Origin of the sequence: Clostridium sp. D53t1_180928_C8 (assembly GCF_015667795.1) — a bacterium.
In the GTDB taxonomy this organism is placed as follows: domain Bacteria; phylum Bacillota; class Clostridia; order Clostridiales; family Clostridiaceae; genus Clostridium.
This window is the reverse complement of sequence record NZ_JADPEL010000011.1, coordinates 1-57,671: the sequence shown is the minus strand read 5'-3', so window position 1 is coordinate 57,671 and position 57,671 is coordinate 1. Positions and strand designations below refer to the sequence as shown.

Annotated in this window: 49 protein-coding genes (1 of these 49 running past the window's edge); 44 read left to right on the top strand and 5 right to left on the bottom strand. The window is 27.6% G+C overall.

The window, feature by feature from the left end; genetic code table 11:
• The 7 genes from cobA to I4V51_RS09470 all read left to right on the top strand — a co-directional run.
• Window positions 1–722: the 3' end of a uroporphyrinogen-III C-methyltransferase gene (gene cobA / locus I4V51_RS09500; protein WP_195988200.1), read on the top strand. Its footprint begins 757 nt before the window's first position; 722 of the gene's 1,479 nt are visible here — the last part of the coding sequence; the start codon falls outside the window, past its left edge; its stop codon occupies window positions 720–722.
• Window positions 715–1,686 (top strand): porphobilinogen synthase, encoded by a 972-nt coding sequence (gene hemB, locus I4V51_RS09495; RefSeq protein WP_195988199.1) that lies wholly within the window; start codon window positions 715–717, stop codon window positions 1,684–1,686. Before cobA ends, hemB begins: the two co-directional genes overlap by 8 nt.
• Before the next feature lies 1 nt (window position 1,687).
• Window positions 1,688–2,962: a glutamate-1-semialdehyde 2,1-aminomutase gene (hemL, locus tag I4V51_RS09490; protein ID WP_195988198.1), complete on the top strand. Its 1,275-nt coding sequence runs from the start codon at window positions 1,688–1,690 to the stop codon at window positions 2,960–2,962.
• A gap of 39 nt (window positions 2,963–3,001) precedes the next feature.
• Entirely contained in the window at window positions 3,002–3,781 is a 780-nt protein-coding gene (locus I4V51_RS09485; protein WP_195988197.1) for a sirohydrochlorin cobaltochelatase, read from the top strand.
• A gap of 213 nt (window positions 3,782–3,994) precedes the next feature.
• Window positions 3,995–4,780, top strand: a complete 786-nt coding sequence (locus I4V51_RS09480) for a formate/nitrite transporter family protein (RefSeq protein ID WP_195988196.1) — start codon at window positions 3,995–3,997, stop codon at window positions 4,778–4,780.
• Between the two features lie 174 nt (window positions 4,781–4,954).
• The gene (locus tag I4V51_RS09475; RefSeq protein ID WP_195988195.1) at window positions 4,955–5,143 is read left to right on the top strand and encodes a ferredoxin; all 189 of its coding nucleotides are present in this window, start codon (window positions 4,955–4,957) and stop codon (window positions 5,141–5,143) included.
• A 37-nt stretch (window positions 5,144–5,180) separates the two neighbouring features.
• The gene (locus I4V51_RS09470) at window positions 5,181–5,354 is read left to right on the top strand and encodes a (2Fe-2S)-binding protein (RefSeq protein ID WP_195988194.1); all 174 of its coding nucleotides are present in this window, start codon (window positions 5,181–5,183) and stop codon (window positions 5,352–5,354) included.
• Window positions 5,355–5,419: 65 nt separating this feature from the next.
• On the opposite strand, the gene I4V51_RS09465 is transcribed toward I4V51_RS09470, so the two are convergent.
• Window positions 5,420–6,358, bottom strand: a complete 939-nt coding sequence (locus I4V51_RS09465) for a multidrug resistance efflux transporter family protein (RefSeq protein ID WP_195988193.1) — start codon at window positions 6,356–6,358, stop codon at window positions 5,420–5,422.
• 132 nt (window positions 6,359–6,490) lie between these two features.
• Complete coding sequence (locus I4V51_RS09460) at window positions 6,491–7,516, bottom strand: branched-chain amino acid aminotransferase (protein WP_195988192.1); 1,026 nt, start codon at window positions 7,514–7,516, stop codon at window positions 6,491–6,493.
• 213 nt (window positions 7,517–7,729) lie between these two features.
• Between I4V51_RS09460 and I4V51_RS09455 the strand changes: the two genes are divergently transcribed.
• The 20 genes from I4V51_RS09455 (at window position 7,730) to I4V51_RS09360 (ending at window position 31,744) form a co-directional block, all read left to right on the top strand.
• A complete protein-coding gene (locus tag I4V51_RS09455) occupies window positions 7,730–8,107 on the top strand; it encodes a RidA family protein (protein WP_195988191.1) in 378 nt (125 codons plus the stop codon).
• 176 nt (window positions 8,108–8,283) lie between these two features.
• Window positions 8,284–9,336 carry a spermidine/putrescine ABC transporter substrate-binding protein gene (locus tag I4V51_RS09450; RefSeq protein ID WP_195988190.1) on the top strand — a complete coding sequence of 351 codons (1,053 nt, stop codon included), beginning with the start codon at window positions 8,284–8,286 and terminating at the stop codon, window positions 9,334–9,336.
• Window positions 9,337–9,466: 130 nt separating this feature from the next.
• A complete protein-coding gene (locus I4V51_RS09445; protein WP_243281473.1) occupies window positions 9,467–10,024 on the top strand; it encodes a DUF3867 domain-containing protein in 558 nt (185 codons plus the stop codon).
• Window positions 10,025–10,126: 102 nt separating this feature from the next.
• The gene (locus I4V51_RS09440) at window positions 10,127–11,683 is read left to right on the top strand and encodes an ABC-F family ATP-binding cassette domain-containing protein (protein WP_195988188.1); all 1,557 of its coding nucleotides are present in this window, start codon (window positions 10,127–10,129) and stop codon (window positions 11,681–11,683) included.
• Window positions 11,684–11,791: 108 nt separating this feature from the next.
• A complete protein-coding gene (locus I4V51_RS09435; RefSeq protein ID WP_195988254.1) occupies window positions 11,792–12,193 on the top strand; it encodes a DUF4440 domain-containing protein in 402 nt (133 codons plus the stop codon).
• Between the two features lie 671 nt (window positions 12,194–12,864).
• Window positions 12,865–13,608 carry a GntR family transcriptional regulator gene (locus I4V51_RS09430; protein WP_195988187.1) on the top strand — a complete coding sequence of 248 codons (744 nt, stop codon included), beginning with the start codon at window positions 12,865–12,867 and terminating at the stop codon, window positions 13,606–13,608.
• Between the two features lie 27 nt (window positions 13,609–13,635).
• Entirely contained in the window at window positions 13,636–14,823 is a 1,188-nt protein-coding gene (locus I4V51_RS09425) for a glycoside hydrolase family 88 protein (protein ID WP_195988186.1), read from the top strand.
• 44 nt (window positions 14,824–14,867) lie between these two features.
• Entirely contained in the window at window positions 14,868–15,368 is a 501-nt protein-coding gene (locus I4V51_RS09420) for a PTS sugar transporter subunit IIB (protein WP_195988185.1), read from the top strand.
• Window positions 15,369–15,378: 10 nt separating this feature from the next.
• On the top strand, window positions 15,379–16,188 hold the full coding sequence (locus tag I4V51_RS09415) for a PTS sugar transporter subunit IIC (RefSeq protein ID WP_195988184.1): 810 nt from the start codon (window positions 15,379–15,381) through the stop codon (window positions 16,186–16,188).
• Window positions 16,178–16,993 (top strand): PTS system mannose/fructose/sorbose family transporter subunit IID, encoded by an 816-nt coding sequence (locus I4V51_RS09410; RefSeq protein WP_195988183.1) that lies wholly within the window; start codon window positions 16,178–16,180, stop codon window positions 16,991–16,993. Before I4V51_RS09415 ends, I4V51_RS09410 begins: the two co-directional genes overlap by 11 nt.
• Before the next feature lie 12 nt (window positions 16,994–17,005).
• Window positions 17,006–17,416, top strand: coding sequence for a PTS sugar transporter (locus I4V51_RS09405; protein WP_195988182.1), 411 nt, complete (start codon window positions 17,006–17,008; stop codon window positions 17,414–17,416).
• A gap of 1 nt (window position 17,417) precedes the next feature.
• Window positions 17,418–17,687 (top strand): preprotein translocase subunit YajC, encoded by a 270-nt coding sequence (locus tag I4V51_RS09400; RefSeq protein ID WP_195988181.1) that lies wholly within the window; start codon window positions 17,418–17,420, stop codon window positions 17,685–17,687.
• A gap of 8 nt (window positions 17,688–17,695) precedes the next feature.
• Window positions 17,696–19,675: a heparinase II/III family protein gene (locus tag I4V51_RS09395; RefSeq protein ID WP_195988180.1), complete on the top strand. Its 1,980-nt coding sequence runs from the start codon at window positions 17,696–17,698 to the stop codon at window positions 19,673–19,675.
• Window positions 19,676–19,817: 142 nt separating this feature from the next.
• Window positions 19,818–23,018 (top strand): polysaccharide lyase 8 family protein, encoded by a 3,201-nt coding sequence (locus tag I4V51_RS09390; protein ID WP_195988179.1) that lies wholly within the window; start codon window positions 19,818–19,820, stop codon window positions 23,016–23,018.
• A gap of 342 nt (window positions 23,019–23,360) precedes the next feature.
• Window positions 23,361–23,984, top strand: a complete 624-nt coding sequence (locus I4V51_RS09385) for a superoxide dismutase (RefSeq protein WP_195988178.1) — start codon at window positions 23,361–23,363, stop codon at window positions 23,982–23,984.
• 281 nt (window positions 23,985–24,265) lie between these two features.
• A complete protein-coding gene (locus I4V51_RS09380) occupies window positions 24,266–24,844 on the top strand; it encodes a CAP domain-containing protein (RefSeq protein WP_243281472.1) in 579 nt (192 codons plus the stop codon).
• Window positions 24,845–25,069: 225 nt separating this feature from the next.
• Window positions 25,070–25,750, top strand: a complete 681-nt coding sequence (locus I4V51_RS09375) for a zinc-ribbon domain containing protein (RefSeq protein ID WP_195988176.1) — start codon at window positions 25,070–25,072, stop codon at window positions 25,748–25,750.
• A gap of 323 nt (window positions 25,751–26,073) precedes the next feature.
• Window positions 26,074–26,853: a formate/nitrite transporter family protein gene (locus tag I4V51_RS09370; protein WP_195988175.1), complete on the top strand. Its 780-nt coding sequence runs from the start codon at window positions 26,074–26,076 to the stop codon at window positions 26,851–26,853.
• A gap of 178 nt (window positions 26,854–27,031) precedes the next feature.
• Entirely contained in the window at window positions 27,032–30,268 is a 3,237-nt protein-coding gene (locus I4V51_RS09365; protein WP_195988174.1) for a sensor histidine kinase, read from the top strand.
• Between the two features lie 201 nt (window positions 30,269–30,469).
• Window positions 30,470–31,744, top strand: coding sequence for an HAD hydrolase family protein (locus I4V51_RS09360; protein ID WP_195988173.1), 1,275 nt, complete (start codon window positions 30,470–30,472; stop codon window positions 31,742–31,744).
• A gap of 71 nt (window positions 31,745–31,815) precedes the next feature.
• On the opposite strand, the gene I4V51_RS09355 is transcribed toward I4V51_RS09360, so the two are convergent.
• Window positions 31,816–32,088, bottom strand: coding sequence for a hypothetical protein (locus I4V51_RS09355; protein WP_195988172.1), 273 nt, complete (start codon window positions 32,086–32,088; stop codon window positions 31,816–31,818).
• Between the two features lie 187 nt (window positions 32,089–32,275).
• Here I4V51_RS09355 and I4V51_RS09350 point away from each other — a divergent pair, with 187 nt between their 5' ends.
• Window positions 32,276–32,611 carry a hypothetical protein gene (locus I4V51_RS09350; protein WP_195988171.1) on the top strand — a complete coding sequence of 112 codons (336 nt, stop codon included), beginning with the start codon at window positions 32,276–32,278 and terminating at the stop codon, window positions 32,609–32,611.
• 34 nt (window positions 32,612–32,645) lie between these two features.
• Here the strand turns inward: I4V51_RS09350 and I4V51_RS09345 are convergent, their stop codons facing one another.
• Window positions 32,646–33,872, bottom strand: a complete 1,227-nt coding sequence (locus tag I4V51_RS09345) for a helix-turn-helix transcriptional regulator (protein ID WP_195988170.1) — start codon at window positions 33,870–33,872, stop codon at window positions 32,646–32,648.
• 702 nt (window positions 33,873–34,574) lie between these two features.
• On the opposite strand from I4V51_RS09345, the gene I4V51_RS09340 reads away from it, so the two are divergent.
• The 15 genes from I4V51_RS09340 to I4V51_RS09275 all read left to right on the top strand — a co-directional run bounded on the left by I4V51_RS09340 (window position 34,575) and on the right by I4V51_RS09275 (window position 55,859).
• The gene (locus tag I4V51_RS09340; RefSeq protein WP_195988169.1) at window positions 34,575–35,897 is read left to right on the top strand and encodes a sugar ABC transporter substrate-binding protein; all 1,323 of its coding nucleotides are present in this window, start codon (window positions 34,575–34,577) and stop codon (window positions 35,895–35,897) included.
• A 127-nt stretch (window positions 35,898–36,024) separates the two neighbouring features.
• A complete protein-coding gene (locus I4V51_RS09335) occupies window positions 36,025–36,486 on the top strand; it encodes a hypothetical protein (RefSeq protein ID WP_195988168.1) in 462 nt (153 codons plus the stop codon).
• 40 nt (window positions 36,487–36,526) lie between these two features.
• Window positions 36,527–38,614: an ABC transporter permease subunit gene (locus tag I4V51_RS09330; RefSeq protein ID WP_195988167.1), complete on the top strand. Its 2,088-nt coding sequence runs from the start codon at window positions 36,527–36,529 to the stop codon at window positions 38,612–38,614.
• 5 nt (window positions 38,615–38,619) lie between these two features.
• The gene (locus I4V51_RS09325; protein WP_195988166.1) at window positions 38,620–39,516 is read left to right on the top strand and encodes a sugar ABC transporter permease; all 897 of its coding nucleotides are present in this window, start codon (window positions 38,620–38,622) and stop codon (window positions 39,514–39,516) included.
• A gap of 17 nt (window positions 39,517–39,533) precedes the next feature.
• The gene (locus tag I4V51_RS09320; protein ID WP_195988165.1) at window positions 39,534–40,616 is read left to right on the top strand and encodes an ABC transporter ATP-binding protein; all 1,083 of its coding nucleotides are present in this window, start codon (window positions 39,534–39,536) and stop codon (window positions 40,614–40,616) included.
• A 509-nt stretch (window positions 40,617–41,125) separates the two neighbouring features.
• Window positions 41,126–47,614 carry a glycoside hydrolase domain-containing protein gene (locus I4V51_RS09315; protein ID WP_195988164.1) on the top strand — a complete coding sequence of 2,163 codons (6,489 nt, stop codon included), beginning with the start codon at window positions 41,126–41,128 and terminating at the stop codon, window positions 47,612–47,614.
• Window positions 47,615–47,876: 262 nt separating this feature from the next.
• Complete coding sequence (locus I4V51_RS09310; protein WP_195988163.1) at window positions 47,877–49,502, top strand: Na/Pi cotransporter family protein; 1,626 nt, start codon at window positions 47,877–47,879, stop codon at window positions 49,500–49,502.
• A 140-nt stretch (window positions 49,503–49,642) separates the two neighbouring features.
• The gene (locus tag I4V51_RS09305) at window positions 49,643–49,888 is read left to right on the top strand and encodes a hypothetical protein (RefSeq protein ID WP_195988162.1); all 246 of its coding nucleotides are present in this window, start codon (window positions 49,643–49,645) and stop codon (window positions 49,886–49,888) included.
• 136 nt (window positions 49,889–50,024) lie between these two features.
• Window positions 50,025–50,606: an accessory gene regulator B family protein gene (locus I4V51_RS09300; protein ID WP_195988161.1), complete on the top strand. Its 582-nt coding sequence runs from the start codon at window positions 50,025–50,027 to the stop codon at window positions 50,604–50,606.
• Window positions 50,596–50,724 (top strand): hypothetical protein, encoded by a 129-nt coding sequence (locus I4V51_RS21380; RefSeq protein WP_260458195.1) that lies wholly within the window; start codon window positions 50,596–50,598, stop codon window positions 50,722–50,724. The genes I4V51_RS09300 and I4V51_RS21380 overlap by 11 nt, the downstream gene beginning before the upstream one ends.
• 15 nt (window positions 50,725–50,739) lie before the next feature.
• Window positions 50,740–52,002: an ATP-binding protein gene (locus I4V51_RS09295; RefSeq protein ID WP_207745936.1), complete on the top strand. Its 1,263-nt coding sequence runs from the start codon at window positions 50,740–50,742 to the stop codon at window positions 52,000–52,002.
• Window positions 52,003–52,256: 254 nt separating this feature from the next.
• Window positions 52,257–52,922 carry a Crp/Fnr family transcriptional regulator gene (locus tag I4V51_RS09290; protein WP_207745935.1) on the top strand — a complete coding sequence of 222 codons (666 nt, stop codon included), beginning with the start codon at window positions 52,257–52,259 and terminating at the stop codon, window positions 52,920–52,922.
• Window positions 52,923–53,086: 164 nt separating this feature from the next.
• Window positions 53,087–53,410 (top strand): rhodanese-like domain-containing protein, encoded by a 324-nt coding sequence (locus I4V51_RS09285; protein WP_195988160.1) that lies wholly within the window; start codon window positions 53,087–53,089, stop codon window positions 53,408–53,410.
• A 44-nt stretch (window positions 53,411–53,454) separates the two neighbouring features.
• A complete protein-coding gene (locus tag I4V51_RS09280; RefSeq protein WP_195988159.1) occupies window positions 53,455–55,155 on the top strand; it encodes an FAD-dependent oxidoreductase in 1,701 nt (566 codons plus the stop codon).
• Between the two features lie 143 nt (window positions 55,156–55,298).
• Window positions 55,299–55,859 carry a DUF6512 family protein gene (locus I4V51_RS09275; protein WP_195988158.1) on the top strand — a complete coding sequence of 187 codons (561 nt, stop codon included), beginning with the start codon at window positions 55,299–55,301 and terminating at the stop codon, window positions 55,857–55,859.
• A gap of 195 nt (window positions 55,860–56,054) precedes the next feature.
• On the opposite strand, the gene I4V51_RS09270 is transcribed toward I4V51_RS09275, so the two are convergent.
• Complete coding sequence (locus tag I4V51_RS09270; protein ID WP_195988157.1) at window positions 56,055–56,888, bottom strand: patatin family protein; 834 nt, start codon at window positions 56,886–56,888, stop codon at window positions 56,055–56,057.
• Between the two features lie 182 nt (window positions 56,889–57,070).
• Between I4V51_RS09270 and I4V51_RS09265 the strand changes: the two genes are divergently transcribed.
• Window positions 57,071–57,457, top strand: a complete 387-nt coding sequence (locus tag I4V51_RS09265; protein WP_195988156.1) for a zinc ribbon domain-containing protein — start codon at window positions 57,071–57,073, stop codon at window positions 57,455–57,457.
• Window positions 57,458–57,671: the final 214 nt, after the last annotated feature.

The following is a 57,671-nucleotide window of genomic DNA, read 5'->3' as shown; positions in this document are numbered from 1 at the left end:
TATGTATAACTAGATCTAGAGAGCAAAGCTCAAGTTTAAAAAGTGCTTTAAAAGATTTAGGGGCAGAAGTAACAGAGATAAATTCAATAAAGATTAAACCAACAAAGGAAAATTTAAAGTCATATTTAGAAAAGCTTTCAGAGTATGATCATATTATTTTAACATCAGTAAATGGTGTTAATCATTTCTTTGATTATTTAATAGAAGAAAATTATGATATTAGAAATTTAAAGGCTAAGTTTTCTGTAATAGGAAAGGCTACTAAAAAAGCATTAATTAAAAGAGGAATAGTACCATTTGTAATGGCAAGAGAATTTGTTGGAGAAGGATTATTTAAGGCTTTATCACCTCACTTGGTTAAAGGAGAAAAAGTTTTAATCCCTTGTTCTTCGGGTAGTAGAAGTTATTTAGCTGATGAAATAAGTAAATTAGGGTTAGAAGTAGATAGAGTTCATATTTATGATACTATTTGTGGAACATTAAGAAATAAAAGAGTATTTGATGAAGTTGATTACGTATTATTTACAAGTCCAAGTACCGTGACTAATATGGTTGATATGTTAGGGTTAGAGGCAGTAAGAGAAAAGAAGCTTATTGCAATTGGTCCTCAAACAGCAAAGGCAATAAGAGAAAAGGAAATGGAGTGTTTTATGTGTAAAAAGCATTCTGAAGAGGGATTCCTTAAGGAAATAATAGAATTTAAGGAGGCAGAAAATGTTTAGAAGAGGTAGAAGGCTAAGAGCAAATTCTGTAATAAGAAGTTTAGTAAGAGAAAATTCATTAAGTGTAGATGATTTTATTTATCCAGTTTTTGTAGTTGAGGGTAATGATATAAAAAAAGAAATAAGTTCATTAAAAGGAAATTATCATTGGTCTATTGATAGGTTAAATGAATTAGTTGATGAATTAAATGAAGCTAAAGTAAAGTCTGTAATATTATTTGGAATTCCAGAGCATAAGGATTGTGTTGGAAGTGAAGCTTATAATGAAAATGGAATAGTTCAAAAGGCTATAAGAAAGCTAAGAGAATTAAGCAGAGATTTATATATAATTACTGATGTCTGTATGTGTGAATATACTGATCATGGACATTGTGGAATATTAAATGACCATAATGTAAATAATGATAAAACATTAGTATATTTAGGAGAAATAGCATTATCACATGCTAAAGCAGGTGCAGATATGATTGCTCCTTCTGATATGATGGATGGAAGAATAGGATATATAAGAGATGTTTTAGATAAAAATGGGTATGAAAACTTACCTATAATGAGTTACGCAGCTAAATATTCATCAGCATTTTATGGACCATTTAGAGAAGCTGCAGGATCAGCTCCAAGCTTTGGAGATAGAAAAGGCTATCAAATGGACCCTGCAAATTCTAGAGAGGCAATGGCTGAAATAGAAGCAGATTTAAATGAGGGTGCAGATGTAATAATGGTTAAACCTGCAATGTCTTATCTTGATATAGTAAAAGAAGCTAGAGATAAAATAAATGTACCTATTTGTGTATATAATGTTAGTGGTGAATATGCAATGGTAAAAAATGCAGGAGAAGCAGGATTAATAAATGAAAAATTAGTAGCCCTTGAAATGCTTTTATCAATGAAAAGAGCTGGTGCTAAGATGATAATAACTTATTATGCATTAGAAGCTGCAAAGTGGCTTAAGGAGGAAAAATAATATGTCTAACCAACAAATTTTTGATGAATCAAAAAAATATATGCCAGGTGGGGTTAATTCACCTGTAAGAGCTTATAGAGATATGGGGATAGATCCTCCAGTTATGAAGTCTGGAAAAGGTGTAATAATAAAAGATGAAGATGGAAATGAATATATAGATTTTGTTTTAGCTTGGGGACCAATGTTATTAGGGCATTGTAATGAACAAGTTGTAACGGCTATTAAAGAAATTTCTGAAAGTGCTATAGCTTTTGGGGCACCAACAGAATTAGAGTTGCAAATGAGTAGATTCTTATGTGAAGAAATGGATAATGTAGAAATGGTGAGATTTGTTAACTCAGGTACAGAAGCTACAATGAGTGCAATAAAGCTTGCTAGAGGATATACAGGAAAGAATAAAATAATAAAATTTGCAGGATGTTATCATGGACATTTTGATGGTTTCTTAGTTGAAGCGGGTTCAGGAGTATTAACTGAAGGTATCGCGGGATGTTTAGGAATACCTAATGATAGTATAAAAAATACTTTAGTTGGTGTATATAATGATATGGAGCAAGTAAGATCTTTATTTGAGGCATATGGTGATGATATTGCTGCAGTTATTATTGAACCAATTGCAGGAAATATGGGAGTAGTTAAGGCTGAAAATGAGTTTATGGAAACTTTAAGAGTATTATGTGATGAATATGGTTCATTATTAATATTTGATGAGGTTATGAGTGGATTTAGAGTAGCATATAAAGGCGCTCAAAGTTTATTTAATGTAAAACCAGATTTAATTACTTACGCTAAAATAATAGGTGGAGGTCTTCCATGTGGGGTATATGGAGGAAGACACGAGATAATGGAAAAGTTATCGCCACTTGGTGGAGTATATCAAGCAGGAACTATGTCAGGCAATCCAGTGGTAATGGCAGCAGGAATATCAACACTTAATATACTTAAAGAAAATCAAGACATATATGAGCATATAGAGAAAATTGGTGAAAAGCTTCAAAAGGGAATTGAAGATATAGCAAGGGAAAAGGGAATAAAACTAACAGTTAATAGAGTTGGTGGAATGATGACAGTATTCTTTACTGACAGAAATCCAGTAAGAAGCTATGATGATGCAAAGAGTTGCGATTTAGAGATGTTTAAAAAATATTTCTTACATATGTTAAAGAGTGGATTTAATATACCACAATCACAATTTGAGTCAATGTTTTTAAGTGCAGTTCATACAGAAGAGCATATTGATAGGTTCTTAGAAGTGTTTAAGCAGTTAGAAGTTTAGAATTTTAAATCTTAACTAAAGTATGGGGGTATATATTTTATGAGTAAAGCAATAGTTTTAGTGGCTTTTGGAAGCGCAAATTTAGAGGGGATTAAAAAAAGTATAGGGCTTTTAGAAAAGGACTTAGATAAGTGTTTTGGAGAAGAGTATACAATAATTAAAGCTTTTACATCTAATAGGATTATAGACCTTTTAAAGGAAAGGCATGATTATGTTATACCTCATTTGAGTAAGGCATTGTTTAATTTAGTTAATCACGGATATGAAGAAGTAATTATACAACCACTACATATAATGAGTGGAAGAGAAAAGAAACAAATTGAAGAAATAGTAAATGAGTATAAATATTCAATGGAAAAGCTAGTAATTAGCAAAACTTTATTTACTGATGATGACAAATTAAATCAAGAAGGGTATGAAATTGCAGATATAATTTGTGAAAATAGTAACAATGATGATATCTTATTAGTTGGTCATGGATCAAAAAAAAGCTCTAATAAACTATATAATGTAATTGAGAGTGCAGTTAAGAAGATTAGTAATAAAAGGGTTTATATGGCTACATTAGAAGGAGAAAAAACAATAGACTCTGTAATTGAAAGTATAGTACATGATGAAGTGAGTAGTTTATTAATAAAACCATTATTTATAATTCCTGGAAAACATGTCATATCAGATATATCCAGTGGAGATGGATCATGGATGGAGATGTTAAAGGAAAAAAATATTAATATTACTATAAATGAAAATTCTCTTTTACAATATAAAAAAATAAGAAAGCTTTATATAAAAAATATTATAGAAGCTATAAAAAAATAAAAAATTATTAATAACTATATCAAATGTTTGATAAATTTGAGGATTCTTTTTAGAATCCTTTTATTTATTTAAAAAGTAAACCTTTATTATTATTAATTTGATGGAATTTTAAATAATGGGATTTTTTGTTTGAAAAATGTTAAGAAAAGTTGTATTATATATAATTGTGATAAAAAAAATACAAAGATTAATAAATTAGGTAGAGGTGTCGAAATGTACAAGAGAGAAATTGACAATTTAGCTCACTCTGCAGAAGTTAAAATTGGCTTATTTAATAAAAGTATAGCAAAATATTTAACATCTGCTTTCCTTGGAAGCTTCTTTGTAAGCTTAGGAATTATGTTAATTTATGCAATTGGTGGAACAATGCACCATGCAGGAGTTGAAATCTATAAAATATTAATGGGAGCATGTTTTGGTGTTGCATTAAGTTTAGTTTTCATGTGTGGTGGAGATTTATTTACTAGTAATGCAATGATAATGACTATAGGAGCTTTAGAAAAGAAAGTATCTTGGTTAGATGCGGTTAAAATTTGGGTTGCAGTTTGGGTTGGTAACTTAATAGGTGGTGTTGTAGGGGCATTCCTATATGTACAAGCTGGTGTTGCAAGCGGTAAAAGTTCATACATTGGAGAATTTATAGTAAACAATGTTGCTACAAAAATGAATACTCCAGGAATGGAATTATTTTTAAGAGGGTTATTATGTAATGTTTTAGTTTGTCTTGCAACTTGGATGTGTTATAAACTAAAAGAGGAAACTGCTAAGATATTAATGATTTGGTGGTGCTTATTTACATTTATAACTGCTGGATTTGAACATAGTGTAGCTAATATGGGATTCCTTGCAATGGGATTAATGCTACCACATGGTGCAGATGTTACTATTATGGGAATGGCTCATAACTTACTTTGGGTTTCATTAGGAAACTTTGTAGGTGGAGTATTATTTGTTGGTTTACCATATTACTTTATAACAAAAGAAAAGAAAAATTCTTAATATAGAAAGAAAGGAACTAATTTAATTGTAGTTCCTTTTTTCTATGTTGATAAACACTTTAAATAAAAAAAATTAAAGTTGAGTAAAACACTAAGAAATGATATTGACAAATAATAATTATTAGAAGATAATAAAAGCAGATAAAAAATATTATTATAAACGGAGGATAAAAAAATGAAAGCATTTGTAGACCAAAATGTATGTATAAGCTGTGGATTATGTGAAGGGGTATGTTCTGATGTGTTCTCATTAGATACAGGAGTTGCAGAAGCTATAGAAGGTGAAATATCAGCAGAATTAGAAGATGCTACAAGAGAAGCTTGTGATGGATGTCCTGTACAAGCTATTTCAATAGAAGAATAATTTAAATTATTCAATACAATATAAAGGAGATGAAAATATGTCAAACGTATGTCTATGTAGAGGAGTTTCAGAAGAAAAAATAGTTGAAGCTGTAAAAAATGGAGCTACTTGTTTTGAAGAAGTTAAGGAAGAAACTGGTGCAGGTGCTGGTGGATGTCGTGGTGGAAGATGTAAATGTAACATCGAAATGATAATCGAAAAAAATAAGTAATATTTAATAAATAATGGTAACATCAATATATTTGATGTTACCATTATTTTATAGTAATAAAATAATTATTCATTTGAAAATAAACTATTTAATATCATACCAACTATAACTAAAAGTATACCAATGTATCCAATTGCTGATGGAAAGTTACTTTTAAGTATAAATATTTCACCAAGTAAAGTAAAAATAACTTCTCCAGATTGAGTAGCTTCTATAACTGCAAGTTGATGATGATTATTTTTTACTAAGTCTGTAGCTTTAAAGAATAATATAGTGGCTATAACACCAGAAAATAAAGCAACTAAAAAGGCTTGAAAAACTTGTTCTTGAGATGGTAATCCAACAGTTGAAACACCAAATAAAGATAATATAAGCCAAAATGGCATGCTACATAATGTCATTCCAAAAACACGCTGAAAGGTATTTAGGTTGTTATCACAAATTTCCATCATTTTACGATTACCTAATGGATAAGCAAAAGCAGCTATCATTACTGGAATAAGACCTAAAAGTAAGTGTGATATTGAGATATTACTAGAATTTTCAGATTGAATTAAAAAAACTCCTAATAAAATTATTAAAGAAAATGATAATGCTTTTTTAGGAATAGTATTTCTTTTATAGACTATTGAATCACTTTTTTTTATAGTTGTGAAAAATAGTGGTGATAAAAGTGCTCCAGCAATAATAGTTATTTGCCAAGTGCTAGCAACCATCCAAGAAGCTCCATATATTGAAGCAAAGCTAAGTGGAGCATAAAATAATCCAAATCCAATAGTACTCCAAATAAACCATGATAAAGTATTATCTTTTATTGATTTTACAACAGGTTTAATTTCATTTCTTAATAATACAATTATAAATAAAATTGGAAGCATAAAAAAATATCTTAGAGATGCGCTCCAAATCCAACTACCACCAGCAATATTCATTTTACTGTTAAGTATAAAAGTAAATGAAAAGAAGAATGCTGCTAATAGACCAAGTGGAAAAGCCTTTTTCATATTGAATTTCCTCCTTAAAGTTATGAATAGATTAGTATTACCTATTATATAATTATTAATTAAACTTAATCAAAAAAATAAATTAATATATAATAAAAAGGACATACTTAGAAAATATGTCCTTAAAAATTACTATTTAACTTTATAAATCCAATCTTCTGGAGCTTCAACATCTCCAAATTGAATTCCACAAAGAATTCTATAAAGTTCTTTAGTGATTGGGCCAACTTCTGTTTCGCTATAGAAGACATGAAGTTTGTTTTGGTATTCAATTCCACCAATAGGAGTAATTACAGCAGCTGTACCACAAGCTCCAGCTTCTTTGAAATCATCAAGAGAATCTATAGGAACTTCTCTTTCATATACAGGCATATTTAAATATTTTTCTGCTATTTCCATTAATGAGTATTTTGTTATACTTGGTAATACTGATGGTGATGCTGGTGTAACGAATTCATTATTCTTTGTAATTCCAAAGAAGTTTGCAGCACCTACCTCTTCAATGTTAGTTCTTGTTGCTGGATCTAAGTAAATACAGTCAGCAAAACCTCTATCTACAGCTATTTTATGTGGATGCATTGAAGCTGCATAATTACCACCAACTTTTTGACCACCAGTTCCATTAGGAGCAGCTCTATCATAGTCAGCAATCATGAAGTTGCAAGGTGTCATTCCACCTTTAAAATATGCACCAACAGGTAAACAGAATATACAGAAGATGTATTCTGGAGCAGGTTTAACACCAATATTATCTCCAACACCAATAACAAAAGGTCTTAAGTATAAAGTACCACCTGTACCATAAGGAGGAACATAATGTTCATTAGCTTTTACAACTTGCATACATGCATCTATAAATTTTTCTTCAGGAATTTCAGGCATAAGTAGTTTACCAAGACTGTTGTTAAGTCTTGCAGCATTTCTATTAGGTCTGAAAAGCTGAATATCTCCATTTTTAGTTCTATAAGCCTTTAAGCCTTCAAAGCATTGTTGTCCATAGTGAAGGGCACAAGAAGCTTCACTTATTGTAAGCATATTGTCTTCTGTTAAATGTCCTTCATCCCAAGTTCCATTTTTCCAAGTTGAAATATAACGGAAATCAGTTTTGATGTACTCGAACCCCAAGTTATTCCAATCGATATTTACTGTTTTGTTCATTTGAATCGCCCCTTTATTTATAAGCTATATCTATATGTTGTTTTCTTAATTATTTATTTTACCACTAATGGAAAAAATCTTAAACAAAAAAATAATGAATTTATAATAAAAAAATATTAACGGATATAAAAAAATATTAATCTATAGTATAATATTTATTAAATGGTAAAAATATCATTAAATATATTGAGTGTAGATTTAGGAGGGAAAATAATGAAGAGAGAAGTTATTCACACTAATAATGCACCAGGTGCAATAGGACCATATTCTCAAGGAGTTATTGTTGGAGATTTTGTTTATACATCAGGTCAAATTCCAATAAATCCTGCAACAGGAGAAATGGAAACTGATATAAAGCTTGCAACTAAACAATCAATGGAAAATGTTAAAGCAATTTTAGAAGCAGCAGGAACATCTTTAGAAAATGTAATAAAAACAAGTATTTTCTTAAAGGACTTAAATGATTTTACTGCTGTTAATGAAGTTTATGGAACATACTTTACTGAAAATCCACCAGCAAGAAGTTGTGTTCAAGTAGCAAAATTACCTAAAGATGCAGTTATAGAAATAGAGGCTATAGCAACTAAATGATATTAAAAGATAATAATTATTAATAAAAAGGCCTAAAGGGCTTTTTTATTTTTTTAAAATATAGTAAATTATATATTTGTAGAATGGCATTATTGGACAAAATAGTATTATAGTATACTAGATTACTATAGATATAAAAATAGAGACTATAGTATTTAATGAAAGGAGACTACTTTATGAAAAAAAATAAATTAAAATTTATAGCGGTAGCTTTAAGTACTTTATTTGTTGCAAATTCATTTGTAGCTTGTAATGAGAAAAAGTATGATGTTACTATTAACTTCTTAAATTGGGGAGAAAATATAGCTGAAGGTCTTATAGATGAGTTTGAGGAAAAATATAATATAGGTGTTAATGAAATATTTGTTGATGATAATGAAGCTATGTATCAAGAACTTATTTCAGGAAAAACTCAATATGATGTTGCTGTACCTGGAGATTATATGGTAGAAAGACTTATAGCTGAAGATAGATTGGAAAAATTAGATAAGGATAAAATACCTAATTGGACTCAGCTTTCAGAAGATAATTTAAATAGACCATTTGATCCAGGAAATGTTTATTCACTTCCATATATGAATGGAACTATAGGAATTGTATATAATACAGATATAATAAAAGAAGATGTAGATAGCTGGAAAGATATGTGGAATCCAGAATATAGAGACGAGATATTTGTTCTTGATTCACAAAGAGATGCTATTGGAATGGCTCTTAAGATGTTAGGATATCCTTTAAATAGTACAGATTCTGAACAATTAGAACAGGCAAAGAAGTCCTTAGTAGAACAAAAGGAATTAGGAACTATTTATGGTGCTGATAATGTTAAGGATTTAATGATATCAGGGGAGAGAGCTATAGCTATGATATGGTCTGGTGAAGGCTTAAACTTAGCTGATGAATATGATTATTTAGAATATATTGTTCCAAAAGAAGGAGCAAACTTCTGGATAGATTCATTAGTAATACCAAAAGGAACAGAGAATAAAGAGGCAGCAGAAACTTTCATAAATTTCTTATGTAATAAAGATAGCGCATATAGAATAGCTGAAGAAATAGGTTATACAACACCAAATAAAGAGGCAATGGAAGAGCAACCAGCTGATATTAGAAATAATCCAGGTGCTTATATGCCTGTAGAGGTAATGGATAAATGCGAGGGATATAAATATTTACCTCAAGATAAATTAAAATTATATGATGATATTTGGATGCAAGTAAAAGGCTAAAAATAAATATATATAAATTAAAAATATAAATTACTATATGGTAGAAGAATTGTAATAATACTTTAGTAGAAAAACAAGAAGTTTTGGTATATAATACTTATAAAAGGAAATGAGCTTAGGAGGAGAGAGTATGGATAAAATAATTGATTTTAATGAGCTTAAGAATAGAGTTAACGATAAAGATGTAGATCAATTTGAATCATATATTTATTCTTTATATTATAAGATGGCTGAAGGCAAAATTAATATGTCAGAGTTTTCTAAGGAGTTAGGTGAATATATGGAGAAGAATAATCTTTCTCCAGATAAATTCTTAAAGATGCAAACAAAGCTTATGGAGAGATATGGGATAGATGCTTCAGGCTTTGAGGATCAATTAAAATCATTAGGGTTAGAGAATATTTCAACAAATCCAGCAGATTATGAAAAAACACGTAGAACTTTAGGATTTCAAGAAAAATATAAAAATAGATTGAAGGTTAAAGGTGCTACAGAGTACAGTATAGAAAATGAAAAAAACAATCTTACTATTTTACTAGATGCCCATAATGTTATTTTAAAAAGTGAGGGGTTAATTGATCTCACTGATAATGAGTTAAATGAGTTTTTATGTTCATATAAAAAGACTGTAGAGAATGATTTACTTAAGATTTCAATTTGTGAAAATACAAAAGAATATGATTACTAAAAATAGAAAGAAATTTCTATTTATTTTGACTTAAATTAATGTATAATAAATAAGGTGTGATGTATTAGTCACTCCTTATTTTTTTACTAGCGGAGGATAATAATGAGCGTTTTAACAGTTAAAAATATAAGCCATGGATTTGGTGATAGAGCAATATTTGAAGATGTATCATTTAGATTACTTAAAGGAGAACATGTAGGTTTAATTGGAGCTAATGGTGAAGGTAAATCTACATTTATGAATATAATAACAAGTAAGTTAATGCCTGATGAAGGTAAGGTTATTTGGAGTAATAGAGTTAGAGTTGGTTATATGGATCAGCATGCTGAACTTGAAAAAGGATTAACTATAAGAGATGTTTTAAGAACTGCATTCCAATATTTATTTGATATGGAAGCTGAAATGAATGAGCTTTATGGAAGAATGGGCGAAATGGATGAAGACGAAATGAATAAGGCACTTGAAAGAACTGCTATTATTCAAGATATGTTAGATAATAATGGATTTTATGTTATAGATGCTAAAGCTGAAGAAGTTGCTAAGGGGTTAGGGCTTTTAGATGTAGGTCTTGATAGAGATGTAACTGAGCTTAGTGGTGGACAAAGAACAAAGGTATTATTAGGAAAGCTTTTATTAGAAAATCCAGATATACTTTTACTAGACGAGCCTACTAACTATTTAGATGAAGCTCATATTGAATGGTTAAAGAGATTCTTACAATCATATGAAAATGCATTTATATTAATTTCGCATGATATTCCGTTCTTAAATTCAGTTATTAACTTAATTTATCATGTTGAAAATAGAAAGCTTACTAGATATGTTGGAGATTATTATGAATTCCAAAGAATTTATGAGGCTAATAAAGCTCAATTAGAAGCTGCTTATGAAAGACAACAAGCAGAAGTTGCACAACTTAAGGATTTCGTTGCTAGAAACAAAGCAAGAGTTGCAACTAGTGGTATGGCTAAGGCTAGACAAAAGAAGCTTGATAAAATGGAAATGATTGAACTTGCAGCAGAAAAACCAAAGCCAGAGTTTAACTTCTTAAAGGGAAGAACTTCAGGAAAGGTAATTTTTGAAACTAAGGATTTAGTAATTGGATATAATGAACCTTTAACTAAGCCTTTAAATCTTTACATGGAAAGAGGGCAAAAAGTTGCTTTAGTTGGAGCAAATGGACTTGGTAAGACTACATTACTTAAAAGCTTAATGGGATTAATTCCTTCATTAGGTGGAGAAGTTTCATTAGGTGAATATCAACAAATTGGTTACTTCGAACAAGAAATAAAGGATGCTAATTATAATACTTGTATTGAAGAGGTATGGGAAAAGTTCCCTTCTAAAACTCAATACGAAATAAGATCAGCTCTTGCTAAATGTGGTTTAACAACTAAACATATTGAAAGTAAAGTATGTGTACTAAGTGGGGGAGAACAAGCTAAGGTTAGATTATGTAAGCTTATTAATGAAGAAACAAATATCTTAATCCTAGATGAGCCTACTAACCATTTAGATGTTGAAGCTAAGGATGAACTTAAGAGAGCTTTAAAAGAATATAAGGGAAGTATATTACTTGTATGTCACGAACCTGAGTTTTATAAGGATGTTGTAACAGATATATGGAACTGTGAAGAATGGACTACAAAAGTTGTATAATATTTTCAAGTTTAAAGAGTTAGTTTTATGAGCTAACTCTTTTGTTAAAGTTAAAATATTGTTTATATATAATATTAAAAATGGGGAAAAAGAGTAGTGGAGAATAAAATGTATTATAATCTTTTATCTAAAAATATATATAAATTTGAATGTGAGCTATTAAAATCAGAAGTTAGAAAGTCATCACAAAAAATAGCTGAATTGATAGCTACTGAATTTGTTGAATTTACAAGCTCGGGAAGAATAGTTTTTTATGAAAAGGGAGAAGTGTTTCAAGAAAAAGATGATAATACTGAATTAAACTGGGAAATTAGAGATTTTCATGTGAGAGAGCTGTCTAATGAGTGGATATTAGCAACTTATAAAGTAATAAAGCATGATGAAATAGATGAAAGCAAGAAATATTCTTTACGTAGTTCAATTTGGAAGTGTTTTGATGGAAATTGGAAAATGATATTTCATCAAGGTACATTAACTTCAAAAAAAATAATTATTCCAAATGTAATTTAGTGAAAATTTGTTAAAAATATATTAAATACACCTTTTATTGTTTTTACAAACAATAAAAGGTGTATTTTTTTGATTAAGTGCATTCAAAAGTTAACATTCTATGAATATATTTTTAATTTTTCAAGAAAAATTTTCTAAAAAAATATTGACTACGATTTCATAAGCGAGTATTATAATATTAACAACTTAACACATTAACCTATTAAGTTGGGGGAGGGAGTGAAAGAAATGGAAGATAGATATGCTTATAGCAGAAAGAATATAAAATATTATTCAATTGAAGATTTGCCTGAGGAATTTGTATAAGAAGAATATTTATTCTAGGTGAAATTTGTTTAACGTATTTACATTATTATCGTCAAATACTTGAAGGGCATATACTTAAAGATAAGTTTTCATAAATAGTTATTTTAAGTAGATGTATTCTAAGTAGTTGATGAATAAAGTTGGACAAGCTTTAATTAAAAAAATACAAGAAGTTGAAGTTAGTGATATCTTATTTAATAATATTGGAATAGTTAAAAGAATTCTAATAATTTAAATGTAAGTATCAAATCAGAGCAACTAGAAGCATAAACCAATATTAAATTAGCCAAACTTGAAGACTTTTATAATATATCTTATAATAAATTTGCTACGTTAACATGTTATATTATAAAGGAGTAAAAGAGATGATTGCTAAATATGAAATTATAAAACAAGACATTATCCAAATGATTGAAGATAAAAAGTTTAAGCCAGGAGATAAAATTTATTCAGAGGGAGAATTGAAAAAAATATATAATGTAAGCAGTACAACTGTTGTCAGGGCGCTTCAAGATTTAGTTTTAAGTGGATATCTTATTAGAAAGCAAGGCGAAGGTACATATGTAAGAAAGACTTTTAAGCATAGACGTGCTTTCTTTGATGAAGGTAGTCCAATAATTGAAGAAGTTAAGAGTAAGTATTCTAAAGCAGCCATAGTAGAAAAAAAGAAAATATTATATGTAAAGGAAATAGAAGATAAAGAGATTGCTGGAAAATTACAGCTTAGGGGCAATGAAACGTTAGTCCAATTTTGTAGAATAAGCTATGTTAATGATACACCATGGCAAGTACAAAATAGTTATATTCCAAAGAAATATTTAAAAAATTTTTACTACAATAATTTAAAGGAAAATGATAGGTTTTCTGATGAGGTAAATAAGGCTCTAGGAATAAATTTAATGACTTTACCTATAAAGCAAAAAATAGAAGTTGAGTTTCCTATTTCAAGTGAAGAGGTATGTAAAGAATTAAATGTAAGCGAAAATATTCCTGTATATAAGGTAGAAAGAATTACTTACTATCCGTCTCAAACACCATTTGAATTTGCAAGAAATTATATACACTATAAATTTTACTCAGTGGAGATTCAAACTGAAGATAATGTTTAATTTTAAATTAACATTAAGGAGTTAAATATGAGTAGAATCAAAAAAGAACAGTTGCTTAGTAGTGAACGTTATTTAAATAATGGTTTCTTAACAAAAGAAACAATTGAAAAAGCATTAAATGAATGTATAAAAAAAATAGATAAAAATATTGAAATATTAGGAGAAAATTTTCCTACTCCAGCTACTAAGGATAACGCTTACGGTATTATGGATAATACTGAATGGACCAATGGATTTTGGACAGGAATTCTATGGTTGGCATATGAATATACAAAGGATAATAAATACAAGGAATTAGCAGAGAAAAATGTTGAATCATTTTATAACAGAATACTAAATAATATTGAAGTTGCACATCATGATTTAGGGTTCCTTTATATTCCTTCGTGTGTAAGTGCTTATAAGCTAACTGGTAATAAAATGGCTTATGATGCAGCGATTATGGCTGCAGATGCTTTGATTAAACGTTATCAAGAAAAAGGAGAGTTTATTCAAGCATGGGGAGAGTTAGGAGCTCCAGAAAACTATAGATTAATTGTAGATTGTCTTTTAAATATTCCGTTATTATATTGGACAACAGAAGTAACTGGAGATGAAAAATATAAAGAAATTGCTAAAAAGCATTTTAAAACAACTATTGCAAATGCAGTTAGAGATAATGCTTCCGCATATCATACTTTCTATTTTGATCCAGAGACAGGAAAACCTGTTGGAGGAAAAACTAGACAAGGGTATTCAGATGATTCAAGTTGGGCAAGAGGTCAAGCTTGGATAATATATGGAATTGCATTAAACTATTTCCATGATATGAATGAAGAAAATATATATATATTTGAAGCAGTAGCAAATTATTTTATAAATAGATTACCAGAAGATTTTGTATGCTATTGGGATTTAATTTTTAGTGATGGATCAGGACAATCAAGGGATTCATCTTCAGTAGCAATAGCAGTTTGTGGTTTGAATTTAATGGATAAGTTCTTACCAGAAACTAATGAAATGAAGAATATTTATAGATATGTTCAACATGCTATGTTGGGAAGCTTAATCAAGAATTACACAGATGAATTAACAGATGGAGTTACAGCTCTTATAAATCATGGAGTATATTCTTGGCATTCTGGTAAGGGAGTAAATGAAGGTAATATTTGGGGAGACTATTATTATATGGAGGCTTTAATTAGATTTTACAAAGACTGGGAAATGTATTGGTAAAAAAATAAAGTATAAAAATATTACTTAATAAATGGAGGATAATTATGGATAATAAGCCGAATATTAAAATGGTTCGTATTGATGAAAGGTTAATGCATGGACAAGGTCAATTATGGGTTAAGAGTTTAGGAGCTAATTTAGTAATAGTTGCAAATGATAAGGTTTCAACAGATAATATTCAACAAACTTTAATGAAGTCTATTGTATCTAAAGAGGTTGGAGTTCGTTTTTGGACAATAGAGAGAACAAGTGAAGTAATTTGGAAAGCAGCTCCGCATCAAACTATATTTACAGTTGTAAAATCATGTCAAGATGCACTTAAATTAGCAGAAGGTGGATTTCCTATAGAAGAGTTAAATATAGGTAATATTCATGCTGCTGATGGAAAAGAAAAAATTTCTCAATTTATCTATCTTGGGGAAGAAGATAAAGAAGCTTTACGTATATTAAGAGATAAATATAATGTGAAATTTAATACTAAAACTTCACCAGTATCAAATGATGGGGTTCAATCAATAGATGCTTTAAATAAGGCTTTAAAATAGGAGGATAAATATGAATATATCAATAACTCAAGTAATCTTAATAGGCTTAATTACTGCACTTTGTTATGCGGGGCAATTATTAGGTATTTATACAAATCGTTCAATTGTTATGTCATTTTTCATAGGTCTTGTATTAGGGGATATTCCTACAGCATTAACTTTTGGTGCTTTAGCTGAACTAGCATTTATGGGATTTGGTGTTGGTGCAGGTGGTACAGTTCCACCAAATCAATTAGGGCCTGGAATAGTCGGAACAATTATGGCTATTACTATGAAAAATCAAGGTGTTACTCCTGAATCTGCTTTATCATTATCATTACCATTTGCTGTTTTATTTCAATTAGTTACAACTGCAATTTATACTGCATTATCAGGTACAACAGATAATGCTAAGAGGTTAATAAAAGAAGGAAAATATGAAAAGTTTAGTTTTATTGCCAATAGTACTTTCATTGCATTTTTAGTAGTTGGATTTATTATAGGTATTGCATCAGCTATTAGTTTACCAGCATTACAAGGATTTGTTAACTTATTACCAAAATGGTTAATAAGCGGATTTTCAGTAGCTGGAGGACTTATTCCTGCAATTGGATTTGCAATGATAATGTCAGTTATGATTAAAAAGGAATTATTACCATATGTTTTATTAGGATATATTTGTGTATCATATTTAGGATTACCAACTATGGCTGTAGCATTAGTTGGAGCAGTATTTGCTTTAATTATGTACAACTTACATTCTAAACAGGCACAAACTGTAGTAATGAGTGCTAATTCTATTAATGCTATGGGCGAGGAGGATTTTTCAAATGGAATCTAGAAAAGCTAAATTAACAAAAAATGATTATTTAAAGACAACATTAAGAAGTTATTTTTTACAAAATGGATTTAACTATAATTCATATCAAGGAACAGGTTATTTATATGTAATATTACCAGCTCTAAGAAAAATTTATAAAGATGAGCCAGAAAAGTTAAAAGAAGTTGCTACTGCAAATATTGAATTTTATAATACAAATCCTCATGTTTTACCATTTGAGACTAGTATGCATATTGCAATGTATGATCATGGAGAAGACATAGAAAATTCACGTAGTATAAAAATGGCATTAATGGGACCGTTAGCAGGAATAGGAGATTCAATTGCGCAATTTGGTTTAGCTCCATTATTCTCAACTATTTTTGCAGGATTAGCAATGGATGGTTTATCTTTTGCTCCAATGGCTTTCTGGATATGTATGATATTATCAATGTTAGCTATTAAATTAGGAATGGGTTTCTTAGGTTATAAGCTAGGAACTAGCGTAATAGATACTTTAAGTGAAAAAATTGGTCAAATTTCCCATGCAGCAAACATAGTAGGTGTTACAGTAATTTCTGCATTAGCGGTTAGTTTTGTAAAGGCAAAGATAGGCATTCAACATGTTACTAATCTTGCATCAGGAGAACAGCAAATAGTTTCTATTCAAGCAATTTTAGATAAGATACTTCCAAATATGTTGCCTGCTGTTATAACTATAATAGTATTCACATTAGTAAAGAAATATAACTGGTCAACATATAAGTTATTAGCTTTATTGTTTGTATTAGGTATAGGGCTTTCATATTTTGGTATTCTTGTATAGGAGGAGTTATAGATGTATAAATTAGTAGTTGTGGGACATGGTAATTTTCCAAGTGGAGTTTTATCATCAGTGTCTTTATTAGTAGGAAAAAATGAAAATATTTGTGGGTTTGATTTAGATGAAAATGAAACACATGAAGGATTAGAAAATAAATTGAAAGAATTATTAAATAGTAATGAAAAGGTTATAGTTCTTGCTGACCTAACAGGTGGAGCTCCACACCAAATAGCAGCTCGCCTAATTTTAGAATCAGGAAAAATGAACCAATATATTATTTCAGGAATTAACCTTGCTTTAGTTGTTGATATAGCAATGAAGTGTTGTCTTGGTGAAGTTGAAGATGAAGAGATTCAATCAATGATAGAAGCATCAATTAATGATAGTAAGGAATCTATGACATTATTATCTAATAGGATGTTATAAAATGGATACTAAAAATATAGTTTTATTAGCATTAATTATAATAGGTATATGTTATGTTATCATAGCTCCATTTATTAGGTATAAGGGAGTTAAAGATAATAATGAGAAACATTTAAAATTTCTTAACAATCTTAAAAGTGGAGATAAAGTAGTATTAAGCTCAGGTATTTTAGGGGTTTTGAAGGAAAAAACTGAAGAAAGTTACTCTATTGAAATAAGTGAAAGGATTATAATAAAAGTCCTTCCAGCAAGTATTATAGGAAGAAGTTGATGTAAATTATGATAACTTTTGATTTATTAAATTCATATAGTGATAACTTTCTGACAAATAATTGGGAAAGCTTAATTAAAGAAAATTGTAAAAAGGAAATAAAAAGAGCAAGACTTCAAGGTGATTTACTTTGTAGAAACATAATAATTTATAATGATCCCATGGATATGGAGTCTACTTCTATTCCTTATACTTTTGATGGAGTGGAATGGAATAAAAGTGCTAATCTAGATCCAGAATGGGTATTTATGCTTAATCGTAATGGATTTATGATTGATTTAGCAATTTCTTATCGTCTTACTGGAGATAAAAAATATATAGAGAAATGGAAAGAATATATTTTTAGTTTCATTAAGTATAATGGAGTTCCTTCAGATTATAATCAAAATTCATGGCGTAATCTTGATACAGGTATAAGATTATCAAATTGGATGAGAAGTCTTGTATATTTAGGACGTGATTTACATTTAACAGAAGAAGAAATAGAGGTGTTAGAAAAATCACTAAAAATACATCTTGAATATTTATATAAAGCTTATAGACCAAAACAATTATTAAGTAACTGGGGAGTTTTACTTATTACAGGTGTACTTTCAGTATCTATTTTCTTTCCTGAACTTGTAGATGATCAGCATAAAAAATGGGCATGGGACTTGTTAGAAAATCAGCTTGATATTCAGTTTTATCAAGATGGTATACAGTGGGAGCAAAGTCCTATGTACCACCATGAAGTTATTTTAAGTACTGCATATGTTATGATGCACGCTGAATATACAAATTATAACTTACCAATAAATATTAGAGAAAAGTTAAAGCCTTTAGTTGAAGCATCACAATTTTATGTCAATTATAATGAAGAACTTATATCTTTACATGACAGTGATAATGTTGATTTTTCATATATATATAGTATATATAGATGTCTTGGACTAGCAGCTGAGACACCTTCAAAAAATGAAAAAGGAATATTGTTTGTTGGAAGTATGTATGTAGATAAGTATAGTAATTTTAAAAGTGAACCAGTTAATGGATGCTTCAAACAACTAGATAGTGGATTTTTAGCATATAAGGATGAAAATCACTTAATAACATTATTTAATGGTAGACATGGAAGTGCTCATGGACATGCTTCCCTAGGAAGTGTAACTATTAATTTAAATAGGCAAGACATTATAGCAGATCCAGGTAGATTTATTTATCAACATAACTCTCCACTAAGGATAGCGTTAAAGAAACAATGGATGCATAACACTGTTGATGTTGATAATAAAGAAGATTTCAAAATTACTGGAGATTCTTCATATGATGAAGTTCAAGATCCAATAGGAAATACTTATAATCAAAAAGGTAATTTTATAGCACTAGAAAGTATATGGTCTGGTAAGGCTAATATTATAGAAAATGCTGAAAGTTTAGAAAAGAATTTATATACAATAAGAAGAGCTGTTTTTATAGATAATAAAATGAATGTTGTAATAGTGTTTACAGCAATTGATTATCCAGGTGAACATAAGTGGCGTTCAATATATAATCTTCATCCAACGATAAAATGCAATCAAGTAGGTGAAAAAGCAGTTATTGAGTCTGAAAATATGAGCTTTGTAGTAGATTCTTTAATAGAAGATAAATTTATTAATTCAAAAAGTGTTTTTTCAATAAAGTATAATCAGTTATGCAACAACGATAAACTAGTATCTTCTTCTTCTTTTATAGATAGAGGTGTTAAGGTAGAAGCGTTTTATGAAAAGAATACTGTTACTATTAAGCCTTTATATGTTTATCAAAATGGTAAATGTGAACAAGCCGAAAAAGATAAGATGATTGGATTTGAAGTTAAAAGTTTAAAGAGTTGCGAAAAATTCTCAGTGTTTTATTGTGCATTTGATACTTTTAAAGGTGATAAGATTTATTATAGTGAAAATGGACATGGCATATTTGGAAAGTTAACTGTTTTTAATAATGATAATAAGCGAATTAAGCTTTTATAAAAATACTTTAATTAGTAGTAAAAGAAAGTATATAAATTTGGATTTGAAATTAGAATTTCTAAAAAATATACTTTCTTTTTTAAATTTATTCAAATGTTTTATATTGTTAAGGTTAATTAAATTTTATAAGAGGTGATATATTATGAATAATACATTTATAACGGGAATTTCTCTTTTCTTATCGGCGACTTATATAGTACCAACAGCTATAAAAAATATTGACTTATCTAAAGAAAGCTTATCTGTTTTTAACTCCAAGAATGTAGCTATTGTTAGTTCTGTAACTAATACATATATCTCAGAAAACGATTTTTCAATTATAAAAAATAATTATAAAGCTTTTTTAATAGGTAATGAAGAAATTAACTCTAATAGCTTACTAAACTCTAAAATAAGTAACATAATTAAAAAAGGTAAAGCAGCTTTAGGTGATTATGTTAAATCAGGGGATACTTTATTTTTAGGAATTTCATTAGAGAATCAAGATACGGCTAATAATTTAAATAGTAGTTATGCAAAATTATATGAATTAGCTCTATTATATAGCACCCCTGCTAGCAACAATAATTATTATAAAAATGAAGATTTAAAAAATAAAATAATTGAGGGATTAGATTGGTTATATAGCAATTATTATTCTAAGACATCTGATGGGTATTATGGAAATTGGTTTCATTGGGAAATAGGTATGTCTCAAAGTATTACAAAAATTTTAATGCTTTTGGAAGACGAAATAAATTCTTTTAATCCAGAACTTATTAATTTATATGTTTCTACGATGGATAACTATATTAGAGGTGGTATAATAGATGGAAATACAAATGGAGATATAGATTTAACAAGTCGTTTTCATACTGGTGCAAATTTAACTGATATAGCGTTTAATAGAATAATTCAAGGTACATTAATAAATGATGAAAAAAGAATAGAAAAAGCAGTTAGAGATATGATGACTGTTTATGAAACTATTGATCCTAATAATATACAAAATGGAGTTACTGACGGATTTTATGAAGATGGATCTTTTATACAACATCATAGAGTTGCATATACAGGCTCTTATGGTAAAGGTTTACTCCAAAGAAGCATGCAAGCTATCTCTATATTAAATGGTACTAAATGGAGTAACGAAAGTTTAGTTGAAAAAATGAGTACGTGGATTTATAAGGCATTCTCACCTGTTATTTATGAAGGTTATATGATGGAGATTGTTAAAGGAAGAGGTCTTTCTAGAGTAACTACAGGATATAGTGATGCAGTTGCAATTATAGAATGTATGACTCAATTAAGTGAAGCAATGGATAAGGATGATGCTGAGAAATTAAAAGCATATATTAAATATATTAATGATAAGACTTCTATATCTACAAATGGATTCCTATCTTTTAAGTCAATAATAGATTTTAATGCTATTATAAATGATGAAAAGATAATTGCTAAAAATGCACTTCAGGAATCGGAGCATTATGATTTTAATTCTATGGAGAAAACAGTTCATATTAGAGAAGGCTATGCGTTTGCTATTTCAAGAAGCTCTAGTCGTATATCAAAATATGAATATATGAGTGGTGAAAACTTAAAACCTTGGTTCCAAGGAGATGGAGCTTTCTACTTATATAAATCAGGTAATGATCAAACTAATTCATATGGGGCAAAATATTTTGCAACTATTAATCCTTATCGTTTACCAGGTACAACTACTCCTAATGAAATAAGAAAAACTATTCCTGAACTTTATAATAAAAATTGGTATGAAAATTCTAATCATGAACTTAACTTTACATCATCATCAGTATCACAAAATGATTATGTTTATTTCCCGACGGGAACTAATAGTTATTCAGGTGGAACAACTATTGATAGTTATGGTATTTCTGCTATGCAACTTGGTGATGATAACGCTTATGCAGCTAAACAAGAAGGTATACTACCAGAGGATTTTGTAGTTTATAAAAATGCTAATGCAAATAAGTCTTGGTTTATGTTTGATAATGAGATTGTTGTATTAGGATCTAATATAAGTGATGATCTTCAAAGAGGGGTTACTACTACTATAGATAATGTTATGTCTTTACCATCTGAAAATATAACATTACTAGGAAAAAATAAATCTTCTAATGAAATATTTAATTTAGAAAATCAAGAGTATGCTGATTTAGAATGGATAAATTACTCATCTGATTCATCAAAATCAAATGTTGGATATTATTTTCCGACAAATAAAAAGGTTACAGTAAATAAAGAGTTAAGAACTGCAAACTTAAGAGAAATTAGACAGCAAAACCCTAATGAAAATGTGACAAGTCAATTTACTACATTAACATATGAACATGGGATTAATCCGAATAATGATAGTTATTCATATGTTATTTTACCAAATTTTAATAGTGAAATGACTAATGAGTATTCTAAAAATCCTAAAATAAATATATTAGCAAATAGTAATTCTGTTCATGCAGTAGAACAAACTGATTTAAATATTATTGGATATAATTTCTTTAATAATGAAGAGACAACGGTTGGAAATGTTACATCATTTAATCAGGCTTCTTTAATGATAAAAAAAGAAGGTAACAAACTTAAACTTTCAGTTTCTGATCCAACTTTTGAGTTGGAAAATATACATTTAGTATTAAATATACCTAATGCTAAATTATTATCTAGTAATGAAAGAATAGCTAGTAGTATAAATGAAAATGCAATAGATATTATAGTTAATACAAAAAATGCAAATGGTTCTTCATTTGAAGCAACTTTTGAACTTAGTACTATAAATGATTTAAATAATATTATTTTAGAAGCAAAAGAGTTAAATGAGGATGATTATACAGCAGTAAGTTGGAACAATATGATATTAGCATTGACAGAAGTGGAAAAAGTTGATGATGATGCTCCACAAGATTTAATTGATAAATCAATTTCTCATTTAAAAGAAGCTATTAAAAAACTTGAAAAAATTTCTAGAGTTGAACTTAAAAAAATAATTGAGGAAGCATCACAAATATCTTCAGAAAGTTACACAAAAGAAAGTTGGAATCTTTTTGTGGTAGCATTAAATAATGCTAAAAAAGTGAATGAAGACAGAAATTCGGCTCAAGAAGAAATTGATGAGTCTGTACTAAGTTTACAAGATAAATTATCTAAACTCGTAGTAAAAGATATTAATACTTCTAGTAAAGAGAATAATAGTAATAATACATCAGATTCAGATAAAAATTTAAATAATAGCATATCTAATAATAGTGGTAAATTACCTATAACGGGTAAAATATCAACTTTTGCAGTAATTGGAATTGCAATATCCATTATTGTTTCAGGAGCTAGATTAGGAAAAAGAAAATAGAATAATTAAAATGATTATTTTATGTATATAAAAAGAGGTGGTGAAAAAGAGTTCTTTTTTGGAACGTGATATGAATTTGAATTAATTATTATGAGTTAAGAAAAGATGTTCTTTTGAAGGACATCTTTTTTTATATCTAAATAAGGAAGTCAATTAAATTCTCTTGTCTGTGGCAATTTATCGGAATTGCTACCATTATTTTGGTTATCTCCATTTGATTTAAGAGCTACAATAGCAAAGTTTACAACATTATTAGTAATATATATGTATTTATATAAGAATAATTAAATATTTTTTAGAATAGCTTATAATAAATGCTTTAATTAAAAAGGGGTAACTATATTGAAATACGATAAATGGCCATTACAATATAAATTTAAAGATCTAAATCCGTATATTGATACAGAAACAGTATGTATTCATTATACAAAGCATTTACAGGGATATGTAGATAAGTTGAATAAGGTACTTGAAGGATATGAAAAATTTACTGATGGAAAAACATTGGAAGAAATACTTTTTAATGTTGAAAAAATCCCTATGGAAATAAGAAGGGATGTAATAAATCAAGGTGGAGGAGTAGCTAATCATAATCTTTACTTTTCGATTTTAAGTAAGAAGCCTAAAAGATGCCCAGAAGGAATTTTATTAAATGAAATAAAGAAAAAGTATGGAGACTTAGATAAATTAAAAGAGAAAATATCAAATAAAGCAATAAATCAATTTGGATCAGGTTATGGGTGGCTTGTTATAAATGAAAAAGGAGAACTTGATATTATATCTACATCAAATCAAGATTCACCATTAATTTTTAAAATGAAGCCTATATTAACTATTGATGTTTGGGAACATGCATATTACTTAAAATATAAAAACTTAAGAGCTGAATATGTGAAAAATATATGGAATATAATAGACTGGAGTAAGATAGAAGAAAATTATTTAAAAGAATGTAATAAGAAATAGAGATATTATATAAAGAAAAATAATACATAATGGCTAGTAGAGTATTACTAGCTCTTATGTAAGTTAAATTAATATCATAAGTAATAACAAAATTAGAATTATTAACTATAAGTGATAATAAATTTACTAAAAGATTATAAAAGGTATATTTAGTAGTAATCCACTATTATAAAAGATAAATATTCATGTTATTATTAGGTGGACAAGTTGTTTAAGACGTAAAAGTACATAACGACTAAAAATGAACTATAAGGTTAGTTCAAATTATAGGAGGAATGGAAATGAAATCGAAAGTAATAGGATTATTATTATTAGGAACAATATTTACTGGAGGTATACAAGCTAATGCAGCTACAGTTAATAGTAGCACAACATCTAGAAGGGTAGTATATAATAGAACGGTAAAACCATCAAGCAATCAAGGAAGCACTGAAAATAGCACAGTTACTTCAGATAAGTTTATGGCACAAGTTGAACAAGCTATTTTTAATAAAGTAAATGAAGAAAGAGCTAAAGCAGGGGTAGCACCTTTAAGTTATAATTCTACTATGGAGAAATATGCAAGAATTAAATCACAAGATATGGGAGATAATAATTATTTTAGCCATGCAGATTTAAGTGGTAACTACATAACAAGTAAAATGAAAGCTGATGGAGTTTCATATAAAGCATGGGGAGAAAATATAGCTTATATAGGAGGAATTACAGATCCAACAGCACTAGCAAATAAATTTATGGAAAACTGGATGAATTCAGAAGGTCATAGAAAGAATATATTATCAACTAATTTTGATAGTATTGGTATAGGTGTATATAAGGTTGGAAATAAGGTGTATGCAACCCAAGAGTTTTATAAATAGAAATTAATATAATTTAGAATATGAATAGTACAAGATTATCTTTATAATATAAGGTGTTTAACTGAAAAATCTAAAATAATTCAGTTAAATACCTTTTTTAAATATTTTTTTTACCTTTTAAGGTTTATATGATAACATAGTAATTAATATTTTAATGTTAATATGTTAATATAGATATAAGAATAACTTTAAAGTATTAAGAAAGAAGTAAAATGGAGGTATTCAGTGATAAAAAGAAATTGTAAACAATGTGGAAAAGAGTTTGTATTGTCAGATTCAGAAATTAAATTTTTTAAGGATAAGAACTTAGACTTGCCTAAGAGATGTAGTGAATGTAGAAAAGAAAATAAGAATAATAGCTCAAATAAGAATTCGAATAAGAATGATAATATAAATAGTAATAAAAATGGGAATATAAATAACAAGAATGTAAATAACAAGAATGTAAATAACACGGATCTAAATAGGTCTACAACTATAAAAGATAACAGTAATCATAATGGAAAAGGAAAGACAGTTAGAAATATTATAATAGCTGGGTTAGTCCTTGTAGTTTTATTAATAGGTAAATTATTTAATATAGAATTAAATTGGACAGATATAGGAAGAACTTCAGAGAATGGACAAAGCACTAATGCTTCTTTTCAGTTCCGTAATGATCAATTATTAGATGATCATTTCTTAAAGCATGGAAATGAATTTGGGTATAAATCAAAAGAGGAGTATGTGGAAGGGGCGAATGAAGTTATTAAATCACCAGATTCTAAACATAAGACTGAAGCAGAAGATGGAGATGAAATATATTATAATGAAAATAAAAATGAAATAGTATTTGTATCAACAGATGGATATATAAGAACATATTTTAAGCCTAATGATGGAATAAACTATTTTAATAGACAATAATATAAACTATCAAAAAGTATCTTCTATATTTTTACTATAGAAGATACTTTTTATTTATAGAAATAATTCAAATTTAATAAATGATAAAAAAATATCAATTTAACTTTAAGAGAAGTGAATGTTAGATTTATAAAAAATATTATAAAATTTATTGAAAATTTATATTAAAGAAGAAAATAGGGAATAAAAGTGTAAAAAGATAGATATAATTTAGTAAAAATGTATAATTTTCGTGATGTTAATCACTGTATAACTCCCTTGTAGAATGTATAATGCTATTAAATATTGTTATTTAAATAACAATTAAATGGGAGGGAAATAATATGTTTAACGAGGAATTTAACAAAGTTGCAGGAGCAGCTAAGGCAAAAAGTGACTTATTAAAGAATAATAAGGTAGGATATTTTGCTTCATCGATGCTAGCGGGACTATTTGTAGGTATGGCTATAATGCTTATATTTACTATTGGGGGATTGTTAATAGCATCAGCATCACCAGCAACTAAAATTGTTATGGGAATTGCTTTTGGTGGAGCTTTAAGTTTAGTTGTATTTGCTGGTTCAGAATTATTTACTGGAAATAACTTTATAATGGCAGTTGGATCATTAAATAAAAACTTATCATGGTTAGAAACTATAAAGGTATGGATAGTTAGTTTTATTGGAAATTTAGTTGGATCTATATTATCAGGATATATGTTTTATTTAACAGGACTTGCAAAAGGACCAGTTGGAGAGTTCATAGCAAACACTGCAGCTACAAAGATGAGTTTACCAGCACAAGAATTATTTTTTAGAGGGTTATTCTGTAATATTTTAGTTTGTTTAGCAGTATGGTGTACTTTTAGATGTAAAGATGATGTTTCTAAGTTAATAATGATATTCTGGTGTTTATTTATATTTATAACAGCTGGATTTGAGCATAGTGTTGCTAATATGACATTGCTTACAATAGCGCTTTTATCACCAGGTACAGCAGCTGTAAGTATAGTGGGATATATTTACAATATAGTTGTTGTTACTTTAGGAAATATGGTAGGTGGAATATTATTTGTTGCAATTCCTTACTATTTAATATCAAGAAAAGGAAAAGCTGTAAAATAGATAAGATAAATTATAATATTAATAAAGTAAGAAGAGTTATCATTAGATTAACTCTTCTTATTTTATATAATTAAATTTATATTATTACATAAAATAAAAAAATAATGCATAATTAGATAAAAAAGGATATTAATAGTATATGTCGAATTAATTAAGGAGGGAAGAAAGAGGTAAAAAAATGTGTAAAGGTTTTATTAGGGTATTATGTTGTTTAATAATTATTATGTTAAACATTAATATAGATGTAAATGCACAGCAAATAAATGATTTAAATAGTTTTAAGGTAAGAAATATAAATGATGGATTATCACAAATTAGTGTTGAATCCATATTTCAAGATAGTAGTGGGTATGTATGGATTGGTACAAGGGATGGATTAAATAGATATAATGGACATAAAATTAAGATATATAGAAAAAATAAAAAAATGGAAAATTCATTAAGTGGTAATGCAATAACTTCAATTAATGAGGATAAATCAGGTAATATTTGGGTAGGTACTACAACTGGTTTGAATAAAATTGATGTGTCCACAAATAAGATAACTAGATATTTACCAAATGAAAATGGGTGCAATATATCTCATTATAGAATTAGAGATATACTGATAGGTGAAGATGGAGAAATATTAGTAGCAACTAATAATGGATTAAATATATATAATGAGGATAAAGATGATTTCGTAAGAATATATGGACAAGGATATGAAAAGGGAGAGCTTTCAGGTCAGGCGATAAATGCTTTAGAACAAGATAGATATGGAAATTATTGGGTTGGAACTAAGGAAGGATTAAATAAAATAGATAAGATAAATGGCGAAGTTATAGAATATTTATATGATCATAATAATAACAATTCAATTTCAGGAAATTATATATCTAGTTTATATTATGATGATAATAATCAAGAATTATGGGTTGGTACATGCTACTTAGGATTGAATAGAATAAATTTAAATAATGGAGTTATAGAAAGGTTTTTTTCAGGAAATGAAAGTACAGATTTACCAGGTGCTTATATAAAAGATATATTAAAAAATAGTAGCGGTGAGGTATGGGTAGCAACTGATTATGGGCTTGCATATTATGATGAAAAAAATAATATATTTAATAGAAAAGAATCTGATAAATATGATTTTTCTAATGTGGTTAGTAATGATATAAATACTGTATTTGAAGATAATTCTGGAATGATGTGGGTCGGTACTCCAGGAGGAATAAGTACTTATAATAAGATTAATGAGTTTAAGAGCTATAGAACTAGTGAGTTAAATACAAATTCTGTAACAGAACAATATATATCTGGAATATATGAAGATAATGACGGATTGTTATGGGTAGGAACTATGTTAGATGGAATAGATGTGATTGATAGAGAAAGTGGCCAAGTAAAAAAAATAAATCATAAATCATATAATAAAGAAGAAATATCAATAAGTAATGATATGGTACGGGAAATAACAGGTATAGATAATGAAATTTGGATAGCTACTCAGCATGGTTTAGATCTTTATAACAAGGCTACTGATACGCTGGTATCATTTAAAGAAAGTCATGGTTTAGCATCTAATGATATATTATCATTATTAATAGATAGTGATGGTGTATTATGGATAGGAACTTACGGGGGAATATGTAGTTATGATAGAAATGGAAATATAATTAATTATAGTAAACAACTATTAGATTCAGGAATAACTCAAAGTCCTATTGTAGATATTCATCAAGATAAGGATGGAGATATATGGTTTGCTGCAGATATCGATAATGGGTTAATAAGGTATACTAATGGAAAATTTGAAAAATATAATTTAAGTGGATATAAAAAGTTTTATAGTAGGGTTTATTCTATAAACTCTGATGATAGTTATATTTGGTTAGGAACTGATTCTGGGTTAGTAAAGTTAAATAAGGATACAAATGATATAATATTATATAATGAAGAAGATGGAATGAATAATTCATTTGTTTATGGAATGTTATTTGATGAAGATAATAATTTATGGCTTTCTACTAATTATGGTATATCTAAGTTTGATATAAAAGAAGATAAATTCATAAATTTTAATGTAGATGATGGGTTACAATCAAATGAATTTAATCAATATTCTTATTATAAAAGTAGAAGTGGAGAAATGTTTTTTGGAGGAATAAATGGATTTACATCATTTTATCCAAGGGACATAGAAGTAAAAAGTTATATACCACAGGTGCAAATTGGTGAGTTTATAAGTGGAGATAATACATTATACGAAAAAGAAAATAATACAATAAATTTAAATTATAATGAAAATATGATAGAATTTGAATTTTTCTTACCTGATTATTCAAGTAGCAATTTACAGTATTTTTATATGTTAGAAGGAATAGATAACAAATGGATTAATGCAGGATCAAGGAATTATGCAAATTATATAAATATAGAGCCCGGTAAATATGTTTTTAAGGTTTGTGCAAGAAATGCAAAGGGTGATTTTAGTGAACCAACATGTATTAATGTAATAGTGGACCCACCTATATATAAAACGACATTAGCTTATTTTATATATTTTGCTATTTCCATATGTATAATATTTATTATATGGAATAGGGTTAAGATATTAGATGGGTTAGTAGCTCAAAAGACTGTAGAGTTAAATAAAAAATTAGTAGAAAATGAAGAGTTATACAAAAGGCTATTAGCTAACGAAAAGTATAAAAATAACTATTTTGTAAATTTATCTCATGAATTAAGAACGCCTCTTAATATTATAGTTTCTGCTCAACATGTAGTAGATAATTTAAATAAAAGAGAAGAGGGAATATCTAGAGAAAAAATATCTCATTATATGAATACTATAAAGAGAAATTCGAATCGATTAATTAGGCTAATAGATAATATAATAAATACTTCTAAAATAGAGTCAGGAAGTTATAAATTAAATATAGAAGAGTGTGATATTGTGTATTTAGTTGAAGAGTTAGCATTATCAATGAAGGATTATATAGAAGAACAAGGAATAGAGCTTATAATAGATCCTGATATAGAAGAAAAAATAATTCAGTGTGATTCTTCTGAGATTGAAAAGGTTATAATGAACCTTATATCTAATGCTGTTAAATTCACAAAAAGAGGTGGCGTAATAGAAGTAAGAGTAAGTGAGTGTAATGAATGTGTTAAAGTAAGTGTTAAAGATACAGGAATAGGAATTGATAGGAGTAAATATAAATCAATATTTAATAGATTTGATCAAGCTTATAACAGTACGTCAGAGGAATTTGGTGGAAGTGGATTAGGATTAACATTAAGTAAACAATTAATAGAGTTGCATGGAGGAACTATAGATATATCAAGTGAAATTGGAAAGGGAAGTGAATTTATAGTTATTCTTCCAGTAAAACAAAAAAATGAGGATATAATAGAATATAGAAAGTAGTTCATAATAAAAAAGGATTCAAAAATGAATCCTTTTTTATTTTTTAACTTTAACTTATTAATGGTAAAGTATAATACGTAAAAGAGAGATTTTTAGGTTTTATTGCATAAAATAATTGATGATGATATAGTTTAAGCTATAATAATTTATGATAACCATAAATTATTAATAAAAAATGATAATTAGATATGGAGGATATTAATGAAAGTTAAATCAACAGCACTTCCACCAATAGGAATGCGTATTATTAAATCATCAATTGGAGTACTGTTAGGATTTATTATTTATTTACTTAGAGGGAGACAAGGGGCACCATTTTATACAGCACTATCTGTTTTATGGTGTATGCAACCCTATCCTAGCAATGCAAGAGCAAATGCAAAACAAAGAACAATAGGTACAATGATAGGAGCAGTTTATGGATTGGTAATGATATTGTTAGAATATTATTTCTTAGTATTTGATAATGAATTTATTAGATATTTAACAATATCTATATTAATAATACCTGTTATATATACAACGGTATTAATAAATAAGAAGAATTCATCTTATTTTTCATGTGTAGTTTTTTTAAGTATAGTTGTTAATCATCTTACTGATAAAAACCCATATTTCTTTGTATTCAATAGAGTTTTAGATACAATGATAGGTATAGGCTTGGCTTTAATAATAAATACAGTTAGAATTCCAAGAAGGAGAAGAAATAACTTATTATTTGTTTCGGAACTAGATAGAGTATTATTAAATATGAATGATACATTAACTTCTTATAGTAAGATTGAATTAAATAAGATGCTAGATGATGGTTTGAAATTTACTATTGCAACTATGAGAACGCCAGGAGCATTATTAGAAGCATTAAAAGATATAAGAATAAAACTTCCTGTAATAGCTATGGATGGAGCTATATTATTTGATGTAAAAGATAATAGATATTTAAAAGTATATGAAATGACGCATTCAGAAACAAAGGAATTTTTAGAGTTATTTAAGGAAAAGAATTTGCATTGTTTTATAAATGTAGTAATTGAAGATTCGGTAGTTATTTATTATAGTGATTTTAAAAATCAAATAGAAAAGAAAATTTATGATACCCTTAGATCATCTCCATATAGAAATTATATAAAAGAAGAATTGCCAGAAAGATATGGCGCAGTATATTTAATGATTATAGATGAAACAGTAAAGATTGAAAAATTATATTTAGAAATGAAGAACTTAGGCTATATAGATAAATTTAAAGTTTTAAAATATAGTTCAGATGATTTCCCAGGATATTCTTATATAAAAATATATAATAAAAAGGCAGTTAAGGAAAATATGATTAAGTATATTAAAGAATTAACTAATGCTGATGATATAATAACCTTTGAAGGTACAGAAGAAGGAAAAAGTATAAATATAAATAAAAATGAATCTAATGAAATAGTTAAAAGATTAAAAAGAATATATGAACCGTATTTCTGGGAATAAATAAAATTGAGCTGTTGTAGTAAGCAATAGCTCAATTTTTATTTATAAAATAATATTAGTTATATTGTATATTAATGTTTATGACCACTTCCAGCACCTGTTTTAGCTTTTATTTCATGTAAATTTAAATTTCCATCATGTTGGTTAATAACTTCTTTTATTTTATGACTTTTATGAGTTTTATCGAATTCACCTAATTCTTCACCAAATTCAATATCATGATCGGAATCATGATGTTTATATCCATTTCCAGCACCAGTTCTAGCTTTTATTTCATGTAGATTAAGATCTTCATCGCTTCCATGGATAACTTCTTTGATTTTTTCACTTTTATACTTCTTCATATTAACCTCCTAAAGACAATGATAAAAAATATATTTTCTATCATTGTTTTATGTTAATTTTAAATAATGATACGTTGTTTTTATTACCAGTTTAGGATACAAATAAAATATATTATTAGTACTATTTTAAAATTAAACGAATATACTTAATAATGTAAAGGTATACAAAATGTGGGAGGGATAATTTATGAAAATAAAAGTTACATCACTTTCAGCTGTTAAGGAGACATATTTAGGTAAAAAAATAGGAAATGATAAAGGGTTTAGAGTAAAGTATATAAGAGTAAATACAGATACAGATAGTTTAGAAAGCTATGGAGAAAAAGAAGACATATTAAGATGTTTAAAAGGCTGTATTAAAGATAATGGGAATACTATAGATTATAATGAAATAAATGAACTAGTTGATTCAAGTAATATAATAGGAAATAATTTCTGGAATGAGGATGATTTTGAAAGAACTTGTAGATTTGAATATAGAGATTATTTTGATTTTACAGAGTGTAAATTTAAATATTTATAAAAAATAAGGGACTGATGTAGCAGTCCCTTATTTTTTATAAAAACAATGCATCTTTATAACGTCTATTATTTATATAATATTTTTTTAGTAAGTCTGTAAAAAATTTTTTTAGTTCGATTAATTTTTGAATATTATTAATAATTTTAATTAGTAATTCTTCAAATAATGGATTTTTCATGTAGTTATCATCATTAATGAAGATTAGAAATAATTCATAAATTAAATTAGATAAATCTTTACTAATATGTTGTAAGGTGTAATCATTATTTAAGTAATTAATAACAGCCTTTAAAGAAGTTTTATCACCGAGGGTAAAATAAATTAGAGATTTAATAATAGTATCAGGAATTATGATACGGTGATCTATTAAACCAGTATTATAATTTAAATATTCTAATGATTTTTCATAATCATTTAATCTATAATAACTCCAAGATAAAATAGAGTTAATATGTTCAATGAAATAAATATTATTGAATTTCTTAGCCATATTTAGTGATATTTCTAAATAATGAATAGCATCACTGTAGTTATCTAACATGAAATAAACTTCAGCAAATTTCTCGTATGTATCCATGATACTTATAATATTTCCTTCTGCAACATATAAATTTAATGCTTTTTGAATTGAGTCATAAGCTTTAATAGGATTATTTTCTATTCTATAGGAATATGATAACCAAAAGTAACAATGTCCACTTTCCTTATAGCTTAAAGCTTGATTTAGTAAAATTTTACCATCTTGCTTATTATCAGATAAAATTAATATATCGATTGCTGTATAGAAATTATATATAAATTTTTGATTAGTTGATAATAAATCAAAAGAAGATAAAATCATATTTTTTGCAGTTTCAAATTTATCCCTATTAGGTGTAGATGAATATCTTGCAAGTTTTGCTAAAAAATAATCAATAATTAAAGGAGAGGATATATATTTATCTTCATCTCTTTCTAATATATCAAAAAGTGTGTTTGTATAATCAAATTCATTAAAATTTAAATTATCAAAAAAATCTTTTAAATAGTTCATACCTTTATTTATAAATGATGGAGAATCATTAAATTCAAGACCAAGTCTATTGAAAATTATAGAAAGAACATCTTCACTAGGTAATAATTCTCCATTTTCAATACGACTTAAGTATGATGGTACGCAGATACCTTTTGATAATTGCTTTTGACTAATGTTATTATTTATTCTATTAAATTTTATTATTGAACCAATCATTTTTTTATTATTACTGTATGTATCAATCATGTATTAACCCTTTCGTTTATAACCATAAGTTAAATATTGTTAATAATAACAATGAATATGAAATATATCATATAACAATTTATAATATATCATAAATAGCGAATAAAGTATCTATTAAGAGGATATTAAAAATAATATAAATTAAATTGAATAGAAATTAAAATGTCAAAAATATAAGGATTTTTTAAAAAAATGATAAGTGTATTTAAATGTGTGAAAGTTTAAAGTGAAAAGTAAATCTTAAATACAATTATATATATGAAATTTAACACAATAAAATTTATAAAATTTATTGACGATAAATTTTTTATTGGATATAATGTAAATGTAAACAAAGAAAAAAACATAAAAAATTAAATAATTTTCCAATAGGTTAAATGTTTTAATTTAATATGGTTTTCTGAGTATTACATTAATTTTTGAAATTGATTGGAAACGATACCTAAAATTTTATGATAAGGGTAGACAAGCATCAATTTTAAAAGTATAATGGGTTATATTAAAAACAAATGAAATCAATTACAAGAGTTTTTAATTAACTTAGTAATTATTAATTAGAGATACTAGAAAACAAAAAAAGTGGAAACGGTTTCTGATGATATGTTATTTGGAATCGGTTTCTGAAAGGCGATTATAATGTATTTAAGTTAAAATTTATTAACTTTAAATAAATAGAATTTTTGAAAAGTGGAGGAGAATATTATGAAAAAACTATTAGTAACATTACTTGTAGCTGCAACTTCAATTAACTTTGTGGCTTGTGGGGCAAGTGATAAAGGGGATAGCAATAAAGGAGACGGAAATAAAGGAACTGCTTCATCATCAAGTGATGAAAAAGTAACTTTAAAAGTTCAAGCTGAAAAAGAATGGATACCTTACTATGAAGAAGTTAAAGAAACAGTTCTTGAAAAGTATCCAAATGCAACAATAGAATTTATAGAAACTGGATCATTCGATCATCTAGATGTGTTAGACCAAACTGATGCGACAAATTCAGACGTTGCAGACGTATTTGCTTTACCTGCTGATAGATTATATGGATTAGCGAAGAATCAAGTTTTAGCCGCTATGCCTGCTGAAGAAATGGCAGAAGAAGTTGGAGGATTCAAAGACTTTAAGGGTGGATTAGGAGGAAACTTCAATGTTGATGGAGAATATTTAGCATTCCCTTATAACATAGAAACATTAATTGGATATGTTAATGTTGAAAATGCAAAAGCTGCTAACATAGATACAACTAAAAATATAGAATTCACAAGTTTACAATATAATCAAATTTTAACTACAGTTCATGATGCTTGGTATGGAGTTGCATTTACAAACTCAGCTGATTTTGAATTGTTAAGCAAAGAGTTAACAAGTGATGCTACAAAAGAATGGGCAGATTTAACTGCTGAACAAAAATCATTATTTGAAGGATTATATAACTACTGGAAAGCTCACAAAGAAAATAATACATCTTTATGGGATAAGGATGCAGCTGGTGGATATATTGATGAGCAATTCAAAACTGGTGGAAGTGATGCTATAAAGATTGATGGTCCTTGGGCAACATCTTCAGTTAGTGAATTAGTAGGTAGTGCAGAAAACTTAGAAATTATTCCATTGAATCAAATAACATTTAATGGAAAACCTTTAACTCACTGGAAAGGTGGATGGGGTCTTGGTATAAATGCAAGATGCGAAGAAAATGAGGCTCAAATGGAAGTTGCAGAAGCTTTCATTAAAGAAATAGTAAACCCAGCAAATGCTAAAGAATTATTTAATGCAACTGGAAAAGTATTAGAAAATGCTACAGCTGCAGATTATGAAGGAATTGATGAATTACAAAAGAAAGTTATAGATGCAACTTATGAAGGATATGAAGTTTCTATAAAAAGACCTTTATTCAGTGAATATGGACAAGTTTGGGAAACTTGGCAAAACTCTTTATTATCATGGTCAGCTAAAAACCCTGCAAATGCAGAAGAAGCTTACAAAGAAGTTAAAGCTGCATTCGATGGCATGATGGCTAATTTTAAGTAAGATAGTTTAGAAAAATAAAAAGGGGGACTTAGTCCCCTTTTACTACAATTAATTATATTAAATTTATTATTAAGAATTATTAGTTAGTTTTTTATTAATAGTTTGAAGTAGGCTAAGGAGGATCCACATGAGAGATAGTATAGAGATGCCAAGAGGTACATTTTATACAATTGAAGCAATATGCGCAGTAATTCTAATGATTACATCATTAGATATGTTAATTAAAGCAAAAGATGCAAGTTTATTTAATATGTGGTTATCCAGTGGAAATTTAGGGGAAGATTTATTAAATCAAACAACAAACCAATTATATTCTACATATTTAAATGTATGTATATCAACATTCTTTGTTAGAGTAATAACTCCAATGGCAGTAGCAATTCATAGTTATTTTACATTTACAAAACTTAGAGTAAATAAGATGTTTGTAATAATTTGGAGTGTGATAATAGTAGGAGCATTTGCACTAACGTTTCTAGGAGAACAATATTTTTCAGTATTCTTTATCGGGAGTGGAATTGGTTATTTAGCATTAATTTTAACAATATTTTACTTAGGGAAGTGTTTAAAAGATGTTAAAAGTTTATAGTAATGAAATTATTCAGAGGGTATAAAAGGAGGTAACAGGGTTGAAAAAATTCAATAAGTATTTATATGATAATATTAATCGAGAGTATGATAGAAGAAATTTATACCTTTATGAAGTTTCGGCTTTACAGGAAGAAATTGAAGCTGCAACTGGTAAGGAAAAACAAGAATTAAAAAATAAATTAGATGAATTAGTAAAGAATAAGAAAAATCATGCTTATAATAAACAATTAGCAGAATATAAAGAGAAGGAAAAGGAATTCCTTAGAAAAGTTAAAAATAAGGTATCAGATTATAGAAGTAAGGTTGATACAACTTTACCTAAAAAAGTGCAAAATTTACAAGTAAGACTTTTTAAAGCACAGGAATTAGTGAAATTTTATGGAAATTATATAAAATTAACTTATGAGGCAGAATTAGTTTATGAGCAAAGTAAGTTAGAAATAGCTCAAATACCACCAGTAATTGAGTTCGCAAAAGAGTGTACAAAAGAGTTAAAGGAAGCACAAAATAAGCTTTCAAAAATGGATAATGTAAACAACGAAAAATTTAATGCAGAATTTAAAATTTTTAAAGAAGAAGAAAATAAAAAATTACAAGAGAGAATTAAAGAAATTAAGACTAAGTGTAAAGAAGGATTAATTTCAGGACAAGCAAAAGATAACACAATAAAAGAGTTAAAAAGAAAAAATAAGGAAGTTATATTAGTAAAATCATTTGAATGTGAGAAAACATATAATGAGGAAATAGTAAAAAATAAAAAGTATGAACTTTCTAGAACGGTTAAACAAAAAATTAATACTGTAAATATTAATGTTGCAGATTTAAGAAGAGTTTATCCGATTGAAACAGAAAAGACTATGCCTTGGGTATCTTGGGTTACATTCTTAATTCCAGGTTTAGCTCAAGCAATAAATAAACAATATATAAAAGCGATAATTATGTTCTTTGCAACAATATATATATATTTAATAGCAATTCCTTATTCTTTAGGATACGGAAATTATAAAGGTGATGGTATATCAGGACTTATAACACTAGCAGCAGATGGTGGTAGACTTGATAGATCAATTATATTTATGATTGAAGGTATATTAGCAATCTTCTTACTATTAATAGCAATTTTCTTAATGTTTGTATGCTTTAAAGATGCAAATAAAGTAGAAAAAGATACAATTAAGGGTAGTAGATATAAGAGTTGGATTGAAACTAAACAAACATTATTTGAAGATGGATTCCCATATTTAGTTTTATCTCCAGCAGCAATAATAACTATATTTATAGTATGTATTCCAGTTGTTACAACAGTACTTTTATCATTTACAGGAATGGGACCAGATACTCAAGCTAAATTTGGTTGGGAAGCATTAAAGAACTACAAAATGATATTCCTAGGCGAAGGTATGGTAGGAGCAATATTCTGGAGAATATTAGGATGGACTATAGTTTGGACTATTGGAGCTACAACTTTAGCAATAGCTTTAGGATTTATTTTAGCAATTGTTCTTAATAATGATAGAATTAAAGGAAAAGTATTATTTAGATCAATTTATCTTTTACCATGGGCAGTACCAGCATTTATTTCAATATTATTCTTTAGTATATTAGCAGCAGATGGCGGTACAGTAGTTAACTCATTAAAGGAAGTTTTTGGACCGAATTTTTCAATAAAGAATGATCCATTTGTAATAAGATTAACATTAATTTGTATACAAGCTTGGCTTGGTAGTGCATATATATTCTTATTATCTACTGGTGTACTTCAATCTATAAATGCAGAGCTATATGAAGCAGCAGATATAGATGGAGCAACAAGCTTTAAGAAATTAAGTAAGATAACAGTACCATTAGTACTATTCCAAACAGCGCCACTTTTAGTTGGACAATATACATTTAACTTTAATAACTTCAGTATTATAGCTTTATTTAATAATGGAGGACCATTTGATCCAAGTAAATATGGTAACTTAGCAGGTTCATCAGACCTTTTAATATCTTATATATTTAAATTAACAATGAACAGTCAATATCAAGCTATAGGTGCAACAATTACTGTTATTATCTCTGTAGCACTTATTATAATTGCATATATAGGATATAAAAACACAGATGCATTTAAGAGGGGGTAGGAATGATGAGTATATTTAAAAAGAAAAAAAATGATTTATATCTTTCTGATAAGCAACCTCTTACTGTTGGAGGAAAAATTGCACTTGGTGTATCATATGCCTTCTTAATATTATGGGCAGTGATGGTAATAGTGCCAATAGCACAAATAGTAATATCATCATTCAATGGAGCACAAGCAAATAGACTTATAATTGGTGGAGAGTTTAGCTTCTCATTTAAACACTTTGAAACATTATTTAAAGATACACTTTATTTAAAATGGATGGGTAATACTTTATTTGTAAGTATTGCGACAGCAATCTTAGTAATATTAATAGTTTCATTTACTGGATATGCGTATTCAAGATATAGATTTAAAGGAAAGAAAGCATCACTTATGACAGTTATGCTTATACAAACAATACCAACATTCGTTGGAATCACAGCATATTTTACAATGTATTCTATTGCATCAGATATTATGCCTGGCTTTACAAGACAAATGATGCTTATACTTATATATGCTGGTGGAGGTATAGCTGGTAATACTATTATTTTAAAAGGATACTTAGATTCAATATCTACAGAACTAGATGATGCAGCTAAGATAGATGGATGTTCTAGTATGAAGATATACAGACTTATCATTATGCCAATTGCAAGACCAATGCTTGCAATAATAGGTTTATGGTCATTCATAGGACCATTTGGTGATTACTTACTACCAAAGGTATTATTAAATTCATCAGCTGATTATACATTAGCTGCAGGTTTACAAACTCTTATAACAGATGAGCGTACAATTAATCAACCGGCCTTTACAGCAGGAGCACTTTTAACGGCAATACCTATAGTAATATTATTCGTTGTATTACAAAAACAATTAGTATCAGGTCTTTCAAATGGGGCTACAAAAGGATAGGATAGGAGATAGTAGATATGAAGGTAACATTAAATAATATAGGAAAGAAATATGAAAGTAGAGAAGATTTTACGTTAAGACATATAAATTTAGAAATAGAAGATAAGGATTTCTGTGTAATATTAGGACCATCAGGATGTGGTAAAACTACATTATTACGTATGATTGCAGGTTTAAACTCAATTACTGAAGGTGATTTAATATTTGGTGAGAAAAGAGTTAATAAACTAGCTTCTAAAGATAGAGACATAGCTATGGTTTTCCAAAGTTATGCTCTATATCCACACATGACAGTTTATGATAATATGGCATTCTCTTTATCAATGAGAAAAGAAAGAAAAAATATTATTAATGAACGTGTTACTGAAGCTGCAAAATTATTACAAATAGAAAAATATTTATATTCTAAACCATCAGATATATCTGGAGGTCAAAGACAAAGAGTTGCTTTAGGAAGAGCTATAGTTAGAAAGCCTAGCGTATTCTTAATGGACGAACCTCTTTCAAATCTAGATGCTAAGTTAAGAGAGCATATGAGAGTTGAATTAGTTAGGATTCATAAAGCGTTAGGAACTACTTCTATTTATGTAACACATGACCAAGTAGAAGCTATGACAATGGCAACTAAAATAGTTCTTATGAATGACGGTAAGATACAACAAGTTGGTAAACCATATGAATTCTATGAAAAACCACAAAATATGTTTGTTGCTAAATTTATAGGATCACCAACAATTAACATGATCAAAGGAAAGATAGATGGAAATAAATTTGTATCTGAAGATGGATTAATTTCTTTAACTCCATCAGATGAAGATTTAAAATCATTAGCTAGCTATGATGGTAAGGATGTATACTTAGGAATTCGTTCTGAAAGATTTGTAGGAAATTCTGAAAAAGATGCATTTGAATGTACAATTGATGTAATAGAAGTTTTAGGAAAAGAAAAAACTTTATATGTTAAATTAAAAAGCGGAAAAGATCTTGTAATTACAGTTCCTGGATATCATCCATATGAAACAGGAGAAAAGCATAAGTTTGGATTTGACTTAGGTGCTTTACATTTCTTCGATGCAGAAACTGAATTAAGAATAAATTAAAGTGTAATAGACCGTATGATATTGAATTTAAAAATTCAATATCATACGGTCATTTTTTTTATTTTTTAATCAAAGAATATAAAAAAATTTCAAATTATATCTAGGAAATAAATATAAAAATTTCAAAAAATATACAAAAAATTAATATATATAATATAATTAAGAGAGTAAAGAGGAAAACTTAGTTAGTAATAAATATGCTTTGTGTAAACGTATTAAATATTAATGGCAGTTATGAATGAAGCAAAATTAGTTGAAATATAATCTTAGAAGAAGTAGTTATTGTAAGAAGAAATCACTTTAATCTTAATGGTTAATTAGGTTACATAAAATAAAATATGCATGAAGTGAATTTAAAATTAAATAAGATAAATAAGATAAATAAGATAAATAAAGGTTGTTTTTAAAGAAGCTATAAGGTAGTAGTACAGGTAAGATATATAATTTAATATCTAGATTATTAACTTTATGGCTTTTTTATAATATTTTAAATTTAAGGAGGATATGAAGTGAGGGGGAAGAAAGAATTTAATTTTAAGGTGGTGTTTTTAGGCTTTATATTTTTAATAAACTATATTCCAACTAATACTTTAATAGCTTATGCAAATGAGTTAAAAAGTAATATAAGAACTATAATTGAGGATACTAAAACTTCAGGGGAAATTAATTATTTCACTTATTATGGTAATGGGTGGGTAGCAGGTGGATCAGGTAATAAATCAGAACATTATAATGTTTTAAGTAATGGAGAAATAAATCCAGAACAAAAATATTATACTGTTGACTTTGTTGGTAATAGAATTGAGGTTTATGGAAATAAGACTCCACAAAATGGGAAAACTAAATATTCACTATTTGATACAAATGGAAACATTATAGAAGGTAGTGAAGTTATAGTTGATGCAAGAGTAGATAATACCTCTCCAGCTTATGCTTTTGGAGGATTAACAGAAGGACAATATACATTAAAAGCAGAAGCAACAGGAATAAATTCTAATTCAAGTCATAATCAAGCAGTTATTCAAGTTGACAGAGTTGAAATACTTCATGAGAAATATCAGGTTACTAAAATTGAAATGGGAGAAGACATAGAACTGGTTAAAGGCGCTAAAAAGCAATTAACACCAGTATTTACTCCAAGTTATTCAGTGGCAGATGATATTGTATATTCTAGTGATAATGAAGCAATTGCAACTGTTTCTGAAAATGGCATAATTAAAGCTATTGGAGAAGGAAATGTTATTATTAGAGCTACTTCAGATGAGTTTGGCTTAAGTGATACTATTAATGTAACTGTTAGGAAGGCAAATACATCAATGCATGGAACTATAGTTGATACTAATTCACACTATACTCAAGATAGATATAAAGAAGTATTAGAATTAGGTAATATGAAAGAAGAGTTATATGCATGGAAAGCTGATAAGGCTATATCCGAGATTATTGTTGCATCAAAAGAAGGAGAATTAAAAAATGTTACAGTTTCATCTAGTGACTTTATTTCCGGAGAAAATGTAATATCATCTGAGAATATTATAACTACATTCCTTAAAGAAACAAAGGCTTACATTGGAGATGCAGGATATCATGCTTCAAGTGATGGCCCACAAAATACTCCAAATGATGATAATTACAAAGTTAGTGTTCCAGATATATTATATACAGAAGATCCAGTTGACGTTGAGTTTAATTCACTTCAACCAATTTGGATTGAAATTAATGTTCCAGCAAATACAGATTCAGGAGTTTATGAAGGGATTATAACAGTAACTGCAGATGGTGTTGATAATATGACATTTAATTATTTATTAGAAGTTTTAGATGCAACAATGCCAAATAGTAGTGATTATGGATTTGATTTTGAAGCTTGGCAATATCCTTATAGTTCTGCTGAGTACTATGGATTAAAACCATTTTCAGAAGAGCATTTAGAGATTTTAAAACCTCATATGTTAAAGTATAAAGAGTTAGGTGGTCATGCCATTACAGCTTCAATAGTTGAAGAAGCATGGGGAGGACAAACTTATAGTGAAAATGAAATAAGATATCCATCAATGATAAAATGGATTAGAAGTGCAGATGGAACATTTAGATTTGATTATACTGATTTTGATAAATGGGTTAAATTTAATAAAGATTTAGGTATTGGTGATAAAATAGTATGTTATAGTATGATTCCATGGGGAAATAATGTTAAGTACTATGATGAAGCTACACAAACTACAAAGGTAGAAAATTTGCCTGCGGGAACAGATAGATATGAAGAAGTATGGTTACAATTTTTAAATAAGTTAGTTGAACATTTAGATGAAAAAGGATGGTTCGAGGATACTTATATAGGAATAGATGAAAGAGTTAATATGGATAAGGCCTTTGATGTAATAGATAAGGTCAAAAATAGGCATGATAAGGTCCTTAAAAAAGCAGCTGCGATGGATCATTTTAGCACAGGATATAAGCATATAACTGATAGGATAGATGATTTGAGTGTTGGTTCAACTGCTGCAAAGGGAAGTTTAGCAGATTATAAGAGTTTTGTTTCTGATAGAAATAATTCAGAAAAAGAATATAAAACAACAATATATACTTGTACTGAGCATTTTCCAAATTCATTAGCTTTAAGTATGCCAGGAGAAAGTTATTGGACTATGATGTTTACCGCAGCTCAAGGTGCAACAGGATATATGAGATGGGCATTTGATGCTTGGGTTAAAGATCCACTTATAGATACAACGCATTGGGCTTTTGAAGCTGGAGATACCTTTTTAATATATCCAGATGAAAAAGATTCAATAGATAAAACTTCTAAGAGTTCTGTAAGGTTAGAAAAAATAGCTGAAGGTATAAGAGATGTAAATAAGTTATATATGATGAAAAATGAAATAACATCTTTAAAAGATGATGTAGATAAATTATTAGATACAGTTAAGTTAAATTATGATGGAACAAAAAATGGTATTGGTGAACATGGGGGAGCAAAATATGCAACAGATGAAACTAGGGCTATGATTCCAGAAGATATGGCATCAATTAAAGATGAAATTAAAAATATAACTAAAAAGTATACTGAATTAAAAAATAATGGAGTAAATATAATTGATTCAGTTGAAATTAATAATGGAGATTCTACTATAAAATTAGGTGAAAGTATTGAATTAGCAGTTACTGTGTTACCAGAAAATGCATTAAATAAAAATGTAGTATGGACATCAAGCAATGAAGATGTTGTAACGGTTAATAGCAAGGGTGTAACTAAAGGAATTAAAGTAGGTACAGCAAAAATTACAGCAACATCAGTACAAGATTCATCAAAGAAAGCAACTATAAATATAATTGTCAATAAAGGCTCTATAGAAGATTCAGCAAGGGTGGCTTATTATAGCTTTGATAATATAGATGGTAATGTAGTTAAGAATTCATGGGGGGATGGTTCCTTATATAATGGAAAAATAGATGGAGCAAATATTATAGAAGGAAAGTCGGGAAAGGCTTTAAATTTTAATGTAGGAACTGATAATGTTAAAATTAAAGATCCAGCAGATTTGCAGGAAAATTGGACAATATCATTCTGGGTAAAAAGAGGCAATGAAGATGGTACGGCTTCAGTTATGTGGGATGGTAGAGTTGCAACTGGATCATCAGAACAAAACTCTTTATCGTTAGATTTAGCTGTTGGAGTTGGAGTTAATTCAGCAAAACCAGGAGTACATGTTAATGAAGGTACATTAAGCTTTCCTACAGAAATATCTAAAAATAAATGGGTTCATATGGCATATACTAATTCAAAATCAGAAGGATTAGCTTTATATGTAAATGGAGAAAAGGTTGGAAATAATAATGAATATACTAAGAATAATCCAATGAAAGCCCCTTTAGCATTTATTGGTGGTAGGGGATTTGTTGGAGAAGTAGACGAGATTAAGGTTTATAATAGGGCGTTAACAGCTGAAGAAGTAATTGAAGCTAAAGCTGTAAATGGATTAAATGTTGATAGTAACTATAAAGAGGTTTATGTTAATGAAAAAGTTCAAATTATTGCAGATTTAATTAGCGATAAAGTTGATGATAAAGTTGTATTTAAAAGTAAAGATTCTAATATTGCAACAGTAGATGAAAATGGATTAATTACAGGGGCATCTTATGGTGATACTGTTATTACAGTGTCAAACAAAGATGAAGAATTTATTGAAAATGTTGATGTTAGGGTTAATAAAAGAATAAATTATCAAAATACATTAGAATCTTATGATATTACATCAGATAAACAAATAGTTATAGATAGAGAGGAAGGACAATATCTTGGACAGCCAGATACTATTTTATTAGATGATGATAAAACAATACTAACTGTTTATCCAAAAGGACATGGCTTTGGGGAAGCTTTATTAAGTAAGAGTACTGATGGAGGATTAACATGGAAAAGGAGAGTTCTAGCTAATGAAACTTGGAAATCATCGGAGGAAACCCCTACTATATACAAGCTTAATCTTGTAGATGGTAGCCAAAAGTTAATATCTATTTCTGGTGGACCAGAGTGGCATGGAAGTACATTTAGAGGTTTTAAAACATCAATATCTGATGATAATGGCGAAACTTGGGGGGATTACACAGAATGGAATACTGGAATTAGAACTATTGTTGCTATGGCAAGTTTAGTTCAATTAAAAGATGAGAAGGGAAATTTTATTGATAAGTGGATGGGCGTATTTCATGATTATGACTATGTTAACTATAAAACTTACTTAACATTTGATGAAAATGGGAATGAGAAATGGTCAGATCCAGAACCATATTTAAGTGAGTATAGAGAGTTAGAGTCTAAATATCAAATATGTGAAGTTGGTATGTTTAGATCACCAGATGGGAAGCGCATAGTTGCTCTTGCAAGAAGTCAATCTCATAAGCACACATCAACTATTTTCTATTCAGATGATGAAGGTAAAACATGGAGTAGACCAAGAGAGGTTCAAGGTTCATTAAATGGTGAAAGACATAAAGCTGTTTATGATCCAATAAGTGGAAGGCTATTAATAAGCTTTAGGGAGATTAAATTAGATACTAGACAGGATGGAAATACATCAGATAATGATTGGATGGCTGGAGATTGGATAGGTTGGGTTGGAACTTATGAAGATTTAATAAATGGTAGAGATGGTGAGTATAGAATTAGATTAGGAAAAGATTATACTAATTCTACTAAAGCTGGAGATTGTGGATATGCTGGTAACGTAGTTATGAGTGATGGTACATTCTTTTTAAATTCTTATGGGAACTTTGATACTAATACTAATAACAACACTTATATTATGGGTACTAGATTTAAATTAGGTGAAATAGATAACGCATTAGGAAAAGTAACTAGAAATGAATTAAAAGCTTTATTAGATGAAGTTGAAGTATTAGATGCAAGTAAGTATACAGAAGAATCTTATGATAAATTAATGTCTGTATATAATGAAGCTAGGAGTGTATATGAAGATATAACTTCAGCACAAGTTCAAATAGATAGATTAGTTCAAAGGTTAAATAGCGCTAAAAATGAACTAGAAGAAGTTGAGAATTTAAATCCTTCACTTGGATTTAAATTAGAAGAAAAAGTTGTACTAGGAAATAACTTTGACTTAGTGGTTAGTACTAATAATTTACAAAATGGAATTTTTGCTATGGATTTTGAAGTTGAATTTGATGGTTCAAAGGTTGATTTCGTAGAAGCAAGAGTAATAAATGAATATAGATATATTATTACAACTAAAGTTGTAGACAATAAAGTTAGAGTTTTAATTTCAACAAAGGGACAAGAAGTAGAAAATGATAAGGATATTATTAAGTTAGTATTTAAGTCAAAAGATATTGGTGAAAATATAGTGTTTAGTTCTCAAGAAGGAAAGATTGCAGATGGAGAAGGCAAAGAAATTTCTATAGCTGGAGCAACAGCTAGTATAATAATAATAGATAAGTCAATTGATCCAGATATTAAAGTAGATAAAACATTATTAAAAGTAGCTATTTCTTATGCGGAGGAGGCCATATCAGAGGGATTGCTAAAAGACCTTGTGCCAGCGGTAGTTAAAGAATTTAATTCAGCATTAGGTGAAGCAAAATTAGTTTATAATAATGAAGAAGCTATGAAGGTAGAGGTAGAAGCAGTTGCAAATAGATTAATAAATGTTATTTGGATGCTTGAGTTTGAAGCAGGTGATAAGGGAGCTTTAAAGGCTATTATTGATATTGCAGGAGCGTTAATAGAATTAGAGTATACATCGGATTCTTGGGATAAATTACAAAATTGTCTAAATGAGGCTAAAAAGGTTTATGAGGACAAAAATGCTTTAAAAGATGATGTTAATAAAACTATAGATAAGTTACAAAAATCTATAGATGAATTAGTTAAAGATAATATTAAAAGGGAGAATCTTAAGAGTCTTATAAATATGATTCTAGAATTAAGTAATAAAGAAAATAACTATATTGCTACAACGTGGTTAAATTTGCAAAGTGAACTTGAAAAAGCAAAGGTAGTTTTAGTTAATGAAAAAGCAATTCAAGAAGAGATAGATAAAGCTTATAATAATTTAATGAGAGCATATTTAAATCTAAGATTAAAGCCAAGCAGGGATAAACTTGAAGAATTATTAAATAAGGTAGAATTATTAAATGAAGCAGATTATACTAAAGATTCATGGAATAAGTTACAAAAAATTGCTTTAAAAGCAAATAATGTAATGAAATATAATGATGCCTCTGAAAAGGATCTAGAAAATATTGAAGAATTATTAGAAAAAGCTATATCTGAGTTAGTTTCTTTAAAGTCAAATAAAATCAATAATAATATAGCAGAAAATAATGGTTCTATAGTAGATGTTAGTTCTAGAAGCAACAATAATAAATTACCGAAAACAGGAGAGGTTGCTTTAGGGAGTACAACTGTTGTAGGTATATTATCAGTTATTATTGGAATAAGATTATGTAGAAGAAAAAATAAGTATTTAAAGAGTTAAGTTTAAGTAATAATTTTCTTTTATTTAATAAAGTTAAATAGCCACAATTTAGAGTTATATTAAATTGTGGTTCTATTTAAGTTTTTTTAGATAAGAATAGTGTTAGAGATAGTTCGTATATGAAATTTATAGCTATTTATGAATAAAAGCGTAATTGTAAATTATTAATATTATACATAGTAAATATAGTAATTAAAAAAGTATAGTTAAAATAAAAAAAAACCTATAAATAAATTTTTAAATTAGAGAGGATATAAGGTTAATGAGTAACTTTGAGATTTTTACAGGTATATTTGGGGGACTAGGATTATTTTTATATGGAATGAAGCTAATGAGTGATGGACTTGAAAATATAGCAGGAGAAAGGCTAAAGGGAATATTAGAGAAAATAACAAGTAATAAAATAATGGGAGTATTAGTTGGAACTATTGTAACGGCTGTAATCCAAAGTTCGAGTGCTACTACGGTTATGGTTGTTAGTTTTGTTAATGCTGGACTTATGTCTTTAGTACAAGCTACAGGAGTTATATTAGGGTCTAATATAGGTACTACAATAACAGCACAAATAGTAAGCTTTAATTTAGAAGTTGTTGCACCTATATTTATAGGAATAGGCGCCATACTTATGTTATCATCTAAGAAAAAAAAGATAAAAGATATTGCAGTTATTTCGGTTGGATTTGGAATATTATTCATGGGGATGGGACTAATGTCAGCATCAATGAAACCAATAGCAGAATTAGATATTTTTAAAGAGATAATTATAATTATGGGAAGGTATACAATACTTGGTGTTTTAGTTGGTGTAATAATGACAGCAATAGTACAAAGTTCATCAGCAACTACATCAATATTAGTTGCACTAGCATCAGCCGGAACAATAGATATGAAAATAGCCTTTCCAATAGTATTAGGATGTAATATAGGAACTTGTGTTACAGCAATAATAGCATCTTTAACAGCAAATAAAACAGCTAAAAAGGCGGCCTTATTACATTTGTTGTTTAAGATTTTTGGAACTATAATATTTTTACCACTTTCAGTTTATGTGGTAAAGGTTGTAGCTTATTTAACACCCAATAATTTAGGAAGACAGGTTGCAAATGCACACACTATATTTAATATAGTAATAACCTTAGTAGTTTTACCTATATCGGGGTATTTTGTTAAATTTGTAAATAAAGTTTTGCCTGATGAGGAAGAAAAAGAAGTATGTGGATCAATATATCTTGATAAAAAACTTTTAGAAACTCCAGTTGTTGCAAGTACTCAAGTTATTAAAGAGACTATAAGAATGGCTAAGATTTCGAGAGATAACTTTCAATTAGCAATGAAAGCATTTTTTTATGGAGATTGTGAAAATATAAAAAGTGTATATGAAAATGAAAATATAATTAATACATTAGAAAGAGAGATTACAGAATATTTAATAGCATTATCACAACATAACTTGCCTCAGGAAAATGCGGAGTTAGTGAGTGAGGTATATCATACTATTAATGATATAGAAAGAATAGGTGACCATGCAGAAAATATTGCAGAACTAGCTACAAATAAATTTAATAATAATATTGAAATGTCTAAACAGGCATTAAAGGAGATTGAAGAAATTTCCACAGCAACATTAGATTCATTGGATATTGCTATAAAATGTTTTTCTAATTATGATATAAACAATGATAAGGTTGTCAATGAGGTTGAAGAGCGTATAGATATGCTTGAGAAGCGATTTAGAAAAAATAATATAGCAAGATTAAATTCAAAGCAATGTTATGCAAGTTCAGGAGTGATGTTTTTTGACTTGTTATCAAACCTTGAAAGAATAGGGGATCATGCTAATAATATAGCAACAGTTAGAGAAAATCATAGTTATAAGATGTATTCTTAGAAAGCTATATATAATAGAGAAAATTATATTATTTTATAGAAAATGTTTAATATAAATGTTGTTATATAATTAATTTAAAACTCATATAAATTTAATATGTAAATGATTTAGATTAAGTTTTTATGGGGGGAGAAGCTATAATGCAAAGATTGAATTATTGTTTAGATTGTCAAAGAGTATTTACACTAAAAGAGAAATGTGAATATTGTAACTCGAGTAATGTAAAGGAGTTAAAAAGAGGAAAATCAGTTAATATAATAGGCAGTAAAAATAAAGGAAGATATTTAAAGTATAAAGAAGGTAAGGTTAGTCTAATAATTTACACAGAAGATAAACAAAAGCTAATTAAAGAGTATGATATTAATAGTATAAGGAAAATATTGTAGAAAAAAACTTAATAATAATAAAAGATAGTGTTATTTATCATATATAGCACTATTTTTTATAAAATAGTTAAACAAAATATAAGAATTATGATATAATTAGTATGAAGTGACAAAATTTATAGTTTGAAGGTAGAATATGATAGATAAAATTATAAATTGGTTTATAAGAGATTTACAGAAACATAATAATTATAATGAAATACAAGTAGAGCAAATGAAATACTTTATGAAAGTAACAACATATGAGTTTATTAAATTAGTATTAGTTTTATTAATATTTTTTTTGCTTGGTTTTTTTAAGGAATGTTTTGTAATTATTATTTTTATGATGAGTACAAAGCCTTTTACTGGAGGATATCATGAAGATACTCAAATTAAGTGTTTTGTGGGAACATTAATAATTGTATCAAGTATAATTTTAATATCTAAAAATAGTAATTTAGATATTGTAACCTGCATTATACTAAATTTAATAAGTATTTTTTGCATATATAATCAGATTCCTATAATAAATGAAAAGATGCCATTAACAAAGAAAAAATTAATAAAAAGAAATAGGTATATTGGCATTGTAAATACTTTAGTATTTTTAGTTATATCAATTATTATGTTCAATCTGAAATGGTTTTCCCAAACAATAGTATGGACATGCGTTGTTCAAGTAATGCTTTTGTTTAATAAATATAAGAAAATAGGGGGTATAAAAAATGAAGATTAAAAAATGCATAGGTTCTTTTATACTAATGTTATCTGCTATTATGATAAATGCAGGAAATGCATCTATTGCTACAATCGGTGTTGAAGAAATGCCAGAATCAATTAAAAAATTAAGATAAAGTAGAGATGTACAAATGATAATAAAGATAGCAGATTTAACAAACACAGTATTACAGTGTATAATGATTATTTGTACTATAAATTATTGTATAGATGATAAATATAAGAAGAGTAAGTCACAACAGGCACTTTGTATAGCTATAATGGTTATAACTGTTCTAATTTCAACAGCAATAATGGGAAATTCAAATTTAGGAGCTATTGTTATTCATGGTATGTTATTAATGTTAGGAGCTATTGCTTTCAAAAAAGATTCATTGGGAGCTACTATTGCATTTAGTATAATATATTTGCTAATAAATATAAATGTAATAATTTGTGGCAATATATTTCATGGATACATAAGACCTAATATTAGAAATGAATACATAGAATTTGGTATTGTATTATCTATGTATGTACCACAATATATAATGACCTATATTGTACTTTTAAAAAGAGAAATAATTTATAAAGCTTATAGATTTATTAGATCAAAAAATTTATCTGCAATATCATTAATAATAGTAACAATAATTATTGATTTTATTAATTTCTTTAATTTAATGATAAATGAATTTGAGGATCCATTATTTAAGGAAATAATATTTATTTTACTAGCTATATTTATGATTGCAATTACAATCTATTTTGCACATATAGAAAAAAAGTCAAAAGAGATTTTACGATTAAATAATGCATTAGAAGAAAAAGTTAATGAACTAAAAAAAGTAAAACATGATTATGGAGCTCAGATTTCTTATTTATATGGAATGCATCTTATGGGTAAATATGATAGATTAGGTGAATTATTAAAAGATATAATAAATGGACATAATAATATTACTTCTGAAGTTAAAATAGTATCTAATGATTCAATAATATCTATGATTGTAAATAGTATTGACCATAGAGGGATAAATATAATAGTTGATGAACAAGCAGATTTAAATGAAATATATATGTCAGAAATGGAATTACAAAGAGTAGTTTCTAATATATTAAGAAATTCTATTACAGCCATGAATGGTAGAGGTGTAATTACCATTAAAACTTATTATGGATTTAATAATTTTATAATTGACATAAAAAATACTGGACCTAAAATAGAAGAAAATATTATAAATAGAATATTTGAGCCAGGTTTTTCTACAAAAGAAAATAGAGATAAAGATCATGGCTTTGGATTAGCTATAGTTAAGGAAATTATAGATCATTATAAAGGGGATGTATCTGTGTTTAGTGGTGAAGATGCTACTTCATTTATAATAAAGCTACCATCTAAAAAGTTATTTTAAATTAAATATCTATTGAAAAAGGTATAACTGAGTTATATAAACTCAAGTTATATCTTTTTTTTTGAAAATAATAATTTTTACAATTAAATTATTAAAGAATTTATATATAAGTGTAATACTAAAAAAGAGTGATTTATAATATATGTGACTTAGTCACATATATTATATATTAAAAATGTAAAATTATAAATAAGATATATATAATATGAAAAACATAGAATTATTTAAATAATAAATTAATAGGAGGGGTTAATTTGATTAATAAAAAAAATGATTATATAAATAAACTTTATGAGGCTTATCCAGTACTTGCTCAAATTGATGAAGAAAATAAAGGGATATTAGGAGAAAAGGCTATATTTAAAGATCTTTTTGCAGATGAGTATTTATCTACAAATGAGGGAGAATGTATAGGTTTTTTATTTGTTATAAGCGGAAGTATAAAAATAAATAAATTAAATGAAAGAGGCGAAGAAACTAATCTTTATAATATAGAGCGAGGACAATTATGTCATGAAGCATTAAGTTGTTTTATGAATTGTAAATCATTAAATATTATAGGAAAGGCAATACAAGACTCTAAAATATGTGTTATACCCTTTGATGTAGTTAATAAATATTTATTACAAGATACATTATTTTTACAATATATTTATAAAGATTTATATGAGAAGCTTAAGATTATTATAAATATTAAAGAAGAAGTAAGGCATGAATCATTAACAAATAGATTAGTAAAGTTACTTATTGATAAAAAAAGTAAGAACATTTATATAACTCATAATGAGTTAGCATTTGAGCTTGATTCAGCAAGAGAAGTAGTTAGTAGAAAATTAAAGGAATTAGAGAAAAAGGGATATTTGAAATTAAGTAGAGGAAAAATACAGATAGAAAAAAATTTAAATGAAATATTAAAGTGATATAGTTACAAACTAAATTGAATTTTAAGAATAAGATAAAAGTGTAAGTTAGTTAAAAGCTTAATATATACTAATCAATCAAATTAAAGATAAAATTTTATTAAGTAAAAATACTAAATTTTGATTAACTTAAATTTTATAGTTAATAAAAATGGAGGAATATTATGTTTAGTTTTTTTAATAGAAATAATGGAAAATCAGTTAATGTAAATGATATTGATAATTTAATAGGAAAAGTAGAACTTATAGATATAAGAGAGCCTTATGAATATAGTAGAGGGACAATAAAGACTTCTAAAAATATATCAATGCAAACACTTTTAAGTAATCCCGATAAGTATTTAAAAAAGGGTAAAGAGTATTATATAATTTGTCAATCAGGAGGAAGAAGTTCAAGAGTTTGTAGTGAGTTAAGCAAAAATGGATTTGATGTTACAAATGTTGTAGGTGGAGTAGGAGCATATTTAGGAAAACATAGATCTTGGTAAAATTACCAAATTTAATATTTTAAACTTGTGGAGATGAGATAATTATGAAAAAAAGAATTTTAATTGTTGGTGGAGTTGCAGGAGGCGCTTCCGCAGCTGCAAGATTAAGAAGAAATAGTGAAGAAGACGAAATTATAATGTTTGAAAAAGGTCCACATGTATCATTTTCAAACTGTGCTCTTCCGTATCATTTAAGTGGTACAATTCAAAGCGCAAATAGGTTGGTTTTAATGAGTCCTGAAAAATTTAAGGCTCAATACAATATAGAAGCAAGAGTTAGTAGTGAAGTTTTATCTATAGACAGAAATAATAAAGAAGTTGAAGTAAAAAATGTTTTAACAGGTGAAATTTATAGAGAAAAATATGATAAACTTATCCTTTCACCAGGGGCAAGACCTATAGTTCCTAATATTAAAGGTATTGAAAATGTTAAAATATTTACTATAAGAAATGTTGTAGATATAGATAAATTAAATACATTTATACAAGAGATTGAAGGAAAAAATATTGCGGTTATTGGTGGAGGATATATAGGTGTAGAGGCAGCTGAAAACTTAATAGAAGGTGGATATAGTACTTCATTAATAGAAGCAATGCCACAAATATTAAAGACTTTTGATTATGATATGGTTCAAATACTCCATAAAGAAATGGTTGATCATGGAGTGAATTTAGTTGTTGATGATAAAGTTGTTAGTTTTGAAAAGGATACAATAGTATTAGAGTCTGGAAAGGAGATAAAAGCAAATGCTGTGGTTATGGCAATTGGAATAATACCAGAAATAGAGCTAGCTAAGAATGCTGGTCTTGAAATAGGTGAAACTGGAGCTATAAAAGTAGATAGTAATTATAAGACTAGTGATGAAGATATTTATGCCGTTGGAGATGCAATAGAAGTTTATAATGCATTAACTCATAGGAATATTAAATTATCATTAGCAGGTCCAGCCCAAAAAGCTGCTAGAAGTGTAGCAGATAATATTAATGGAAAAATTACAGTAAATAATGGGTATATAGGTTCATCAGCCATTAAAGTGTTTGATTATAATGCAGCATCAACTGGATTAAATGAATCACTAATAAAAGTCTTAGGAATGAATATTAAGTATGATATAGTTAGAATATCAACTAATGACAAGGTAGGAATAATGCCAAACTCATCACCATTACATTTTAAGCTTTTATTTGAAGTTCCAACAGGTAAGGTTTTAGGAGCTCAAGCCATAGGAAGAGGTGATGCAGTTAAGAGAATAGATGTAATAGCAACAGCTATTAAATTTGGTGCAACAGTAGAAGATTTAAAGGATTTAGAATTATGTTATGCACCTCCATTTGGCACTGCAAAAGATGTTGTTAATTATGCAGGTTATGTTGCTTCAAACATTTTAAGTGGAGTATTTAAGCAAGTTAATGTTGATAAAGTAAGAGAGTTAGTTGAAAATGGATCATATATAGTTGATGTTAGAGAAAGAATGGAATTTGAAAATGGGCATATTAAAGGAGCAATAAATATTCCTTTAAGTGAACTAAGAGAAAGAGTGAGTGAAATTCCAAGGGATAAAACAGTTTATTTACACTGTAGAACAGGACAAAGAAGTTATAATGCAGCATTAGCACTTCAAAATTTAGGTTATGATAATGTAATAAATATAACAGCAAGCTTTTTAGGGTTATCATTTTATGAAGCGTATAATGATAAAATAAAGGATAGAGAAAGTATTATGACTAAATATAATTTTAAATAAGTATAGCTTTATTTATTATATAATTCCTTTCAAGGTATATAGATACTATATATTTCTTGAAGGGAATTTTAGTTTATTTATAAGTTAACAAAATATGTATATATAAATACTATAATATAGATGAATTTTTAGGGGGATATATTTTGAATAAATTCTTAGTGGATGATTATAGGAGCATTAAGAAAAATATTATTTTGTCTATACCTATTTTATTTATAATAGGTACTCCAATTCATTTCTTATATGACTTAACAGGTGAAATGGCAATAGTAGGGGCAATAACTCCAGTAAATGAAAGTGTTGTAGAACATTTTAAATTAGCTACTATTCCTCTTGTTTTATGGTGGAGTATTAGTTACTGCATACTAAGGAAAAAAGTAAATATAGATTTTAGAAAGTGGATTTTTAGTGCAGCTATTTCAGTACTAATTATTCCAATTGTTATTACTAATTTTTATTATACTTATAAAGGTGCATTAGGATTTTCATCATTTATATTAGATGTATTTTCTTTATTTCTTGCATTAATAATAGGACAAATTTTAGCCCTTAATTTATATAAAAATAGTAGATCTACAAATATAAAATTAATAATTGGAATATTAATAATTTTATTAATAATAGGATTGACAATATTTTTTACATTTTATCCAATACACATACCTATGTTTAGAGATGGAAATACAGGATTATACGGAATATAGAAACAAACTGCGAACTACAGTGAGAACGAAAAATGTAATATTACTTTTCAAGGAAGCGGTAAAATTTTCACTTCACTATGTTTATTAGCTTTACGCCTTATAGTTAACGACTTCTGATAAAAATTTGTATCAGGAGTCGCTAACTTTAGAGGGATTATCCTTAAATTGCAGACTTAAGATTTAGTTTGCAGTTTATTAAAATAGTGATTTTATTTTATCTAAGTGTTTTATAGCCATTTCATAGCCATGCTTATAATTAGATTGAATTTTATTAGTATCTTTTTCAAAGCTTTCTAGTTTATAGTCTGGTCTTAATATTATTGCTTTGCCTTGATTTTCAAGTTCTTCACAGAATTTTACTGTAGCATTATAATTTTCATGACGAGTTAAAAATGCATCTTTTAAATTAGGGTATTTATTACTTAGCATTTTAGATACAAATATATTTTTTTTACTTAACTCTTTTCTGTATCCAGTTGGTTGGGTAAGAATTATTAAATGTTTTTTATTACCATCCTCAATAGCTTTCTTTACAGGAATTGGATCACAAAGACCACCATCATAATATTCATTATTATTTATTTTTATAACAGGAAAAAATATTGGAATAGCACATGTTGCTCTAAGTAGTGTAGCTTTATCATCAAGTTCTTTACCATCCAAATATTCAGTTTTACCAGTTTTAGCATTAGTAACTCCAACTAGGACTTTACCGGGATAGTTTTTATATGTATCCATATCAAAAGGCACTAATTTATTAGGTATTTCCTCAAAAACAAAATCTAGTCCAAATAGACTTTTGCATTTCAAGAAATTTCCGTATCCCAAGTATCTTTTATCATTTCTATATTTCATTAGTATTTCTAAATTTCTTCCTTTTTGTTTTGAAAGATAGGATACACCGTTAGTTATTCCAGCAGATACGCCGATACAATAAGGAAAACTTATATTATTATCTAATAGTGCATCTAGGATTCCAGCTGTAAAAATTGGTCTAAGGGTTCCTCCTTCTAAAATTAAGCTAGGCATAAATATACTCCTTTCAAAAGTTATTATTTATTTATTATAAATTAAAAAAATATCTAATACAAATTATAGTATAAGGAATTTATAAATAAAGTTATAGTTTAATAAGTTGTAAAATTGAATTATAATAATTATAAAACAATTAATTTTTAATATATAAAGGTTCTACGAAAAGAGGTATATAAATGTTTTTTATAGGAATATTTGGTGTTGATAGCAAAGAAAAGGAAATTAAGATTTTAATAAATTCATATTGTAAAAAATGTAATATATCTAGTGATTTGACATTGATAAAAAGTTTTACTTTTTTTCATTTTTTCTTTATTCCACTATTTAAATGGAATGAAAATTATTATGTAATTTGCAAGAAATGTGGTTCAATTTATAGTATTCCAAAAGAAAAAGGAAAAGCAATAGAAAAAGGACAAAATATAGAAATTACATATTGGGACTTAAATGAAGTGAATAATAGTTATGGAAGTTATTACTCAATAAAAAGATGTGCAAAATGTAACAGAGAAGTTGAAAATGGTTTTGAATATTGTCCATATTGCGGAGAAAAAGTTAAATAATATATTGATATAATGTTAATTAGACAAGGATGTCTTTATCAATTTGATAAAGGCATCTTTTTTTGTATTTAGAATACCACAGGTTCGACCTGTGGTTCCGGAAAGCTTCTAGCGGTGAGTAGAAATAAAAAAACCTCCGTTGTAAAATTATAGTAGGTTTGCCGACCACAACTATAATACAAGGAGGTATCCAATATGGATAATAGTAGTTTAG

Bases quoted from the DNA above. Each gene is read 5' to 3' on its own strand.
- hemB (WP_195988199.1), top strand. From the start codon at position 715: ATGTTTAGAAGAGGTAGAAGGCTAAGAGCAAATTCTGTAATAAGAAGT.
- hemL (WP_195988198.1), top strand. From the start codon at position 1,688: ATGTCTAACCAACAAATTTTTGATGAATCAAAAAAATATATGCCAGGT.
- I4V51_RS09485 (WP_195988197.1), top strand. From the start codon at position 3,002: ATGAGTAAAGCAATAGTTTTAGTGGCTTTTGGAAGCGCAAATTTAGAG.
- I4V51_RS09480 (WP_195988196.1), top strand. From the start codon at position 3,995: ATGTACAAGAGAGAAATTGACAATTTAGCTCACTCTGCAGAAGTTAAA.
- I4V51_RS09475 (WP_195988195.1), top strand. From the start codon at position 4,955: ATGAAAGCATTTGTAGACCAAAATGTATGTATAAGCTGTGGATTATGT.
- I4V51_RS09470 (WP_195988194.1), top strand. From the start codon at position 5,181: ATGTCAAACGTATGTCTATGTAGAGGAGTTTCAGAAGAAAAAATAGTT.
- I4V51_RS09465 (WP_195988193.1), bottom strand. From the start codon at position 6,358: ATGAAAAAGGCTTTTCCACTTGGTCTATTAGCAGCATTCTTCTTTTCA.
- I4V51_RS09460 (WP_195988192.1), bottom strand. From the start codon at position 7,516: ATGAACAAAACAGTAAATATCGATTGGAATAACTTGGGGTTCGAGTAC.
- I4V51_RS09455 (WP_195988191.1), top strand. From the start codon at position 7,730: ATGAAGAGAGAAGTTATTCACACTAATAATGCACCAGGTGCAATAGGA.
- I4V51_RS09450 (WP_195988190.1), top strand. From the start codon at position 8,284: ATGAAAAAAAATAAATTAAAATTTATAGCGGTAGCTTTAAGTACTTTA.
- I4V51_RS09445 (WP_243281473.1), top strand. From the start codon at position 9,467: ATGGATAAAATAATTGATTTTAATGAGCTTAAGAATAGAGTTAACGAT.
- I4V51_RS09440 (WP_195988188.1), top strand. From the start codon at position 10,127: ATGAGCGTTTTAACAGTTAAAAATATAAGCCATGGATTTGGTGATAGA.
- I4V51_RS09435 (WP_195988254.1), top strand. From the start codon at position 11,792: ATGTATTATAATCTTTTATCTAAAAATATATATAAATTTGAATGTGAG.
- I4V51_RS09430 (WP_195988187.1), top strand. From the start codon at position 12,865: ATGATTGCTAAATATGAAATTATAAAACAAGACATTATCCAAATGATT.
- I4V51_RS09425 (WP_195988186.1), top strand. From the start codon at position 13,636: ATGAGTAGAATCAAAAAAGAACAGTTGCTTAGTAGTGAACGTTATTTA.
- I4V51_RS09420 (WP_195988185.1), top strand. From the start codon at position 14,868: ATGGATAATAAGCCGAATATTAAAATGGTTCGTATTGATGAAAGGTTA.
- I4V51_RS09415 (WP_195988184.1), top strand. From the start codon at position 15,379: ATGAATATATCAATAACTCAAGTAATCTTAATAGGCTTAATTACTGCA.
- I4V51_RS09410 (WP_195988183.1), top strand. From the start codon at position 16,178: ATGGAATCTAGAAAAGCTAAATTAACAAAAAATGATTATTTAAAGACA.
- I4V51_RS09405 (WP_195988182.1), top strand. From the start codon at position 17,006: ATGTATAAATTAGTAGTTGTGGGACATGGTAATTTTCCAAGTGGAGTT.
- I4V51_RS09400 (WP_195988181.1), top strand. From the start codon at position 17,418: ATGGATACTAAAAATATAGTTTTATTAGCATTAATTATAATAGGTATA.
- I4V51_RS09395 (WP_195988180.1), top strand. From the start codon at position 17,696: ATGATAACTTTTGATTTATTAAATTCATATAGTGATAACTTTCTGACA.
- I4V51_RS09390 (WP_195988179.1), top strand. From the start codon at position 19,818: ATGAATAATACATTTATAACGGGAATTTCTCTTTTCTTATCGGCGACT.
- I4V51_RS09380 (WP_243281472.1), top strand. From the start codon at position 24,266: ATGAAATCGAAAGTAATAGGATTATTATTATTAGGAACAATATTTACT.
- I4V51_RS09370 (WP_195988175.1), top strand. From the start codon at position 26,074: ATGTTTAACGAGGAATTTAACAAAGTTGCAGGAGCAGCTAAGGCAAAA.
- I4V51_RS09365 (WP_195988174.1), top strand. From the start codon at position 27,032: ATGTGTAAAGGTTTTATTAGGGTATTATGTTGTTTAATAATTATTATG.
- I4V51_RS09360 (WP_195988173.1), top strand. From the start codon at position 30,470: ATGAAAGTTAAATCAACAGCACTTCCACCAATAGGAATGCGTATTATT.
- I4V51_RS09355 (WP_195988172.1), bottom strand. From the start codon at position 32,088: ATGAAGAAGTATAAAAGTGAAAAAATCAAAGAAGTTATCCATGGAAGC.
- I4V51_RS09350 (WP_195988171.1), top strand. From the start codon at position 32,276: ATGAAAATAAAAGTTACATCACTTTCAGCTGTTAAGGAGACATATTTA.
- I4V51_RS09345 (WP_195988170.1), bottom strand. From the start codon at position 33,872: ATGATTGATACATACAGTAATAATAAAAAAATGATTGGTTCAATAATA.
- I4V51_RS09340 (WP_195988169.1), top strand. From the start codon at position 34,575: ATGAAAAAACTATTAGTAACATTACTTGTAGCTGCAACTTCAATTAAC.
- I4V51_RS09335 (WP_195988168.1), top strand. From the start codon at position 36,025: ATGAGAGATAGTATAGAGATGCCAAGAGGTACATTTTATACAATTGAA.
- I4V51_RS09325 (WP_195988166.1), top strand. From the start codon at position 38,620: ATGAGTATATTTAAAAAGAAAAAAAATGATTTATATCTTTCTGATAAG.
- I4V51_RS09320 (WP_195988165.1), top strand. From the start codon at position 39,534: ATGAAGGTAACATTAAATAATATAGGAAAGAAATATGAAAGTAGAGAA.
- I4V51_RS09310 (WP_195988163.1), top strand. From the start codon at position 47,877: ATGAGTAACTTTGAGATTTTTACAGGTATATTTGGGGGACTAGGATTA.
- I4V51_RS09305 (WP_195988162.1), top strand. From the start codon at position 49,643: ATGCAAAGATTGAATTATTGTTTAGATTGTCAAAGAGTATTTACACTA.
- I4V51_RS09300 (WP_195988161.1), top strand. From the start codon at position 50,025: ATGATAGATAAAATTATAAATTGGTTTATAAGAGATTTACAGAAACAT.
- I4V51_RS21380 (WP_260458195.1), top strand. From the start codon at position 50,596: ATGAAGATTAAAAAATGCATAGGTTCTTTTATACTAATGTTATCTGCT.
- I4V51_RS09295 (WP_207745936.1), top strand. From the start codon at position 50,740: ATGATAATAAAGATAGCAGATTTAACAAACACAGTATTACAGTGTATA.
- I4V51_RS09285 (WP_195988160.1), top strand. From the start codon at position 53,087: ATGTTTAGTTTTTTTAATAGAAATAATGGAAAATCAGTTAATGTAAAT.
- I4V51_RS09280 (WP_195988159.1), top strand. From the start codon at position 53,455: ATGAAAAAAAGAATTTTAATTGTTGGTGGAGTTGCAGGAGGCGCTTCC.
- I4V51_RS09270 (WP_195988157.1), bottom strand. From the start codon at position 56,888: ATGCCTAGCTTAATTTTAGAAGGAGGAACCCTTAGACCAATTTTTACA.
- I4V51_RS09265 (WP_195988156.1), top strand. From the start codon at position 57,071: ATGTTTTTTATAGGAATATTTGGTGTTGATAGCAAAGAAAAGGAAATT.